We start from the raw sequence: 55,333 nt of genomic DNA on the forward strand, positions 1-55,333 counted from the left end.
TCCACCCGGACACGTACCCGGGGCATGAGACCGTGCCCTCCTGGAAACCACCCACCGGCTGTAACCACCCACGCCCCCTGGCTCACCCAGGAACATCCTGCCGAGCCTTCCGGTCCACCCGGACACGTACCCGGGGCATGAGACCGTGCCCTCCTGGAAACCACCCACCGGCTGTAACCACCCACGCCCCCTGGCTCACCCAGGAACATTCCGGGACGCCCTAGGGACGTGAGCCACGGCACACCTGCCGTATCGTTGAGGCGATCCACCGACAGATCGGCAGGGCAGTGCGCAGGGAACGGGCAGGAGGCGGCTGGTGACCGTCGACGACACGACCTCCGGCGCGGGCACGGAGCCCCCATCAGAACCTTCGGTCCACCCGACACCGCATCACGACGTCGACCACACGGCGGAACCGACCGACGATCCCCTCGCGATCCGGCTCGAACAGCTGATCCTGGGCGCCGACCGTCGCTACACACCGTTCCAGGCGGCCCGTACCGCCGGCGTCTCGATGGACCTGGCATCCCGGTTCTGGCGGGCCATGGGCTTCGCCGACATCGGGCAGGCCAGGGCGCTCACCGAGGCCGATGTGCTGGCGCTGCGCCGGCTCGCCGGTCTCGTCGAGGCGGGGCTGCTCAGCGAGCCGATGGCGATCCAGGTCGCCCGGTCCACCGGGCAGACCACCGCCCGGCTGGCGGAGTGGCAGATCGACTCCTTCCTGGAAGGGCTGACCGAGCCGCCCGAGCCCGGAATGACCCGCACCGAGGTCACGTACCCGCTGGTCGAGCTGCTCCTCCCGGAGCTGGAGGAGTTCCTGGTGTACGTGTGGCGGCGCCAGCTCGCCGCCGCCACCGGCCGGGTCGTGCAGGCCGCCGACGACGAGGAGATGGTCGACCGGCGCCTCGCCGTCGGCTTCGCCGACCTCGTCGGGTTCACCCGGCTGACCCGGCGGCTGGAGGAGGAGGAGCTCGGCGAACTGGTCGAGGCGTTCGAGACCACCTGCGCCGACCTGGTCGCCGCCCACGGCGGCCGGCTCATCAAGACTCTCGGCGACGAGGTCCTCTTCGCCGCCGACGACGCGGGCACCGCGGCCGAGATCGCGCTGCGCCTGATCGAGGCGATGACCCAGGACGACACGATGCCCGCGCTGCGCGTCGGCATCGCGTTCGGCACGGTCACCACCCGAATGGGCGATGTCTTCGGTACGACGGTGAACCTCGCCAGCCGGCTGACCTCGATAGCGCCGAAGGACGCCGTGCTGGTGGACGGGGCGCTCGCCGAGGAGCTGACCCGCACCGGCGACGCCCCGGCCTCCGAGGCGCAGGCGGCGGCGGAGGCCGCGATCGCGGAGAAGGAACGCCAGGACGGCGTGGAGTCGGTGTCCGTGCCCACGTACCGCTACGGGCTGCAGCCGATGTGGCAGCGCCCGGTGCGCGGCCTCGGTGTCGTGGAGCCCTGGCTGCTGGCGCGCCGGGGCACGTCCTGAGCTCGTTCCGCACCCACCGCTCACCGCCGACCGCTCCCCACGCACGGCTCACCCGGGACCGCCGTCCGAGGCGCCCCATAGGATCCCTTCGGTAACGATCGTTAACCCGGAGGGGTGCAGTCATGACCGTCACGTCCGAGCAGCGGTTCGGGGAATTCGTCGTCGTACGGGTCCACGAAGGGCAGGAACACGTCGCCGAGCTGGTCCTCGACCGGCCCAAGGCGATGAATGCAGTGTCCACGGACATGGCCCGCTCGATCGCCGCCGCCTGTGCCGCGCTCGCCGCCGACCCGGGCGTACGGGTCACCGTCCTCACGTCGAGCCACGAGCGGGCCTTCTGCGTGGGCGCGGACCTGAAGGAGCGGAACTCCTTCACCGACGCCGATCTGTTGCGCCAGCGCCCCACCGCCCGCGCCGCCTACACCGGCGTGCTCGAACTGCCGATGCCGACGATCGCGGCCGTGCACGGCTTCGCGCTCGGCGGTGGATTCGAGCTGGCCCTGTCCTGCGATCTGATCGTCGCCGACCGCACGGCCGTGGTGGGCCTGCCCGAGGTGTCCGTCGGCGTCATCCCGGGCGGCGGCGGTACGCAGTTGCTGCCGCGGCGGATCGGTGCGGCGCGCGCCGCCGAGCTGGTCTTCACGGCCCGGCGCGTGGAGGCGGCCGAGGCGCGCGACGCGGGGCTGGTCGACGAGCTGGTGGAGGCGGGGCGGGACCGGGAGGCCGCGCTGGCGCTCGCGGGCCGGATCGCCGCCAACTCCCCGGTGGGGCTGCGGGCCGCCAAGCGGGCGCTGCGGCTCGGTCACGGCCTCGATCTGCGGGCCGGTCTCGAAGTCGAGGACGCCGCCTGGCGGTCGGTGGCCTTCTCCGGTGACCGGGCCGAGGGCGTGGCCGCGTTCAACGAGAAGAGGAAGCCGAACTGGCCCGGTGAATGACGTCGAGTTTTCAAAAGGACACGCAGTGAGCACCCTCGACATCCCAAACTGATCAAATTACCGCAAATCTACATAAGCTGTAGCGATGGGTGGTGATGATGTGCGCTTGCGGGCCGTGGTTTCGCTTGCGCAGACGATGGCGGCGGCGCACACCCCGCGGGGGTCGTGGCGAGCGGCTGCGCTGGGGGCGTGCGAGGCGTTGGGCGGCAGCTTCGCCGCGCTCTCCGTGTGGGAGCGCGGGCCCGGGCGGCTGCGTGTGCTGGTGAACGCGGGCGAACGGGCCGAAGGGGAGGAGGAGTTCCCCGAGGAGGAGACGTACCCGGTGCACCAGTTCCCGGAGATCACCGAGTTCCTGCACGAACGGTGGGCCGGCGGCGGTGAACCGGACGCCTGGGTGGAGACCGCCGACGGCCCGGCGGACGGGATGCCGGGCACCGGGGTGCGCGAGTACGGCCGCGGGTACTGCCGGCAGCGGGCGGCCGCCCTGCGCCGGCGCGGGCGCGGCTGCTGCGTGGTCGCGCCGATCGTGCTGCACGGGCGGGCCTGGGGCGAGCTGTATGTGGCCCGCCCGGTGGGGGAGCCGGTGTTCGGGCGCCAGGACGCGGACTTCGCGACCGTGCTGGCCTCGGTCGTCGCCGCCGGGATCTCCCAGACCGAACGGCTCGAAGAGGTCCGCAAGCTCGCCTTCACCGATCCGCTCACCGGGCTGGCCAACCGCCGCTCCGTCGATGTGCGGCTCGACGAGGCGGTGGAGCGGCATCGGGCGGACGGCGCGGTGGTCAGCCTGGTCGTCTGCGACCTCAACGGTCTGAAGCGGGTCAACGACACTCATGGCCATGCGGTCGGCGACCGTCTGCTGGAACGCTTCGGCTCGGTGCTGTCCCGCTGCGGCGCCATGCTGCCCGGTGCGCTCGCGGCCCGGCTCGGCGGCGACGAGTTCTGTCTGCTCGCGGTGGGCCCGGAGTCGGACGACGTGATCCGGGTGGCGACCGAACTCTGCGACCGGGCGGCCGAGTTGGAGCTCGGTGACGGGGTGGCGTGCGGGATCGCGTCGACCGGCGATCCGATCGGCCCGGTGGTGTCGGCGCGGCGGCTGTTCCGGCTGGCGGACGCGGCCCAGTACCGGGCGAAGGCGGCCCGCTCCACGGAGCCGGTGGTGGCGGGGCGCGACGGCGAGGTGATCCGGCTGGCCGACGCGCCGCCCAGGTCCCCGCACGACCGCCGTCACCTGCGCGGCAGCCGCCCCTGACCGCGTGACCGGACCGGTAAGGGGCTGACCGTACGACCTCTGGTGACATGACGGGATTCGTCCGTACGCTTCTGCATGTGGATATGCACACCGTTGTGGTGGGGGCGTCCGGTACGACCGCCCGGGACGTCATCGCCGTGGCCCGCGGCAACGCCCGCGTCGAGCTCTCCGCGGCCGCCGTGAGCGCGCTCGCCGCCGCCCGCGAGATCGTGGACGCGCTCGCCGCCGAGCCCGAGCCGGTCTACGGCGTCTCCACCGGCTTCGGGGCGCTGGCCGGCCGGTACATCGGCCAGGACCTCCGCGGCCGGCTCCAGCGCAACATCGTCCGCTCGCACGCCGCGGGCATGGGCCCTCGGGTCGAGCGGGAGGTCGTCCGCGCGCTGATGTTCCTGCGGCTCAAGACGGCCGCCTCCGGGCACACCGGCGTACGGCCCGAGGTCGCACGGACCATGGCCGACGTCCTCAACGCGGGCATCACCCCCGTCGTCCACGAGTACGGCTCGCTCGGCTGCTCCGGCGACCTGGCCCCGCTCGCCCACTGCGCCCTGACGCTGATGGGCGAGGGCGACGCGGAGGGCCCCGACGGCACCGTGCGCCCCGCAGGCGAACTGCTCGCCGCCCACGGCATCATCCCGGTCGAGCTGCGCGAGAAGGAGGGCCTCGCCCTTCTCAACGGCACCGACGGCATGCTCGGCATGCTCGTCATGGCCCTCGCCGACCTGAAGAACCTGTACACCTCCGCCGACATCACCGCCGCCCTCTCCCTGGAGGCGCTGCTCGGCACGGACAAGGTGCTCGCCCCGGAACTGCACGCCATCCGCCCGCACCCGGGCCAGGGCGTCAGCGCCGGCAACATGCTGCGGGTCCTCGCCGGGTCCGGCCTCACGGGGCGGCACGCCGAGATCACAGGCGCCGCGCCCCGCGTGCAGGACGCCTACTCCGTGCGCTGCGCTCCCCAGGTCAACGGCGCCGGACGCGACACCCTCGACTACGCCGCGACCGTCGCGGACCGCGAACTCGCCTCAGCCGTCGACAATCCCGTCGTGCTCGGAGGGGGTACCTCCCGGTCGAGCGGAGCCGGGAGCGGGGGAGGCCGGGTCGAGTCCAACGGGAACTTCCACGGCGCCCCCCTCGCGTACGTACTGGACTTCCTGGCGATCGTCGCGGCCGACCTCGGTTCGATCACCGAGCGCCGCACCGACCGGCTGCTGGACACGAGCCGTTCGCACGGACTGCCGCCGTTCCTCGCCGAAGACCCCGGCGTGGACTCGGGCCTGATGCTCGCCCAGTACACCCAGGCCGCCCTGGTCGGCGAGATGAAGCGGCTCGCGGTCCCGGCCTCGGCCGACTCGATCCCGTCCTCCGCGATGCAGGAGGACCACGTCTCCATGGGCTGGTCGGCGGCGCGCAAGCTCCGTACCGCCGTCGACAGTCTCGCCCGGATCGTCGCCGTCGAGCTGTACGCGGCGACCCGCGCCATCGAACTGCGCGCCGCCCAGGGCCTCACCCCCGCGCCCGCCTCGCGAGCCGCCGTCGAGGCGCTGCGCGCGGCGGGCGTCCAGGGGCCGGGACCGGACCGCTTCCTGTCGCCGGACCTGGCCGCGGCGGACGCGTTCGTACGGGCGGGCAGGCTGGTCGCGGCGGTCGAGCGGGTGACCGGACCGCTGGGCTAGGAACCGGCTCCGGCGGGAATCAGGCGGACAGTGTGCCGGTGCGGCGTACCGAGTAGGTGACGAAGGCCGCGCCGATGCCCAGGAACGCCATGCCGCCGATCAGATATGGGGTCGTGTCGACCCCGGCCCCGGTGTCGGCGAGCCGAGGACCGCTCCCGGTGGCGGTGGCCGGCCGGCTCCGTGCGCCCGGTGTGCCGGCCGGATCGTCCGTCGCGTTGGCGGACGGGACGAACCACAGGGCGGCCAGCAAGGTGCCCGCGGCGGTGGCGGTCAGGAGCGGGCGACGAGCAGCGGCCACGGAAACGTTCCCCCTTGTCACAGCGTCCAGTCAGGCCTGTACGCCGATGCTAGTGACAGCAGCGGGTCGCAGGAAAGTCGCAGGTGCGGGGCGCTTACGCTCCGGAGTATGAGCACTTCTGAGTCATCACGGTTTGTTCGTCTTCGGGTTGAAATGGTGTTGGAGATCACGGACTCCGCCGCCCTGAGCGGTACCGCACTGGAGTCCATCGCCGCCGAGTACGGCGAGCCCGGCGGCGAGCCCGCCGAGGAGCGCCTGCAGGCCGAGGCCGCCGTACGGGAGGACGGCGCGGAGGCCCTCGCCTCCCTCGTCGACCCGTTCGACCTGGTCAGCGGGGTGCCGGGGGTCGAACTCACCCAGGCCTCCTGGAGCAGCGAGATCGTCGACTACGACCCGGCCGACCCGGACGCCTGGGACCTCGGCGAGGAGGACGAAGCGGACGACGAAGCGGACGACGAGGGCGACGCGTACGAAGATCACGAAGCGGGGGGCGCCGGCGGCATCCCGCACAATGGGGTGCACGACGGCGAGCACAGCGGCGTGAGCGGCGGTGCGGAGCGGCGGGTCTAGCAGGCAGTACGTGCCACGGCCCCGACCCGCTTCTTTCCGCGGGCCGGGGCCGTGGCACGTACCGGTCGCATATACGTGACCGATGTCGGGAACCGCCACAGCCGGGCACGCGTCGATGAGTGGTGTTCCCCACATCTTTCTTGGATGTGGAACCGAGGACCCTTTCCATGGGTTCTAGGAACAATGACGGGTTTCGCCGATCGACGGCGGCTCCGCTCGGGGATTTTGGGGATTCGGCAACGTATGGAGAAGCGTGTGATGACGGGAAGCAAGCGGCGCAGGGGCCTGATGGCCGCGTCCGCACTGCTCGGCGGCGTTCTGGTGCTCACTGCCTGCAACGACGGCGACGCGAGCGGCAGCAGCGCCGACAGCTCGAAGAAGTCGCAGGCGGCCGAGGCCGACAAGGCCGCCGCCCAGGACGCGTCGGAAGCGCAGATATCCATCGCGCCGAAGAACGGTGCGACCAACGCGAGCATCAACAATGACGCCAAGGTCACCGTGGCCAAGGGCACGCTGTCCCAGGTCTCCATGACCACGTCGGCCGGAGCGGCCGTCAAGGGCACGCTCGCCGCCGACGGCAAGAGCTGGCAGCCCGACGTCCAGCTGGAGCGCTCGACCACGTACAAGATCAGCGCGACGGCCAAGGACTCCAAGGGCCGCGAGGCGCACGAGAACGCCTCCTTCACCACCGTGTCGCCCGCCAACAGCTTCATCGGCAACTTCACGCCCGAGGACGGCTCCACCGTCGGCGTCGGCATGCCGGTCTCGATCAACTTCAACAAGCCGATCACGGACAAGAAGGCCGTCCAGGACGGCATCACCGTGACGTCCAGCAGCGGCCAGGAGGTCGCCGGCCACTGGTTCAACCCGCAGCGCCTCGACCTGCGCCCCGAGGGCTACTGGCAGGGCGGTTCCACCGTCACGCTGAAGCTGGCGCTGGACGGCGTCGAGGGCGCGAACGGTGTCTTCGGTGTGCAGCAGAAGACGATCACCTTCAAGGTCGGCCGCAACCAGGTCTCGACGGTCGACGCGAACACGAAGACGATGACCGTCACCCAGAACGGCAAGACGATCAAGACCATCCCGATCTCTGCCGGCTCCTCCGCCAACCCCACGTACAACGGGCAGATGGTGATCTCCGAGAAGTTCAAGGAGACCCGGATGAACGGTGCGACGGTCGGCTTCACCGACGGCGACGGCAAGGGCGAGTACGACATCAAGGACGTGCCGCACGCCATGCGGCTGTCCACCTCGGGCACCTTCATCCACGGCAACTACTGGGGCGCACGGTCGATGTTCGGCAGCGCCAACACCAGCCACGGCTGCGTCGGCCTCCCCGACGTGAAGGGCGCGGGCGACGCCAACCAGCCCGCCGCCTGGTTCTACAACAACTCCATCGTCGGCGACGTGGTCATCGTCAAGAACTCCCCGGACAGGACCATCACCCCCGACAACGGCCTCAACGGCTGGAACATGAGCTGGGCCGACTGGAAGGCGGGCTCCGCGGCCTGACCCGACCCCACGCGTCCACCCCGGCGCAGCCCGAATCCCGCACGAAGGCGGCGGCACCCGGATCCCCTCGGATCCGCGGTGTCGCCGCCTTCGGCGTACGCGGGCGTTCTCATCCGGCTCCTATCAGGATTCCTCCATGGATACCCCACTTTCAGGACTCTACTGAGGTTCACGAACTGCTGGGCTATCGTGTGAGTCATGGCCACTCACGTTAAGCGGGCGTTCAAGTACCGCTTCTATCCGACGGATGCGCAGGCAGCGGAGCTGTTGCGCACCTTCGGGTGCGTGCGGAAGGTCTACAACATGGCGCTCGCCGCCCGTACCGAAGCGTGGGCGCGGCAGGAACGGGTCAACTACAACCAGACCTCCGCGATGCTGACGGCCTGGAAGAGGACCGGGGAACTGGCTTTCCTGAACGAGGTGTCGTCGGTTCCGCTTCAGCAGGCGCTGCGGCACTTGCAGGGCGCGTTCGCGAACTTCTTCGCTAAGCGGGCGAAGTACCCACGCTTCAGGTCGAAGCGGAAGTCCCGCGCGTCTGCGGAGTACACCAGCTCCGCCTTCACGTTCCGCGACGGTCGGCTCAAGCTGGCGAAGATGAGCGAGCCGCTGGTCATCGTCTGGTCCAGGCCCCTGCCCGAGGGAAGCATGCCGACGACCGTGACCGTATCCCGTGACGCGGCCGGGCGCTGGTTCGTGTCGATGCTCTGCGACGACCCGACCGTGCGGCCACTCCCGGCCACCGGCACGGCGGTAGGGATCGATGTCGGTCTGAATCACCTGCTGACTCTGTCGACCGGGGAGAAGATCGCCAACCCCCGGCACGAACGCCGCGACCGCGCCCGTCTCGCCAAGGCGCAGCGCAACCAGGCCCGCAAGGCCAGGGGCTCCGCGAACAGGGAGAAAGCCCGCCGCAAAGTTGCCAAGGTCCACGCCCGGATCACCGACCGCAGGCGGGACGGCCTGCACAAGCTGACCACTCGACTCGTGCGCGAAAACCAAACGCTCGTGATCGAGGACCTGACCGTGCGCAACATGGTCAAGAACCGGAGTCTTGCTCGCGCCATCAGCGATGCGGCGTGGTCGGAGTTCCGAACCCTTCTGGAGTACAAGGCCCAGTGGTACGGGCGGGAGCTGGTGGTCGTGGACCGCTTCTTCCCCTCGTCCAGGCTGTGCTCCCACTGCGGCACCCTCGCCCGGGCGATGCCGCTGGACGTCCGCACCTGGACGTGCGACTGCGGGACGACCCACGACCGGGACGTGAACGCGGCGAAGAACCTTCTTGCCGCCGGGCTGGCGGTGTCTGTCTGTGGAGCCGGCATAAGACCTCAACGGAGAATTCCGGGCGGGCAGTCGGCGACGAAGCAGAAAACCCCACGGCGCGAGCCGTAGGACCCCCCTCATTCACGAAGGGGAGACAGTCAACATGGTCACGCACGACACACACACACCGCGCGCCATCGCCCGGCGGGCGCCCCGGCTGGCGACCCTCTGTAAGCGTCGGGGCACGATTACGGAGAACGCGGCGGCCTGACCGGGACCTGTGGGGCATCGGCCGTCCGGCGGGCTTCCTGTCGTCGACCGGCGAGTGGGCTCCGTCCCGCACATCTGCGAGGCGGCTGATCGGCTCAGAGGCGGCCGGCGGCGGTGTTCCGGTGGGCCGTGAGGTCGCTGTGGCGGACCTGGCGCAGGCCCACCGGATCGGTGTGCCCACTGGTCCAGAAGGTGCTGAGGGGGAGGACGCCGGGTCCCGCGAGGTACGAGCGCACTACGTACCAGGGTTGCAACGGCACCCGGCACAGCCCGTACAGCCAGCGCCGCACCAGTTGACGGGGCCCCGGGCGCCCGGCGTCGGGCAGTCCGATCACTCGTATCCCCATGATCAGCTTGCCCGCGCCGCCCCCGACGACGGCCGTCAGGACCACCTGATTGAGGAACGAGAACGCGAGTGCCGGGCCGAGCAGCAGACCGGCGGCCTCGGGAACGTCGGCCGTGCCCACGTACGGCCGGGCCAGTAACCCGGCGGTGACCAGACAGAGGTAGCAGTCGAGTGCGACGGCGAGATAGCGGCGCATGTCGCCCGCACGCGGCGGGATACGGGGCGCGGTGCGCTGCCCGGGAACGGGCGGGAGAGCGGGGTGGGCGTACGGCCCCGCAGGTCCGGGGCGCCCGTACCCCGACGGCGGCGGCCCGCCCGGTGAAGCCGGCCGGGAACCGCTCCGGGTACGTCTGTGGCCCCGCGACGTCGTCATGACGGCATCATGGCTGATTACCCGTCACGACGTGGTCGGGTCCGCGCACCCGGAACCACTCCCCGGGGCCCGCGTACCCGCTTCCGCCCCGTACGCCGTACCGACCTCCCCGCGTCGGTCTCGCCGTCATGGCGGGACCCGATGCGCCGGGACCTCGCGCACGGTCCCGGTCAGCACGACCCGAACGGCCACAACCGGTAGTGCGAATCCAGCCGGTACTCGCCGCCCCGCGTCACCGTGAGCCGCGTCCACTCGCCGTCCTGGCGTACGCATCCGCCGCCGTCGGCCCGCAGCCAGGGCGAGTACGCGATCCGTACCGTCACCGACCCGGCGGCGGGCATCCGTACCACCACGGAGGCGTCGTCCCCGCGTACGACGGCGCCCGGGGCGGAGACCAGCGGGACGGCGCCCTGCACCCGGTAGATCCGCCAGTCCGCGTCGTGCCACACCGGCTCCAGCCAGTCCGTGCCGCGCCGGACGATCTCCGCCTCCGCCTCGGCCGGCCCGTCCGGCCTGCCGTTGTGCAGCACCACGAGGCCCACACCCCACCGGTCCAGCCAGGCACGGTAGGCGGCCGGGTCCGGCGTCTCCCCGTAGAACAGCCGTCCGCGCTCCACGTCGAGCTGCCGGTTCCAGCCGCGCGCCATGTTCACGTGCGGGGCGAGCACGGCCGCCTCCCGGTGATTGCGGGCCGGTACGACCTCCACCCGGGTCCGTTCGGCACCGAGCCTGCGCAGCTCGGCGACCACGCCGTCGGTATGGGCCGCCCAGGCGGGCACGGTGTTGGAGACCCGCAGATCGTCATCGGTCTTGTCGATCAGCCAGCCGGTGTTGTACGCGAGCATCCCGACGAGTAGGACGGCCCGCACCCGCAGCAGCCACCCGCCCCCCGCCCACCCCGCCAGGACGGCCAGTGCCGCCGCGAGGAGCACGGGCGGGCCGGCCAGCCCCACCAGCCGCTCCACGTTCGTCCCGATGGGCGAGGGGATCAGGAAGGTCAGGACGACACCGGCCCCGTACACCGGGCTCGCGAACCGGACCACCCGCCAGCCGCCCTCGCGCGGCGCCCCGATCCACACGGCCGCGCAGGCGGCCAACGGCACCCACAACCTCCCCACGGCCATCGGCTGTTCGCCCGTGAAGGGGAACAGCAGGGTCGTCGCCGCGACCACCAGGAACGGCGGTACGAGGAGCACCGCCGCCCGCCGCCACTGCCGGTCGAGCCCGTACGCCCCACCCGCCACCACGAGGAAGAGCCCCGCCACCGGACTCGCCGCCGTCGCCAGCGCCGTACAGCCCGCGGCGACGCCCGGCCGGTGCCGTACGTACAACAGCGCGACCAGCCCGATCGCCACGCCCAGCGCGAACGTCGTGCGCCCGGACGCGACATTGCACCAGAGCGCCAACGACCCCAGCACCGACACCGCGGCCGGCCACCGCACCCCGGCCCGCACACAGAGCCGCCCCAGCGCCCACGATCCGCCGAGCCCGGCGGCGACGGTGACGGCCCGCACCCCGAACACCGCCATGAGCGGCGGCGTCAGCAGGCTGTAGTTGGCAGTGTGCATCCCTCCGTACCAGGAGAGGTTGTACGCGGACCCGGGATGCCGGGACGCGAACCCGGCCCAGGCGAACTGCGCCGCCAGATCACCGCCGCCGGTGGCCAGCACCAGCGCCCACAGGACGTACAACGGCACGACGACCAGCACCGCGACGCCCGGAACCCACCACCGCGCCGCGTCCGTATCCGTATCCGCATCCGTGGCCGCCGGGCGCGGACCGGCGCCGGACCGCTCGCTTCCCGGCTCGCCCGCCCGCTCACGCGCCGCCGTTCTCTCGGTGGTCCCCATTCCGCAAACCCTAACGGGACCGTTCGGACCGCACGAGGGTGTAACTGACTGCACCACGGATCCGGGGGCCCGGTCCCTCGTGGCGGCGGATACCGGCCGGGAGGATGGACACACCGCAAGACAGACTGAAAGACACCGCAAGACTCCGCCCCGACCCTGGAGGATTCCGTGAAAGCCCTGCTCTGGATCGTGCTGTGCGCGGCGATCGCCGCGAACGTCTTCCTGAACTTCCTCGTGGAGGACAACGGCCTGAACATCGCTCTGAGCGTCGTCTCCGGAGTGGTCGTCCTCGCATCCGGAGCGGGGCTGTGGATGCGGCGCCGTACGGACGCGTAATCGTGGACCGGTCCAGTTCGCGGACACGTAGACGATTTTCCGGAGCCACTGGGACAATCGAAATGCCACACCGGTTCGGTACGTCGCTTTCGTGAGCCGCAGCGCGCGAGTCCGGGCGACGCCCTCAATGGCGAGGGGGACCGCTGGTGCCCCGGGACGGGGGCACCTCGCGCGCGATGGGCACTCACGGAAGGTCTTGATCAGATGCGTGTCATTGAGCCGCTGTACGCGGAGATTCTCCGCCGCAACCAGGGTGAGAAGGAATTCCACCAGGCGGTGCGGGAGGTCCTTGAGACCCTCGGCCCGGTCCTCGAACAGCGGCCGGAATTCATGGACGCCCGGATCATCGAGCGTGTCTGCGAGCCGGAGCGCCAGCTCATCTTCCGCGTGCCGTGGTCGGACGACTCCGGCGACATCCACGTGAACCGCGGCTTCCGGGTCGAGTTCAGCAGCTCACTCGGACCGTACAAGGGCGGGCTGCGCTTCCACCCCTCGGTCAACCTCGGCATCGTGAAGTTCCTCGGCTTCGAGCAGATCTTCAAGAACGCCCTCACCGGCATGCCCATCGGCGGCGGCAAGGGCGGCGCGGACTTCGACCCGAAGGGCCGCTCCGACGCCGAGATCATGCGGTTCTGCCAGTCGTTCATGACCGAACTCCACCGCCACCTCGGCGAGTACACCGACGTCCCCGCCGGTGACATCGGCGTCGGCGGCCGCGAGATCGGCTACCTGTTCGGCCAGTACAAGCGGATCACCAACCGTTACGAGTCCGGCGTCCTCACCGGGAAGGGCCTGGGCTGGGGCGGCGCCCTGGTGCGCACCGAGGCGACCGGGTACGGCTGTGTGCTCTTCACCGCCGAGATGCTCCGCAGCCGGGGCGAGTCCCTCGACGGGCAGCGCATCGCCGTATCGGGCTCGGGCAATGTCGCGATCTACGCGATCGAGAAGGCCCAGCAGCTCGGCGCGACCGTGGTGACCTGCTCCGACTCCAACGGGTACGTCGTCGACGAGAAGGGCATCGACCTCGCCCTCCTCAAGGAGATCAAGGAGGCCGGCCGCGGCCGGGTCTCCGACTACGCGGAACGCCGCGGCGAGCACGCCACGTATGTCCCCGGCACCGGCGTCTGGAACGTCCCCGTCGACGTGGCCTTGCCCTGCGCCACCCAGAACGAACTGCACGAGGCCGACGCCCTGGTCCTCGTACGCAACGGCGTGAAGGCGGTCGCCGAGGGCGCCAACATGCCCACGACCCCGGAGGCCGTACGCGTCCTCCAGGACGCGGGCGTCGCCTTCGCCCCCGGCAAGGCGGCCAACGCGGGCGGCGTGGCCACCAGCGCCCTGGAGATGCAGCAGAACGCCTCCCGCGACTCCTGGACGTTCGCCCACACCGAGGAGCGCCTCGCGGAGATCATGCGTCACATCCACGACTCCTGCTACACCACCGCGGAACGCTACGGCAGCCCCGGCAACTACGTGGTCGGCGCCAACATCGCCGGCTTCGAACTGGTCGCGGACGCGATGCTGGCGCAGGGTCTCATCTGATCCGCCGTCAGCGGTCGACCCGTTGGTCGATGCCCGCGTCATCGGGGGGCCCGGGGGCGTCCAGGACGGAGGTCTCCACCTCGCCGACGCCCCACCCGTACGCCAGTTTGTGCACCTCCAGCACGAAGAAGGAGTCCGTGGTGACGATCCCGTCGATCAGGTGGAGGCGTCGCGTCATCAGGTCGGTGAAGTGGTCGGTGTCCCGGCAGATCACTTCGGCCATGACGTCGAACCGACCCGCCGTCATGATCACGTACGCGGTCTCGGGGAGCTCCCGCAGCGCCCGGCAGACCATCTGGGCCATGCCGGGCCGCACCCGGATGCCGATCATCGCCATGCGGTCGAAACCGATGGTCAGCGGGTTGGCGATGCCGACGATCTGCAGGATGCCGGCATCCTGCAGCCGCTGCACCCGGTAGCGGACGGAGGAGGCCGGGATGCCCACGTCCGAGGCGATCAGGCTGTAGGCGCGGCGTCCGTCGGTCTGCAGGATGGCGATGATGCGCCGGTCGATGTCGTCGAGCGGGCTCGGGGAGGACATACGGCTGCTCCGGAGGTCGCGTCCAGGGGACTGACCCGGACCGGTGGCCGCGCCCTTGATCCAGGAGCGGCCACCGGGTCCGGTCGGTCCAGGGTTCGGAGCCCCTACGGGCGCGCCGGTCACAGGCCCGTTCAGACGCTCATGACGCCCGTACGCAAGTCAGACATGTCGAGCAGGGTGTGCTTGCCGCCGATGCGGCCCCAGCCGGTGCCACGGCTGCCCGCCCCGCCGAACGGCATGTTGATGTCCCAGAAGCACGTGCTGTCGTTGACCACGACCTGACCGACGGCCATCTCCTCGACGAACCGGTACGCGGCGGCCATGCTCCGGGTGAACACCGCGCCCTGGAGGCCGAGCTTGTCGTCGTTGGCGATCCGCAGCAGCTCGTCGTCGGAGCCACCGGTGATGATCGGGACGACCGGGCCGAAGGACTCCTCGCGGGAGAGCAGGCTGTCCTCGGGCACGCCGTCCACCACGGTGAACTCGTAGTAGAGGTCGGTCGGCTGCCCGGCGCGGCGCTGCCCGCCGAGCAGGATCCGCGCGCCGCGCTCCCGCGCGTCCGCCATGTGCCGGTCCATCTTGGCCGCGACACCCTCGTTGTTGAGCGGGCCGAGGTTCGTCGCCGCGTCGAACGGATCACCGAGCACGACGTCCTCGGCGGCACGGAGTACGGCCGCCACGAAGTCGTCGTGCGCGTCGGCGTGGACGACCACCCGCTCCGTGGCGCAGCACACCTGCCCGGAACACAGGTACGCGCCGTACACCGCGGCGCGGGCCGCCGCGTCCAGGTCGGCGTCGGCGAGCACCACCAGCGGGCCGTTGCCCGAGCACTCCATGATGGAGCGCTTGAGGCCGGCGGCGGCCGCGATCTTCGCGCCGGTCGCCGAGGAGCCGATGAAGCCGATGGCGTCGATGCCGGGATGGCGCACCAGCATGTCCCCGGCCGTGCCCTCGCCGGGCAGGACGTTGACCAGGCCCGCGGGAACCCCCGCCTCGACCATGGCCTCCATGGCCTTCAGCACGGTCAGCGGGGTGTTCGACGGCGGCTTGACGACGTGTGCGTTTCCGGTGGCCAGACCGGGGGCGACGAACTCGGCGAGCATCAGCAGCGGGAAGTTCCAGGGAGTGATGATGCCCCAGGTGCCGACCGGCCGGTAGAAGGTCCACATCCGCTTGGTGTTGTCGGTGGACGGCATCGTCTCGCCGTGCAGGCGCACCGCGTCCTCGGCGTGCAGATGGAACAGCTGCGCCGCCTCCTCGATGTCGGCGACCGACTCGGCGAGCGGCTTGCCCTGCTCCAGCGTCTGCAGGCGGGCCAGCTCCTCCACCCGGGCGGACAGCGCGTCGCCGACACGGTGGCAGATCTCGGCCCGCTTCCAGACGTTGACCTTCGCCCAGGCGGCCTGCGCCTCGTTGGCGGCCTTCACGGCGGCGTCGAGGTCCGTGGCGGTGGGGAGCGGGATCGTACCGATGTGCGCGCCGGTGGCCGGGCTGATGACGTCGTAGGTCTCGGTACCGGTGCTGTCGGCGTAGCCGCCGTTGATGAAGAACGGGTGCACGGCAGACATGGGTGCCCTTCTGGTCCGGCGCCGGGAGAGCGCGAGGGAAGTGAGGCACCTCACCATCGGTTGGGCAATCGAAGGCTGTCAATGGGTCTGAATCAACAATCTCAAGGCTGATCCACTGCTGAATGAGCAGGTTCAATCCATTGACATGGCGAAATCGTCAGCTCTACGGTGCGTGGCTCATAGGCTGTCGCTCTTCGCCCGAAGCTCCACGCGCTCTGCTAGCGGCCCCATGCTCTCGGTCTGAAGCTCCTCGCTCGCTGCCTGAAGCCCTGTGTTCTCTGTCTGAAGCCCCGTGCTCTCCGCCTGAAGCCCCGTGTTCTCTGTCTGAAGCCCTGTGCTCTCTGTCTGAAGCCCTGTGCTCTACGCCTGAAGCCCCGCTCTCCGTCTGAAGGGGACACCCATGTCCGAGCAACCTGCCCTTGCCAAGAAGATGCGCTGGTACGACGGGTTCGCGATGTCGCTGACCATGCCGGCGGCGCTGATCGCATCGCTGGGGGCCTCCATCGGGGGGCTCGGCGCGTGGGGCGCGATCGTCCTGTGGACGGTGTCGATGGTGCTGGCCACCGCCACCAACTGGATCTACACCGAGATGGCCGCGATGTTCCCCGAGTCGTCGGGCGGTATCGCGCACTACGCCACCGAGGGCTGGCGCAGCCGGGCCCCTGTCGTCGGCGCCCTGGCCGGCATCGGCTACTGGCTTCCCTGGACCACCGCGCTGTCGGTGTACGCGGGAATCATCGGCTCCCTGGTGCAGGCACAGTGGCTCCCCGACCAGAACTGGACGCTCGACCTCGGCGTGGCGGAACTGAGCCTGCCGATCGTGGTGGGTCTCGTCGTCATGGCGCTGCTGTACGGGGCGGCGATGTACGGCCTGCACGCGGCGATGTGGGTGGTCTACGTGACCGGCGGGGTGCTGCTGATCCCGCTCGCCGTCTTCATCGTGGGACCGTTCCTCTCCGGTGACTGGAGCACGGCCGGGCTGCACTGGAACCTGCACGGCATGAGCGGACTCCGCGAGGCCCTGGTGTGGCTGTACATCATGGCCTGGACCTCGTTCGGCGTGGAGGTGTGCGCGACCTTCGCCCCCGAGTACAAGGAGACCGTGCGGGACACCTCCCGGGCGCTGCGCGCGGGCGTGCTGTTCTGCCTCGGCATCTTCATCCTGCTGCCGCTGGCGCTCTCCGGCTACGTCGGGGAGAAGACGATCGGCGACGATCCGACCGCGTTCTACGTCGGAGCCTTCCACGACCTGGTCGGCGGGGCCGCCGACCTGATGATCGTCTTCCTTATCGCCTCGCTGCTGCTCATCATGATCACCGGGCTGGCCGACGGCTCACGCGTGCTGTACAGCATGGGACGGCAGGGCGTCACGGTCCGTCAGGTCGGCGTGCTCAACCGGCGCGGCGTACCGGCCCGCGCGCTCACCGTCGCACTGATGCTCAACGTGGTCGTGCTGGTGGTGCTCAAGACCCCGCTGGCGATCATCGTCACCGGCAACCTGGGCTACATCCTCACCCACATCCTGGCGATCTCCGGCTTCGCCCTCCTCCGCCGGGACCGGCCCGACCTGGCGCGTCCGATCCGGCTCCCGAACTTCTTCGTGCCGCTGGCCTGGGTCCTGACCGCACTGCTGGGCGTCATCCTGGTCGTCGGCGCCACCGGCTTCGCGATCACCGGCTACGGCGGATACAAGGAACTCGCCATCGCACTCGGCGTGATGGCCGCATCGGTCCTGCTGTGGGAGTACCGCCGCCGCGTCCAGGACCGCGACGCTCCGGCACCCGCCGACGGGTCCGCGGCCGACGACGAGGCGGAGGAAACTCCCCGCGTCTGAGCAGGGACTCAGCTGATCGGGGGCGCTGTGGCACAGGACCGGTAGTTGTCACAGGATCGGCACGCTACTTGTCACCAGGGGAGTACCGACGAAAGGCCGAGGGCGAATCCAGGGCTCATTCGCCGTCGGCCCGAGCCACCCCGATCGGGCAGGAGACACCCGTCCCGCCGATCCCGCAGTAGCCCGCCGGGTTCTTGTCCAGGTATTGCTGGTGAAGTGCCTCGGCCGGCCAGAACGTGCGGCCCTCCGCCGGGAGGATCTCCGTGGTGATCTCGCCGTACCCGGAGCCCGTGAGGACCTTCTGGTACGCCTCGCGGGAGGCTGCCACGGCTGCCGCCTGCTCGGGGGAGTGGGTGTAGATCGCCGAGCGGTACTGCGTGCCCACGTCGTTGCCCTGGCGGAAGCCCTGGGTCGGGTCGTGGGACTCCCAGAACAGCTTCAGCAGCTCGGCGTACGAGACGGTCTTCGGGTCGAAGACGACGCGGACCGCTTCCGTGTGGCCGGTCAGGCCCGAGCAGACTTCTTCGTACGCGGGGTTCTCCGTGTAGCCGCCCTGGTAGCCGACGAGCGTCGTCCAGACGCCGTCCGTCTGCCAGAACTTGCGCTCGGCGCCCCAGAAACAGCCCAGCGCGAAGTCCGCGACCTCCAGACCCTCCGGGTACGGGCCCAGCAGCGGGTTGCCCAGGACCGTGTGGCGGGACGGGACGGTGAATTCGGGGGTGGGGCGGCCCTTCAGGGCCTCCTCCGGGGTGGGGAGCTGCGGGGTACGGCGTTGCAGGAACATGCGGGGGCTCCTCCTGGGGTCGGTCTGCCCCCACTACAACGCGCCGGGGGCGTTATGGATTCCGCACACGGCTACCGCGGCAGCGTCGCCGGGCTGCCGCCGTTCGCCTCGTAGCCGGCGACGGCGAGGGCCCGGTAGACCGTGTATTCGGCGGCCGGGTCGGAGCTCTGGGTCCACGGCAGGGCGCCCACGTGGCCGTCGATGTGGACGAACTGGTTCATCGCCTCCGACCAGCGCTCCATCCGGACGAGGAAGAGGACCAGCAGATGCCGGACGTGGGCGAGCATCGGGTCGTCCGCACGGGCCGCGTGCACCGCGAACAGGGCGCCCTCGACCGCCTTCGTCACCACCGCGCTGCGGTAGAAGCCCTGCACGAGATTGACCTCGGGCAGATGCTCGTACACCGCGAAGAGCGGCAGCGCGGCCAGCAGGGAGCCCTGCGGGGCGCGGGCGGCGGCCGTGGTGGCGAAGCGGTCGGCCGCCTCGCGGGAGCCGTGCCACTTCTCGCACCAGTAGTGCAGCGCGGCGATGTGCGCGCCCATGTGGGCCGGGGCCCGGTCGATCACCTTCGCCCAGAGCTGGTCGAACTCCTCGTGGGAGTAGCCGAGTCCGCGGGAGACGGCCAGTTCGACGAGGTACGGGACCGGGTCGCCGGGCGCCAGCAGAGCCGCCTCGCCGCAGACCGTGCGGGCCTCCTCCAGGATGATCCGGAAGTCGTCCGTCCCCGCGGTCGACGAGCGCCACGCCTGCTGCACCAGGAATTCGGCGTGCACCGCCGCGCCGCCCGCGTCCTTCGGCGCCTCGGCCCGCCACGTGCGCAGCCACGCACCGCCGACACCGGGCTGCCGCGCCAGCTCCAGCGAGGCGGCACCGGCGAACGCCTGCACCCGCTGCCACCGCACCTCGCCCTCCTTGGGCGTACCGGCCAGCAACTGCGAGGCCGCCCGCCAGTCCTGGGTGCGCTGCACGACGTCGAGCACATCGAGGAGATCCTGGTCCGGGCCCGGCAGCCGGATGTCCAGTTCCTCCTGGCGCGCGAAGCCGTACGTGTCCGGGTCGGCGGCGTCCGGCGAACCGGGCAGGACCTGGCGGATACCGCCGCGGCGGCGCAACACGAAGGGGCCGACGACCGCGGCGAGCATGCACAGCGCGAGCAGGAACCAGAGAATCTCCATGCCCCCATTGTCACCGGACGGCCCGGTAGCCCGGTGGGCGCCCTCGTAACGAACTACGCTCGGGCCCCATGAATGACCAGCAGAGTTTCGAGACTCTCGCGATCCACGCGGGAAATACCGCCGATCCCCTCACCGGCGCCGTTGTTCCGCCCATTTACCAGGTGTCCACGTACAAGCAGGACGGCGTGGGCGGACTGCGTGGCGGCTACGAGTACAGCCGCAGCGCCAACCCGACCCGTACCGCACTGGAGGACAACCTCGCGGCTCTGGAGGGCGGCCGCCGCGGGCTCGCCTTCGCCTCCGGACTCGCCGCCGAGGACTGCCTGCTGCGTACGCTGCTCACCCCCGGCGACCACGTGGTCATCCCGAACGACGCCTACGGCGGCACGTTCCGGCTGTTCGCGAAGGTCGTCTCGCGGTGGGGCGTGGACTTCTCGGTCGCCGACACCTCGGACGTGGCGGCGGTACGGGCGGCGATCACCCCGCGCACCAAGGCGATCTGGGTGGAGACCCCGTCCAACCCGCTGCTCGGCATCACCGACATCGCCGCGATCGCCGAAGTGGCCCGCGCGGCGGGTGTGCGACTGGTCGTCGACAACACCTTCGCCAGTCCTTACCTTCAGCAGCCCCTCGCCCTGGGGGCCGATGTGGTGGTGCACTCCACCACCAAGTACATGGGCGGACACTCGGACGTCGTCGGCGGTGCGCTGATCGTCAACGACCCGGAGCTGGCCGAGGAGTTGGCGTACCACCAGAACGCGATGGGCGCGGTCGCCGGACCGTTCGACGCCTGGCTGGTGCTGCGCGGCATCAAGACCCTCGCGGTCCGCATGGACCGGCACAGCGAGAACGCGACCAAGATCGCCGATCTGCTGATCCGGCACCCCAAGGTCACCCAGGTCTTCTACCCGGGGCTGCCCGAGCACGCGGGCCACGAGATCGCCGCCAAGCAGATGAGGGCCTTCGGCGGCATGGTGTCCTTCCGGGTCGTGGGCGGCGAGGAGGCGGCGGTCCACGTCTGCAACCGGGCGAAGCTGTTCACCCTCGGTGAGTCGCTGGGCGGCGTCGAGTCGCTCGTGGAGCATCCGGGCCGCATGACGCACGCCTCGGCGGCCGGGTCCCCGCTGGAGGTGCCGGCCGACCTCGTCCGGCTTTCCGTCGGCATCGAGTCCGCCGACGACCTGATCGCGGATCTGACGCAGGCGCTCGGATAGGGCCTGCCCGGCGGATCGGGGCCGACGCACACGGGCGAGGTGCGTCCGACGGGCCGACCCGGCTTGATCGCTCAAGCCCGTCCGGCCCGTCGCCCGCACCACCGTCAGGCTCCGGCCTGCTCGTCGTCCAACGATGCCCGGTGCCCGGACCCGTTCGCGCGGCACCACGTCAGGCTCGGGCTCAGGTCTTCTCGTCGTCCAGCGATGCCCGGATCTGTTCGCGCAGATCCGGGCTGTCGGTGTGCTTGTGGACGGAGACCGCGTGCTCCGCCGCGGCCCGTACGACTTCCTCTTCCTCGCCCGAGATGGTGAGGGAGCAGTTCGTGACGCTCGGATACTTGCGGCAGTCGGCGACTTTCCTGGCCATCGCAGCCTCCTCGGCCGGTTCCCATGGCGCCCCGTTCCAGGATAGTTCGCCGGGTCGCCCGGGACCTGCCCTCACCAGCCGTCCAGCGGCGGCGTCGTCTCGGCGGGCGGCACCTGCCACGGCTGGGCCGTCACCGCCCACACCGTGAACGCGACCACCGCGGCGAATGCCAGCAGCAGCATCAGCCGGCGGGCGAGGCGCCGCCGGTGCAGCAGGCGGGCGCCGCGCTCGGCCGCCCGCTGTGCGAGATCGGCGGGGACCTGCGGGTGCGGGCCGTCCAGCATGTGCCGGACCTCGTCCTCCCCGCTGCGGCTCACGGCGCGGTCTCCAGGGGCCGTTGCCACCCCCGCCGCGCCGTGGGGCGGCGGGTGCCGCGCATCGTGGCCACCGAGCGGTTGCAGATCGCCCGGACCCGGTCCACCGGAAGCCCCAGCAGCGCCGCGGCCTGCTCCTCCGCGACGCCTTCGTACAGCCGGAGCACGAGGACCAGGCGTTCCTGCGGGGTCAGCCGGTCCAGCGGACCGCCGCGCGGCCGGTGGTGCCGCCGGACCTCGTGGGCGAACCGGACGGCCAGCTCCCGCCGGGTGCGGTCGTACGGGTCCTCGCCGCGCAGCCGTTCCCATTGCGCGTAGGTGCGTGCCAGTGCGGCTGTGAGCATCCGCTGGGCCCGGGGGTTCGCCCCGGGCGGCCGCAGGGGTTCGGCGGTGAGGAGCGTGGCCGTGTGCAGCAGTCGGCCGGCCGCGCCCGCCACGAAGGCCTCGAACTCCTGGGCGCGGCGCCGCTCCCGGCCCGCCTGGCGCTCTCGCACAGTCCTCATCCGAGCCCTTGCGGGGCCGCCTGGTCAAGAGGTGTGCGCGCGGCAGCCCGTCCAGCGGCTCCGGGCGCGGCCGGCTCCCGCTGTTCCGCTATCCGGCCCGGGGAGCGTGGTGCGAGGTCTGCCGGGCGGCCAGTGCCGTGTTGAACCGGGTGAGCAGTGTGCAGAACGTCTCGCGCTCCTCGGGCGTCCAGTCGTCCGTCACCTGCGTCATGAGTTCGCGCCGGGAGGCGCGGACCTCCTCCAGCCGTGCCTGGCCGCGCGGCGACAGCTGGAGCACGACGGCCCGGCCGTCCTCCGGGTGCGAGGTGCGCTTGACCAGGCCGGTGTCGACGAGCGGTGCGACCTGCCGGGTCACGGTCGAGGAGTCGATTCCCATGGCCGCGGCCAGCGCCTTGACGCCCATCGGGCCTTCCCGGTCCAGCCGGTTGAGCAGCAGGTAGGCGGCGCGGTCCATGGAATTGCGCACCTGGCCGACACCGCCGAGGCGGGTCTGCTCGGCACGGCGGGCGAATACCGCGACCTGGTGCTGCAGCGCATCGAGGACGTGGTCGGAACCCGTGGATTCGGGGGTGGCGCCCCCGGAAGGAGACGCAGCTGTCGTCATGTCCTGAGGGGGCATGGCCGGGGGCTCTCTTCGTGCGGTGTCGGATGGGTGGGGGACAGAGTACGCGGCCTCGGTGCAACGCGTACCAGCGCTGCACAAACCTGTGGACAACGGGGCGGTCCGGGATCGTACGAGGCGTCCGGCACCCCGCCGAGCTGCAAGACTTGCGGTATGAACTTCCGTGCGACCGGCCGCTTTCCCCCGCTGATCCTCGATGACATCCTCGGGGCGCAGAAGATGCTTTCCGGTGTGGCCAGGGTGACCGCCATGGAGGGCAGCCGCCACCTGACGGAGCTTGTCGGCGCGCCGGTCCACTTCAAGTGCGAGAACCTGCAGCGGACCGGTTCGTTCAAACTGCGTGGTGCATACGTACGGATCGCCGGGCTGTCCCCGGTGGAACGGGCGGCCGGAGTCGTGGCCGCGAGCGCCGGAAACCATGCGCAGGGTGTCGCACTCGCGTCTGCGTTGCTCGGCGTACGGTCGACGGTCTTCATGCCGGTCGGGGCGCCGCTGCCGAAGGTGGCCGCCACCCGTCAGTACGGGGCGCAGGTCCGGCTGCACGGCCATGTCGTCGACGAGACGCTGGCCGCGGCCGAGGAGTACGCGCAGGAGACCGGTGCGGTCTTCATCCACCCCTTCGACCACCCGGACATCATCGCGGGACAGGGCACGGTGGGCCTGGAGATCCTCGAACAGTGCCCCGAGGTGCGCACCATCGTCGTCGGGATCGGCGGCGGCGGTCTCGCCGCGGGCATCGCGGTGGCGGTCAAGGCGCTCCGGCCCGATGTGCGGATCGTCGGCGTGCAGGCGGCGGGCGCGGCCTGCTATCCGCCGTCGCTGGCCGCGGGGCATCCGGTGTCGATCGACACGCTGAACACGATGGCGGACGGCATCAAGGTGGGGCGCCCCGGCGATGTGCCGTTCGAGCTGGTCAGGGAGCTGGTCGACGAGGTCCGTACGGTCTCCGAGGACGAGCTGTCCAGTGCGCTGCTGCTCTGTCTGGAGCGGGCGAAGCTGGTGGTGGAACCGGCCGGCGCGAGCCCGGTCGCGGCGTTGCTGAGCGATCCGAAGTCGTTCCGCGGGCCGGTGGTCGCGCTGCTGTCGGGCGGCAACGTGGACCCGTTGCTGATGCAGCGCATCCTGACCCACGGCATGGTCGCGGCCGGCCGCTATCTGAGCCTGCGGCTGCGGCTGGCCGACCGCCCCGGCGCGCTGGCCACGCTGCTGGCCGTGCTCTCGGTCGTCGACGCCAATGTGCTCGACATCGGCCATGTGCGGACCGACCCCCGGCTCGGGCTCACCGAGGTCGAGGTGGAGCTGCACCTGGAGACGAAGGGCCCGGAGCACTGCGAGGAGGTCTCGGCGGCGCTGCGCGACGCGGGCTACCTCGTGATGAGCTGACTCTTGTGCGTCGCGATATATCGCGTTGCGATACCTGGCGGCGCCGCCCGGTAGCCGCGTGCGTGTAAGCCATATGTGTTCGTCCAGGCCTGCCGGGTGCTTTTCGGCAACCCCGGCGTGTCGCCGTCGGACGCCTGGCCGGTGGTACACCCGGTCACGGGCGTCGCTGCTCAGGTCGCTGCTGATCCTTGTGGTCTTCCGCACACTGGCGGTGCGCAAGTACCGGCAGGTCGCGGTCCGAGGCGCGCCGCACATGCGGGGAGCCTCCGGCCCACCGGGCCGGAGGCTCCTCGCGTCAGTGCTGCGGGATCAGCCCGTGTACGGCTTCGCCGCGAGGATCTTCACGGTGGCCAACTTGCCGTTCGGCAGTTCGTACTCGGCGTCCTCGCCCATCTTCTTGCCGTTCACGCCGGTGCCGAGCGGGGACTGGGGGGAGTACGTCTCGATGTTCGAGCTCGCGTACTCACGCGAGGCGAGCAGGAAGGTCAGGGTGTCGTCCGGGTCGCCGTCGAAGGCGATCGTCACCACCATGCCGGGCTCGACCACGCCGTCGTCGGCGGGTGCCTCACCCACCTTCGCGTGCTCCAGGAGCTGGGTGAGCTGGCGCACGCGCAGCTCCATCTTGCCCTGCTCCTCCTTGGCCGCGTGGTATCCGCCATTTTCCCGGAGGTCACCTTCCTCACGGGCCGCCGCGATCTTTACGGAGATTTCCGTGCGCGCGGGACCAGACAGGTACTCCAGCTCGGTCTTGAGCTGGTTGTACGCCTCCTGCGTGAGCCAGGTGACGTTTTCGCTGGTCTGGGTCACAGGGTGCTCCTCGTCGGTACTGGGTATACAAAGCATCGCCCTACCCGTAAGCATGTGCCGCCACGGGTGGGCGAAACCACGAGCCTAACAATTCCCCGGGAAAAGGGGGAGAAGGTAATCGCCGGGACCGCGTTTTGCGCAGGTCAGCACCGACAAGAGCGATGAAGCGCTGGCGTGCGGCGGTTAACGTGCCGCCCCGTCGTCGGTGGTGCAGCCCAGCAGCTCGACACTGGTCGCCCTGGACGTCGTACGAAGCGACAGGACGCGGTCGACACGGTCGGTGCGGTCGTCGAAGCGGAAGTCCTTGCGGGCCACCTCGCTGCCGTCCTCGTGCTGCGCGCGGAGGGTGCAGGAGCCCTTGACGTTCTTGTCCTTGCGCACCTCCAGGTGCACATCGACCCGCGCGTCCGAGACGACCTGGCGCTTGATCACCTCGGCGCTGATCCCCTGCCCGGTGATGTAGCCGTAACCGATCCAGCCGACCATCCCGAGCAGGGCGACGCCCAGCACCGAGCCGATGATCCTGAGCTTGCGGTCCGCGCGCTGGTCCGCGGAGCGGCCGTAGCGGTTCTCCGGGAGCGCTTCGCGCACCGCCGTCATGATCGTTCCTCCTGTGCCGGGGATCGAGGAATTTTCCGCCCCCCGGTTCGGTCACTATAGAAGCCTGCCCACGCGCCGAAACACTGAGGATCGAGTCTTGACTGAGCAGCTGCGACTGATGGCCGTTCACGCCCACCCCGACGACGAGTCGAGCAAGGGTGCGGCCACCATGGCCAAGTATGTGTCCGAGGGGGTGGACGTGCTGGTAGTGACCTGCACGGGCGGCGAGCGCGGTTCCATCCTCAACCCCAAGCTCCAGGGCGACGCGTACATCGAGGAGAACATCCACGAGGTGCGCAAGAAGGAGATGGACGAGGCCCGGGAGATCCTGGGCGTCGACCAGGAGTGGCTCGGCTTCGTCGACTCGGGTCTGCCCGAGGGCGACCCGCTGCCGCCGCTGCCGGAGGGCTGCTTCGCACTGGAGGACGAGGAGAAGGCCGCCGGCCGCCTCGTCCGCAGCATCCGAGCGTTCCGGCCGCAGGTCGTCACGACGTACGACGAGAACGGCGGGTACCCGCACCCCGACCACATCATGACCCACAAGATCACGATGATCGCCTTCGACGGTGCGGCGGACCCCGAGCTGTACCCCGAGTCGGAGTTCGGCCCGGCCTGGCAGTCGCAGAAGCTCTACTACAACCAGGGCTTCAACCGGCCGCGCACGGTGGCGCTCCACGAGGCGCTGCTGGCCCGCGGCCTGGAGTCCCCGTACGGCGAGTGGCTGGAGCGCTGGAAGGAGTTCGAGCGCGACGAACGCACGCTGACCACGCACGTTCCGTGCGCGGACTTCTTCGAGATCCGTGACAAGGCGCTGATCGCGCACGCGACGCAGATCGATCCCGACGGCGGCTGGTTCCGGGTTCCGATGGACATCCAGAAGGAGGTCTGGCCGACCGAGGAGTACGAGCTGGCGAAGTCTCTCGTCGATACCTCCCTCCCCGAGAGCGACCTCTTCGCGGGCATCCGCAACAATGCCTGATATGTACGCGACCCAGGCACTGACCCATCTCGTCCCTCTCGCCAAGGAGGTCGACGACAACAAGGTGACCCCCGGCGTCCTCGGCTTCATCGTCTTCGCGGTGCTCGCCGTCGGCGTATGGCTGCTGATGAAGTCCATGAACCGGCACATGGGCAAGGTCGACTTCGTGGAGGCCCCGGACCCGGCGGAGGCGTCCGACGCCCCGGTGGCGGCGGGGTCCGCGAAGCGGAAGTAGGCGCGGGGCGGTACCGGGGCCTCCGGTGACCGCCCCGTACGCCTGACGACGGGCGGGGCGGTCGTGCCCGGCCGGGGGCAGCGATGTCCTCAGACGTCGGACGGGCTGGTCGTGGGCGGGACCGGTACGCCCATGACCTCCCGGGCGTGGCGCGTCGGTGTCATGCCCAGGCGCCACGCCTGCCAGCCGTCCTCCAGGTCCACGCCGCGGTTCAGCACCACCCGGTACGCCTCCGCGCAGTCCTCCAGCTTGCTGTCGCGCGTCGGGTGGCCCGCCAGGAGCAGGTCGGCCAGTTCCTGCTGGGCCACCACCGCGCCCACCTCGCTGCCGCCCGGCGACGCGTACGGCAGCAGCGTGCAGCGCAGGAAGCGGGCCCAGTCGGTGCCCCGCGTGTCGCCGTAGGAGTCGAACAGCTCCGCCGCCTCGTCGCACAGCTCCAGCGCCTGCGGGGCGCGGTTGTTGCCCGCGTCGATCAGGGCCAGCTCCAGACACGTCCACGCCTCGCCGTGGGCGACGCCGATGCGCCGGAAGTCGGCCCGGGCGTCGACCAGGAGCTGACGGGCGAAGCCGGAGTTGCGGAGGTTCCCGGTCTGCGCGGCCCGCTGATCGCGGGTGACCCGGCCCGAGTGGTGACGGGCGCACGCCAGCCCGTACACGTCCCGCATCCGGGAGAACATCGTGCGGGCCCGCTCCAGCTGCCGCACCGCCCGGTCGGTGTCGCCGTTCTCCTCCAGGGCCTGCCCCAGGTAGTACAGCGTCCACGCCTCGCCGCGCGCGTCCTCGTTGTCGCGATGCCGGGCCAGGGCCTGCTCCAGCTGTTCGACGGCCGGGGCCGGGTCGCCGTCCAGCAGCCGGGCGCGGGCCAGCTGGGTCAGCGCCCACGCCTCGCCGCGCTCGTCACGGGTACGGCCGTACAGATCCAGGGCCGTACGCAGCGCCTCCTCCGCCCGCTCCACGTCGCCCATCCGCAGCAGGGTCTGGCCCAGCTGGAACTGCGTCCACGCCTCGCCGTGCAGCGACTCGCCCTCCCGGTGCAGGGCCAGCGCGGTGTCCAGGAGGGTCAGCGCCTGGGCCAGGTGGGCCCGGTCCCGTTCGACGGCGGCCAGGGCGTGCAGCGACCAGGCCCGGTCCTCGGCCTGCTCGTCGGAGGACTGCAACGCGATCGCCTCGCGCAGCCGCGCCGACGCCTCGGTCAGATTGCCCTGGTGGTGCAGGGTGATGCCGAGCGAGCAGAGCGCCAGCGCCGTACCCGCCTCGTTCTGCGCCTCGCGGTAGAGCCCGACGACCGACGACAGCGTGGTGCGGGCCTTGTCCAGCTCGCCGAGCTGACGGGCCGCGATGCCGGTGCGCCACTGCACGGACCGCTCCAGCAGCCCCTTGTCCACGGCCTGCGTCAACTCGCTGATCTCGCCCAGCCGGTAGAGGTCGCCCCGCAGCAGGCAGTAGTCGCACAGCGCGCCCAGCAGATCCAGTACGGCCCCCTGGTCGACGCCCTCCGCGTGCCGCAGCGCCGACGTGATGAAACTCGACTCGTCGTCCAGCCAGCGCAGTGCCGAATCCAGCGAACCGAACCCGTGCGAGCCGAACTGCCCGGCCCGGGTGGACATCTTGCCGTCCACCATGCGGATCACCGCACCGGCCAGCTCCGCGTAGTTCTTGATCAGCCGCTCCTGGGCGGCCGTACGGTCCGCCGCCGCCTCCTCGTCCCGCAGCCGGTCCAGGGCGAAGCCCCGTACGAGGTCGTGGAGCCGGTAGCGCGAGCCCCGTACGTGGTCCAGGAGCCCGGCCCCGGCCAGGGCCGTCAGCAGCCGCTCGGCCTCCTGCTCGTCGGCGGAGAGCAGCGCGGCCGCCGCCGCGGCGCCCAGGCTGGCCCGCCCGGCCAGCGCGAGCCGGCGCAGCAGCCGCCGCGCCTGCTCGGACTGGTCGGTGTAGCGCAGCCACAGCGCCCGCTCGACCGGCGCGACCGGACCGTACGCGGCGAGATCGGCGGCGAGGGCGCCGCGGGTACGTGCGCCGAGCGAGGAGCCCGCTGTGCGCAGCGCCAGCGGCAGCCCGCCGCACAGCTCCACGACGCTGTCCGTCGACCGGGCGTCGTACGGCTCCTCCTCCGCCGCCCCGGCCGCCTCGCGCAGCAGCTCCTCCGCGCCCGCCGCGTCCAGCGCGCCGACCGGCAGGTGATGGACCCGGGCCGGAATGTCGGCGGGCAGCTCCAGGGGCTCGCGGGCGGTGACGAGGACGAGGCTGTCGGAGCGCTCGGGGACCAGCGTGCGGACCTGGGCCGCGTCGGCCGCGTCGTCGAGGACGATCGTCACGGGCGTGCCGGTCAGATGCTGGTGGTACAGCTCGCTCAGCCGCCGCACCTGCTGCTCGGCGGAGGCCCTCTCGCGGAACAGCAGCTGCTCGCGGGGCGCGCCCAGCCGGTTCAGCAGATGCAGCAGCGCGTCCCGGGTCGGCAGCGGCGCCTCCCCGGACACATCGCCGCGCAGGTCCACCACGCACGCGCCCCGGAACTGATCCTTCAGGCTGCGCGCCGCCCGCACCGCGAGCGTGGTGCGTCCCGCGCCGGGCGTGCCGTGCAGGACGACGACGGTCGGCTTGGTCTCCGTCGACGCGCGGGCCTCGCGCACCCACTGCCCGATCTGCGCCAGCTCGGCCCGCCGGCCGGCGAACGGCCCGTCGGCCGCGGGCAGATGGCCGAACGACTGGTCCAGGAGCGCGCGCATGCGGGCCGCGGCGCTGCGGTCCCCGCCCCGCAGCTGCGGGGCGGTCCGCGACTGCGCGGGGACCTTCTTCGCCGGTGTGCGCGACGAGGCGGTGAGCATCCGCTGCTGGTCGAGGAACGGGCGGATGCCCCGTACCTCCAGCGCCGCCAGCCACTGCAGCCGCAGCTGTTCGGCGCCGCCGGGCTGCCCGAGCGCGCCCGCGCGGCGGTGGGCGGCGGGCCAGTGCGACGCGGTGACCTTGGCGACGGTCGCCGTGGCCCCCGCGACCGCGACGACGGCGCCTGCGCCGAGGGCCGGCCCCGTCGCCGTGCCGAATGCGACATCGGCACCGAAGGCAGCGACTGCGGCAACTCCCGTGACCAGCAGGGGAGTTCCAAGGGCGGCCCGGCTGAACCGCTGTGACAGCGGCTGCTGCCCGGCCTCCGCCGCGTCCAGCGCCTGGAGATACGCGGCGTACTCGTCGGCCGCGGCGGCCGTCAGGGAATCGAGTGCCGCCCGCCCGCGTGCTGTCAGCGCACCGGCGTCGGCCCGCCCGCCCGAGCGCCGTACCTCTTCCTCGACGGCGCGTACCAACAGCCCTTCGGCTTCCGCCCGATGGCTGTCCCGCATGTGAGTCCCCCTCCGGATACGACGATGACACCTGCCTCGGCCGTCGTCGCCGCCCAGTGTCCTGCGTACGGTGCGTCGGCGCGAGGGGAGCGAGGCGGCCGACCGGGCCTGAGAGAGGATGTGGGTGTGCCGTCTCGCCTGGACCGTGAGACTTCCCCGTACCTGAGCCGCCATGCCGGTGGGCCGGCAATCCGCCGGCCGGTGTGTCCGGCCGGCTCGGGGCTTTCGGTCGGTCGGACCGCGCGGCCGAGGCGCGGCGGCAGTGGTGTGTGCCGGTCCCGGGCGGCCGGTGTGATGACCGTCACGCCGGTTTCTCCGGGTCTGGTGTAGTCCGGATGCGGGGTGCCGGGCGTAGGCCCGGTGAGACCGAGGAGATCCAGGAGCTTTTTGTTGACCGTCGAGGAGTTCGAAGAGTTCTATGCGCAGACGGTCGCCCGGCTGACGGGGCAGTTGTTCGTGATGCTCGGTGACCAGCACGAGGCGCAGGACGTGGTGCAGGAGGCTTTCGTCAAGGGATGGAGCCGACGGCGTCACCTCGACCGTGACCGGCAGCCCGAGGCGTGGATCCGTACGGTCGCCTGGCGGCTGGCGGTGAGCCGGTGGCGCGGGCGGCGCCGCGCGGCGGATGCCTGGCGGCGCAGCGGTGCCCCGCTCCATGCGGAGGCGCCCGGCCCGGAGTCGGTGGCGCTCGTGGAAGCGCTCCGGGATCTGCCGGCCAAGCAGCGCCGCACGCTGGCCCTGCACTACGTATGCGATCTGACGGTCGAGCAGATTGCCGCGGAGACCGGTCTGGCGGCCAGCACCGTCAAGACGCATCTCGCCCGGGGCCGGGCCACGCTCTCGCACCGCCTGCAGGATCCGCGTACCGAGGAGGGGCCCTGTGTCTGAAGCCGACGACCCGCTGCGGTCCCTGTTCAAGGAGGCCGCGGCCGCCGGCCGGTTCCGCGCCCGGTCCGCTCCGCCCTCGTACATCACCGCGCGCGGGGAGCGCGTGCGCAGGCACCGGATTCTCGCGCTGGCGGTCGGCGCCTGCCTGGTCTTCTCCGGTACGGGCGCGGCCGTGGCGACACTCCTGCCCGACAGTACGGGCACTATTGTCCCGGCCACCACCCCCTCCGCCCCGCAGCCCTCTCCCCTGCTCTCCCCGCCCCGCACGAGCCCGCCGCCGACGGGCGCCCCCTCGCCCGACCGGAGCGCCTCGGGAACACCGACCACCCCCGATCGGAGCGCCTCGGGAACACCGACCACCCCCGGCCGGAGCGCCTCGGGAACACCGGCCACGCCCACCCGGAGCACCAGCTCGCCCCCCTGACATCCCGCGACATCCCGACTTCCGCACCCCGGACCGTGCCGACCGGGGCCGCTCGGCCCGTGCCCCGAACCGCGCCCGCCGGAAGGGGCACCAGGCACGCGCACATCCGATCCAGGCCAGGAGATTCTGTTGTGACCCTTTCGCCCCCCCAGCGGCAGCGTGAACGCCCGCCCGCCCGACCCGGGACCGCTCCCGGGTCGCCCGGCGGCACGCCGTCACCGGGCACGACATCCTTCGGCCGGCGGTTCGTCCGGCTCTGCCGCCGGCTGGGGCCCGCCGACCGCGAGGTGCTGTGGCTGTACCTGCTGACCCGGGTGGGCATCTGGACCACCGCCTACTGCATGCGCTGGCTGTTCGCCGACGACCGTAAGAACCATGACCCCGCCTCGTTCTTCGCGCCGTGGCAGCGGTGGGACTGGTGGCACTACCTGCACATAGCCCAGGACGGCTACTTCCCGGGCGGGTCCGGCCCCTGGATATCCGAATGGGACAACAGAGAAGCCTTCTTCCCCGGCTTCCCCTACCTGCTGCGGGCCGTCCACACCATCGTCCCGAGCTGGCCCGCGGCCGGGGCGCTGATCTCCTTCGTCGCCGGAGGCATCGCCGTACTGGCCCTGGCCCGGATCGCCCGGCTGCACCTGCCGCCGAGGGGCGCGGGAGAGCTGCCGCAGAAGAATGCCGGACAGCTGCCGCAGGAGACCGGACAGCTGCCGCAGAAGAACGCCGGACAGCTGCCGCAGGAGACCGGACAGCTGCCGCAGGAGGGAAGCGCGGGACACCCGGCCCAGGGGAACGCCGGACACCCGGCCCAGGAGAACGCCGGACAGCGCGCCGCCCTCTTCTTCCTGCTCTCCCCGTGCGCGGTCTTCCTGGCCGCCGGCTACACCGAGGCGCTCTTCCTCGCCCTGGCCCTGCCGGCCTGGCTGGCCGCCCAGCGCCTCAACTGGCCGCTCGCGGCCGCCCTGACGTGCCTGGCCACCACCGTCCGGGTCAGCGGCCTCTTCCTCGCCGCGGCCCTCGCGGTCCACTTCCTGGCCACCGCCCGCACCGCCGCCCACTGGCGCCGTCTTCCCTGGCTGGCGCTGCCCGCCCTCCCGCCGCTGCTCTACAGCTGGTACCTGCACACGCGTACCGGCGACTGGATGGCCTGGAAGCACGCGGAGGAACGCGGCTGGTACCGCGGCTTCCACACCCCCTGGGAGGCCTGGCAGAACACCTGGCACGCGGCCTTCGGGCACTCCCAGAGCACGGGGTACGCCCTGATGTCCCAGGCCGAACTCCTCACCATGCTGATCGGCATCGGCCTGTGCGCCGTCCTGATCCGGCAGCGACGCTGGCCGGAAGCCGTGTACATCGCCCTGACCCTGTGGGCCCTGGGTACGTCCTACTGGTACACCTCCATCCCGCGCGCGACCCTCCTGTGGTGGCCCCTGTGGACCGGCCTCGCCGTCTGGAGCCTGCGGCGTCGCCACGTCAGGACCGCCTATCTCACCGTCGTGGCACCCCTGATGACCGTCTTCGCCGTCACCTTCCTCTCCGGACGGTGGGCGGGCTGACCCCGGCCGCGGCCCCGACCCCGTACCCCCGGCACGCGCCCCGCTGCGCACCCGCCTGTGAGCTGTCCCGTGGCGCCTGGGCACGGCCCCGCCGAGTGCGCAAGGATTGGGGCATGCCCAACCGACTCGCGCACGCCACGTCCCCGTACCTCATTCAGCACGCGGACAACCCCGTCGACTGGTGGTCGTGGGAGCCCGCCGCCTTCGAGGAGGCGCGCCGGCGTGACGTGCCCGTGTTCCTGAGCGTGGGGTACAGCTCCTGCCACTGGTGCCACGTCCTCGCCCACGAGAGCTTCGAGGACGAGGAGACGGCGGCCTTCATGAACGAGCACTTCGTGTCCGTGAAGGTGGACCGGGAGGAGCGGCCCGACATCGACGCCGTCTACATGGAGGCCCTCCAGGCGGCGACCGGCCAGGGCGGTTGGCCGATGTCGGTCTTCATGACCCCGGACGGTCAGCCGTTCTACTTCGGTACGTACTTCCCGCCCGAGCCGCGCCACGGGTCGCCGTCCTTCATGCAGGTGCTGGAGGGTGTACGGGCGGCCTGGGACGGGCGGCCCGACGAGGTGGCCGAGGTGGCGCAGAAGATCGTGCGGGATCTGGCCGGCCGGCAGCTGGACTACACGAAGGCCGGACTGCCCGGTGAAGCGGAACTCGCCGAGGCGCTGCTCGGACTCACCCGCGAGTACGACCCCGCCTCCGGCTGGTTCGCCGGAAACACCCGGTTCCCGCCGAGCATGGTCGTCGAGTTCCTGCTCCGGCACTGGGCCCGGACGGAGTCCGAAGGGGCCCGCGACATGGCCGAGGGGCTGTGCGCCGCCATGGCGCGGTCGAGCCTGTTCGACCAGGTGGGCGGGGGCTTCCACCGGTACGTACTGCGCGGGCCCGACGGGCCCCTGATCCCGCACTTCGAGAAGATGCTCTACGACAACGCGCTGCTCTGCCGGGTGTACGCCCACCTGTGGCGGACGACGGGCTCGGAACAGGCCCGCCGGGTCGCCCTGGAGACCGCCGACTTCATGGTGCGCGAGCTGCGTACGGCGGAGGGCGGTTTCGCCTCCGCGCTCGACGCCGACAGCGAGGACGGCACCGGCCGGCATGTCGAGGGCGCGTATTACGTGTGGACGCCCGAGCAGCTGCGCGAGGTCCTCGGCGATCAGGACGCGGAGTTCGCCGCCGCGTATTTCGATGTGACGGAGGAGGGCACGTTCGAGGAGGGCGCCTCGGTCCTCCGGCTCGCGCGGACCGGCACCGACGCGGACGACGACCGGGTCGCCGGCATCCGGGCCAGGCTGCTGGCCGCCCGTGAGCCGCGCCCGCGTCCCGGGCGGGACGACAAGGTGGTCGCCGCCTGGAACGGCCTGGCGATCGCCGCGCTCGCCGAGACGGGGGCGTACTTCGACCGGCCCGACCTGATCGAGCGCGCCACCGAGGCGGCGGACCTGCTGGTACGGGTCCACATGGGCGACGTCGCCCGGCTGGACCGGACCTCGAAGGACGGCCGGTCCGGCGGGCACGCCGGGGTCCTGGAGGACTACGGCGACGTCGCGGAGGGCTTCCTCGCCCTGGCCGCGGTCACCGGCGAGGGGGTCTGGCTGGAGTTCGCCGGCTTCCTGCTCGACATCGTGCTCCAGCACTTCACCGGCGAGGGCGGGCAGCTGTACGACACGGCGGACGACGCCGAGCAGCTGATCCACCGCCCGCAGGACCCCACCGACAGCGCGACCCCGGCGGGCTGGACGGCGGCAGCCGGTGCGCTGCTCTCGTACGCCGCGCACACCGGCTCTCAGGCCCATCGCGCCGCCGCCGAGGGCGCGTTGGGGGTGGTGAAGGCGCTCGGGCCGCGGGTTCCCCGGTTCATCGGCTGGGGGCTTGCGGTCGCCGAGGCGCTCCTCGACGGGCCGCGCGAGGTCGCGGTCGCGGGGCCCGTCGGCGGCGAACTGCACCGCACGGCGCTGCTGGGCCGGGCACCCGGCGCGGTGGTCGCGGCGGGGGAGACGGCGGGGACGGAGTTCCCGCTGCTGGCGGACCGGCCGATGGTGGGCGGGGCGCCGACGGCGTACGTGTGCCGGCACTTCGTGTGCGACGCTCCGACGACGGACCCGCGGGAGCTGGCGCGGACCCTCGGATCGGGCCCGTCGGAGGACTGAGGGCGGAGTCGTCCGGGGACTGAGGGCGAAGCCCCGGCTACAGCGTCAGCCCGGCTACAGCGTCAGCCCGCCTTCGAGCGTGTCCAGCGCCTGGTTGATCATCGCGATCAGGTCGCCCTCCTGGCCGTGCTCGCCCCAGTACAGCGTCACCTCGCGCAGTGCCCCCAGCACCGCTGCGATGAACACCCGGACCTCCAGGTCGTCGGGGTTGCGCCCGCTGCGGTCCGCGAGTGCCTGGGCCAGCACCTTCGCCGTGTCCGACATGGTCTCCGTCATCCGCGCCCGGATGGCGGGGACCTCCACCATCAGCCGGGTGCGCTGCCGCAGTTCCTCCTCCTCGCTCGCGAGGAACGCCGTCAGCGCCTCGGCCATGATGAACCGCAGCGACTCCAGCGGCGGTTCGTCGGCCGGCCGGTTCCGCAGTTCGGCCTCCATGACCGGGTCGTACTCGTCGGTGAGGACGATGTCCTCCTTGGTCGCGAAGTACCGGAAGACAGTGCTCGGCGACACCTCGGCCGCCTCCGCGATCTGCTCGATCGTCGTCGCGTCGTACCCCTGCTCGGAGATCAGCCGGTACGTCGCCCGGCGGATCGCGATCCTGGTCTTGAGCTTCTTCCGCTCGCGCAGCCCCATCGTGGGAGGCGTCCCGGGGGCGGAAACGGAAGGGGCACGAGAGGTGGCGGCCATGGTCGCCATTGTCAGGCATCAGCGGGTGCCGGGGCCATGTCCGTCCGCTCCTGCGACGGGGTGGGGAGGTTCGTCAGGAACGCCCCGACCAGCAGCGCCGACACCAGGGCCGCGACAGCGATGACGAGCAGGACCACGCTCATGCCGTGGAGGTACGCCGTGTCCGCGGAGTCGGCCGGCCGCCGCGCGCCGGGCTTCGCCGCGACGACATGGGCGGCGACGACGGAGTCGCCGGCCGTGTCCGCGGCGGCGGCGGCCGGTACGCCGGTGGTGTCGAGCCGGCCGCTGTACGCACCGGCGAGCAGGCCGCCCAGCAGCGCGATCCCGAGGGCGCTGCCCGTCTGCCGCACGGTCATCAGCAGCCCGGACCCGCTGCCCGCACGGTCCGCGGGCAGGGCGGCCGGCGCGGCGTCCATCGCCGGGACGACGGCGAAGCCGAAGCCGAAGCCGACCCCGGCGACGGAGACCCACAGCGCCGTGAAGCCGTAACCGCTGTCGACCGTCGTACGGCTGCCGAGGAGCGCGGCGAAGGCGAGCACGACCAGGCCCGCCGCCATCGTGGCGCGCGCCCCGAACCGCGCGGTGACGGGGGATCGGGCGCTCGGCGCTGCGTTCCCGCGCAGTCAAGTGAAAGTAACTCTCAAAAGATGGCGAGTGTCAATGTGCTGCCCGCATCGGGGCCCCGACATGGCGAATGGCCGCGGCTTTCAAGCCACGGCCATTGCGGGGAGGAGCTGGAACGGGGTGCTCAGCTGTGGTTGTACGCCACCAGCGAGATGCCGACGTAGTGCACGACGAACGCCGCCAGGGTCAGTGAGTGGAAGACCTCGTGGAAGCCGAACCAGCGCGGGGACGGATTGGGGCGCTTGATGCCGTAGATGACACCGCCCGCGCTGTACAGCAGCCCGCCGACGACGACGAGCACCAGCACCGCGATACCGCCGGTGCGCATGAAGTCCGGCAGGAAGAAGACCGCGGCCCAGCCCATCGCTATGTAGCACGGCGTGTAGAGCCAGCGTGGGGCACCGACCCAGAAGACCCGGAAGGCGATGCCCGCGGCCGCCGCCCCCCAGACCGCCCACAGGAGCGGCGTTCCCGTCGAGTCGGGGAGCAGGAGCAGGGTCAGCGGGGTGTAGGTGCCCGCGATGATCAGGAAGATATTGGCGTGGTCGAGCCGGCGCAGCACCGCCTCGCCCCGCGGGCCCCAGGTGCCGCGGTGATAGAGCGCGCTCACACCGAACAGCAGGCATGCGGTCAGGACGTAGATGCTGCAGGCGATCCGGCCGCGGACGCTGTCCGTCAGCGCGATCAGCGCGATCCCCGCGACGATCACGGCGGGAAACATCCCGGCGTGCAGCCAGCCGCGCATGCGCGGTTTCGCCGGGGCGGTGTCGGGCTCGGCTGGTTCCAGCCCGGTCGGCTCGGGCGCGGCGGCGGCAGCAGTCATCCCCGCATCGTACCTACGCAACCGTAGGTAACGGATGGGAGTGGCAATGCTCACGTGTGCGGCCCCCTGGACATATGGGTGCATCGGTCGGATGATCAAATGAGTGCGGTCGGCACCGGATGAGCGCCAGTGGGATTCGTAGGGGTCGAAGCATCCGGGTCGCAGCCCCCACGGGGCCAACCAAACAGACACCCTCAACAAGGAGCGATCGTGGCGCGCGACATCGCGGCTCCCCTCACTGTCCCCACCAACCACCAGGAGCTCATCTCCTGGGTGAACGAGATCGCAGCCATCACCGAGCCGGACCGGGTGGTCTGGTGCGACGGTTCGGAGGCCGAGTACGAGCGCCTGTGCGGGGAGCTCGTGGCCAGGGGCACGTTCACGAAACTGGACGAGACCAAGCGCCCGAACTCGTACTACGCCGCGTCCGACCCGAGCGATGTCGCCCGCGTCGAGGACCGTACGTTCATCTGCTCCGAGAAGGAGGAGGACGCCGGTCCGACGAACCACTGGAAGGCCCCCGCCGAGATGCGGGCCGTCTTCACCGGTGAGAAGGGCGTGTTCCGCGGCTCCATGCGTGGGCGCACCATGTACGTCGTGCCCTTCTGCATGGGCCCCGTCGGCTCCCCGCTCTCCGCGATCGGCGTCGAGATCACCGACTCCGCGTACGTCGCCGTCTCGATGCGCACCATGACCCGCATGGGACAGGCCGTCCTCGACGAGCTCGGCTCCGACGGCTTCTTCGTCAAGGCCGTCCACACGCTGGGCGCGCCCCTGGAAGAGGGCCAGGAAGACGTTCCGTGGCCGTGCAACAGCACCAAGTACATCTCGCACTTCCCCGAGGACCGCGAGATCTGGTCGTACGGCTCCGGCTACGGCGGCAACGCCCTGCTCGGCAAGAAGTGCTACGCGCTGCGCATCGCCTCCGTCATGGCCCGCGACGAGGGCTGGCTCGCCGAGCACATGCTGATCCTCAAGCTCACGCCGCCGCAGGGCGAGGGCGAGGGCGAGGGCCCGAAGTACATCGCCGCCGCGTTCCCGAGCGCCTGCGGCAAGACCAACCTCGCGATGCTGGAGCCCACGGTCCCCGGCTGGACCGTCGAGACCATCGGCGACGACATCGCCTGGATGCGGTTCGGTGAGGACGGCCGCCTCTACGCGATCAACCCCGAGGCCGGATTCTTCGGCGTCGCGCCCGGCACCGGCGAGCACACCAACGCCAACGCCATGAAGACCATGTGGGGCAACTCCGTCTTCACCAACGTCGCGCTCACCGACGACGGCGACGTCTGGTGGGAGGGCATGACGGAGACCGCTCCGGCCCACCTCACCGACTGGAAGGGCAACGACTGGACGCCCGCGTCCGAGACGCCGGCCGCCCACCCGAACGCCCGCTTCACCGTCCCGGCGGGCCAGTGCCCGATCATCGCGCCCGAGTGGGAGGACCCGAAGGGCGTGCCGATCTCGGCCATCCTCTTCGGTGGCCGCCGGGCCTCGGCCGTACCGCTGGTCACCGAGTCCTTCAACTGGCAGCACGGTGTCTTCCTCGGCGCCAACGTCGCCTCCGAGAAGACCGCCGCCGCCGAGGGCAAGGTCGGCGAGCTGCGCCGCGACCCGTTCGCCATGCTGCCGTTCTGCGGCTACAACATGGGCGACTACATGGCCCACTGGATCAAGGTCGGCGCGGAGAAGCAGGACCAGTCGAAGCTCCCGAAGATCTACTACGTGAACTGGTTCCGCAAGAACGACGCGGGCAAGTTCGTGTGGCCGGGCTTCGGCGAGAACAGCCGCGTCCTGAAGTGGATCGTCGAGCGCCTGGAGGGCAGGGCCGAGGGCGTCGAGACGCCGATCGGCGTCCTGCCCGCCAAGGACGCCCTGGACACCACGGGCCTGGACCTCTCCGACTCCGACCTGGACTTCCTGCTCACGGTCGACAAGGAGCTCTGGCGCGAGGAGGCGGCGCTGGTCCCCGAGCACCTCAACACCTTCGGTGACCACACGCCGAAGGAACTGTGGGACGAGTACCGCGCGCTGGTCCAGCGCCTGGGCTGACGCCCCCCGGGCGCACCCCGCGCGGGTGCGCCCCCGCCCACCCCGCGGCCGGGTCTCTCGACATCCGCCCTGACCTGTGGGGTCAACGGCCCGCCGCGGTACGGCCCCCGGAATCCCCTCACGGTTCCGGGGGTCGCCCTTTTCCCGTCCCCTTTTCCGTCCCTTTTGCGGAGAGCGTCCAGACTTCGCCGTTCGCTTGCGCGCAACACCTCCACAACGCTTCGATGCTCCTTCGCATCGCCTCCGGCCGAGCCGGCCGGAGGGCCGACCGGGCCTGTGGGGGACTCAGTTGAACAAGATCCGGCACCATGGACGCATCACGGCGACGCTGGCCGCGCTGACACTCACCACCGCGGGACTCACCGCCCTCGCCCCACCCGTCGCCCACGCTGCCGACGGCCCCGTGGCCGGCGACACCGTGGCCAAGCTCCCGATCTCCTCGTACTCGGCCATGGTCGTCGACTCGGTGCACGAACGGGTCTACGTCACGGACGACCGCAGGGACCGGACCGCGAACCACATCCACGTCTACAACTTCGAGGGGCAGAAGGTCGGTTCGCTGCCCATCGAAACCGCTCCGTCCGGGATGGCCCTCAGTACCGACAGCGGGACGCTCTATGTCTCGCAGGCCCCGGGGATCCTCGCGTTCGACACCGTGACACAGCAGCGCACCGGCTTCACCATCGCCTCGTACGACGTGGGCTGCCCGCGCGATGTCGCCTTCGCGGGCGGCAAGGTATGGCACACCGAGACGCCGTACTACTCGGGCTGCGACACGAACCAGAGCTGGCTGTACGGCACGAGCGGCACCCGGTCCGTCGACACCGGCTGGAACGCCGCGGGCCGGCTGCGGCTGACGAGCGGCCCCGAGGTGCCCGACCGTGTGGTCATGGCACAGGCACCCAGCACGAAGGAGCCGAACCCGTTCCTCACCACGTTCGACGCGAGCGGCGACACGCTCGTACGCGGCCCGGAGCGCCGGTTCGCGGACAGCGAGGGCAAGGGCGCGCTCGACCTGAGGGACGTCGCCCAGTCCGCCGACGGCCGCCGGATCGCCGTCGCCGACGCGGCCCACGGCACCCGGCTCCTGGACGCCGCCGACCTGTCCGACGCGCCGACCGCGTACCCGCCGCTGCCCGAAGGGGCCAAGGCGTCCGCGGTCGCCTTCAGCGGCGACGGCACGTACATCGCGCGGGGTTCCGCCGCGACCGGGTCCACCCCCGACCTGCTGGTGCAGCCCGCGGACCCGGCCGACGCCACGGCTCCGCTGGAGTTCGCCTTCGAGGGCGCGCTCGACGGGGACCGGATCGCGCCGCGCGGGCTCGGCTGGTCGAAGGACGGGAAGCGCCTCTTCGCCGTCACCACCAACGCGTACGGCAGCGAGTACTGGCTGCATGTCATCCAGCCCCCGGCCGCCCAGTTCGACTCCCGCTTCACCGGCGCACTCTCCACCACCCCGGGGCAGCCCGTCGTCGGCGAACCCCTCGGCATCCGGGGCCGGTTGGAGCTGGACGGACCCGCGCCCGCCGAGCCGGTCAGGGTGTCGGCGGTACGGCACGACGCGAACGGCGACCGTAAGCTCGCCCCCGTCGAGGTCGACGCCGACGGTTCGTTCACCGTTCTCGACGTCCCGTCGCTGGTCGGCGACGCCACCTACACCGTCTCCTTCACCGGCGACATCACCCACCGCCCGGCCGAGGACAGCACCCTCTCCGTCGCGGTCGCCAAGGCCGCGACCACCCTTGAGCTCAAGGCCCCCGCGGAGGCGACGAAGAGCGAGGGCCTGACGATCAACGGCACCCTGACCGGCCGGGGCCGCGCCCTTCCCGCCGGGATCACCCTCTCCGTCCAGCGCACCGACAGAAAGGGCACCGGCACGCTGACCTCGGCGGCCGTCGCGGCCGACGGCACCTTCACGGTCAACGACCTGCCCCGGGCCACGGGCCAGGTGACGTACGAGGTCGGCTACGCCGGCGACGCCCTGCACAGCGCGTCGACGGCGTCGGCGACGGTACGGGTCCGCAACTGACGGCACCGTCCCGCTCGAAAAGGAACGGCGGTCCGGGCCATCGCCCGGACCGCCGCCCCGTCGCACTACTCGTACCGGACCCGGATGGGTGGCACCCGGTCCACGCGCCTCGACGGCCCGTGGACCGGGGCCGTCAGAGGGCGCCGACCAGTCGCGGCGAGGCGGCGGGGGCGGTGGCGGCGATTGCCGCCGTGTGGGCGTCCATGCGCTCGGCCGCGAGAATCGCGACGGCCGTGTCGGCGCGGGACGCGGCGACCACCAGCGCGCGGCCCGCGAGGGCGTGGGCGCGGTGCTGGAGCGTGAGCGCGGGTGCATCGGTGCGACCGGCGTGCCGGGCGGGCGGCGCACCGCGCAGCCTGGCCACCTGCTCGGCGATACGGTCGCCCGCCACGCCGAGGTCCAGCTCGTCGGTGACCGCGAGGAGTGCGGCCAGGTGTCCGGCGAGCTGGATGTCCAGCTCCTCCTCGCGGGAACGGTGCGGGAAGTCGTCGGCATGGTCGGCCGGTGTGTGGACCGATTTGGTGCGGATCGGTTCGTACATGGATGGCCTCCTGGTGTTGCTGTGGAACCATCCTAGCTTGGATTCTGTCTAAAGTTATCCGCAATCGATTCCGAGAGGGGTGCTCGACCGTAGCGGCCGGCCGCTACGGCTGGCCGTACCCGTCCAGGAAGTGCGCGATCCGGGTCACCGCATCCGTCAGATCCTCGGTCGACGGCAGCGTCACGACACGGAAGTGGTCGGGCTCCGGCCAGTTGAACCCCGTACCGTGCACGACCATGATCTTCTCGGCCCGCAGCAGGTCGAGGACCATCTGCCGGTCGTCCTTGATCTTGTAGACCTTGGGGTCGAGCCGCGGGAAGAGATACAGCGCCCCCTTCGGCTTCACACAGGTCACGCCGGGAATCTGCGTGAGCAGGTCGTACGCGACATCCCGCTGCTCCAGGATCCGCCCGCCCGGCAGCACCAGATCGTTGATCGACTGCCGCCCGCCGAGCGCGGTGGCCACGGCGTGCTGCGACGGCATATTGGCGCAGAGCCGCATGTTGGCGAGGATCGTCAGCCCCTCGATGTACGAGGAGGCGTGCGCCTTCGGACCGCAGACCGCCAGCCACCCCGAGCGGTATCCGGCCACCCGGTAGTTCTTGGAGAGCCCGTTGAAGGTGAGCACCATCAGATCGGGCGCGATCGTCGCGGTCGGCGTGTGGGTCGCTCCGTCGTACAGGATCCGGTCGTAGATCTCGTCGGAGCAGACGACCAGGTTGTGGCGCCGGGCGATCTCCGTCAGCCCGCGCAGCATCTCGTCGTCGTAGACAGCGCCCGTCGGGTTGTTCGGGTTGATGATCACGATCGCCTTGGTGCGGTCGGTGATCTTCCGCTCGATGTCGGCGAGGTCCGGCATCCAGTCGGCCTGCTCGTCGCACCGGTAGTGCACGGCCGTACCGCCGGCCAGCGACACCGAGGCGGTCCACAGCGGATAGTCCGGCGCCGGTACGAGGACCTCGTCGCCGTCGTCGAGCAGCGCCTGCATCGACATCTGGATCAGCTCCGAGACGCCGTTGCCCAGGTAGATGTCCTCGACGTCGAGATCGATGCCCTTGGTCTGGTAGTGCTGCATCACCGCCCGCCGCGCCGACAGCAGCCCCTTCGCGTCGCCGTAGCCGTGCGCCCCGGAGAGGTTGCGCAGTATGTCTTCGAGAATCTCGGGCGGGCACTCGAACCCGAACGCGGCAGGGTTGCCGGTGTTCAGCTTGAGGATGCGATGACCGGCCGCTTCCAGCCGCATCGCCTCCTCAAGCACGGGGCCCCGGATTTCGTAACAGACATTGGCGAGCTTCGTGGACTGGATGACCTGCATGTCTGGGAGCTTACGACCGCGTTTCACGGGCCGCCCGGGCTTTGCCCTCCGGTTGCCCCACCCGGGTACTCCCGACGTCCCGCCCCGGCTTCCATCTCCATGCACCCACCACCCCCGAACCGTGGGAACGCCGGTCGGGGGCGGGGGCCGGGCTTGGAATGGGCCGGAACGGGGGCGTGACGGACTCGGCCGGGTGAGATGCGCCACGTCAGCGGCGGTGTTCGGAGCGTGACGTATTGCCTCGCCGCCGGGTTGACCGTCGTATGAACAAGCCTTACGACTTCGAGGTCGAGCCGGAGGTGCGGGCGTGCACGAGCAGAGCCGGATCGACCGTGCTGTCCGCGCCCAGAAAGTCTGCGAGAGCGCGCATCATGAACCGGCGACCGCGATGTACGAGAGGAAGGTGTGATGGCCGGACAGCACAGTCGCTGGATCCCCTCGGACCTCCGGACGGTGATCCGGAACGGATCGCCATTCGTGAGGCCCTGGCCTTCGGTAAAGCCCTCTACGACCGCCGAACCGCACTCGGGCTCAGTGTGGCCGAGCTGGCCCTGCGAACCGGCATGGACGAGGACGACATCGAATGCATCGAAGAGGGCGGGACAGCGCCGATACTCGAACTGCTGAGGAGTCTCGCGGCCGCCCTGGACGCGGACGTGCGCCTCACTCCCGGCCGTGATCTCGGATCGCTCTGGTTCGAAGCGCACGCGGCCTGAACGGGTGACGTATGGGCGCGGAATGCTCGATGAGCGTCCGCGCCGGTACGAAGTCCGATTGCTTCGGATGTCTTGCCCCGACCGTAAGCAATCAGGTGGCTCGAAGGGCCAGCAGGTCCACCGCACCCGTTGTGCTCTCGTTGCCCCGCCCGTCCGCGAGGAGACGTTCCAGCAGGGCCAGGTACGGCGTCAGCAACTCGTCGCTGACTCCCTGTTCCTCGGCCGTGCGCAGGAGTGTGGCGCTGCCCGCGACCTGCATGGCGAGGTTGGACACGACCCCTTGTGTGTAGTCGTCTTCGGCCAGCTGGGCGGCGGCCGCGTGCACGGAGGGCGTCATGGCGACGAGCCAGTCGGCGAGCAGCGGGGCGAAGGCCGTCGGCTCGATGTTCTCCTTGCGGATCAGGGCGAACGCGTGCGCGACGCCGGCGAACATCCCGTACATCGCACTCAGCAGAGCCACATCGTGCAGGGCGGCGAAGCCGGCGTCCTCGCCGACGTAGGAGGTGCCGGCCGGTACGGCCAGGACGGCGCGGTGGGCGTCGAAGAGGGCGCGGGAGCCGCTGTAGAAGACGTAGGCCCCGGAGCCCGGGGCGCCGATCATCGGCGGGACCGCCATGATCCCGCCGTCCAGGAATCGGGCCCCGCGCTCGCGGGCCCGGGCGGCGCGGGCCCGGGCCTGGGCGGGGGTGGACGTGGTGAGGTCGACCAGATCCTTTCCGGCCAGGTCGATGCCGGTCAGGGTCTCGTCGACCGAGGCGTCGTCGAGCAGGCAGACGACGACGAGCCCGCTCGCCGCCACCGCCTCGGCCACGGTCCCGGCCACGGTCGCCCCCGCGGCGGCGAGCGGTTCGGCACGGCCCGGACCGCGGTTCCAGACGGTGAGCGGATGCCCGGCGGCGAGCCAGGCGCGGGCGAGCGCGGTGCCCATGGCACCGAGCCCGAGGAGAGTGAGCGGCGACTTCTCAAAGGCGTTGTCAGTCATGCCGATTAGGCTTGCGGCAGGCCCGGAAGTGATCAAGTACGCACTTCGAAGTGGGTGGTTGCCGCCAGGTGAGCGAGCAGGTGGGAGGGGTGCACCATGGGGACCGTACGGAGGCCGGGGGCGTACGTCTGCGGGATCGACGCGGCGATGGATGTGATCGGCGGCAAGTGGAAGGTGCTGATCCTCTGGGCGCTCAACGAACAGGTGTGCCGTTTCGGCGAGTTGCGCAGGATGGTGCCCGGCATCACGGAGAAGGTGCTCACGTCACATCTGCGGGAGCTGGAGGAGGACGGCATCGTGCACCGGGAGGTGCATGCGGAGGTGCCGCCGCGCGTCGAGTATGCGCTGACCCCGCTGGGCGTCGGACTCAACGAGGCGCTGGGGCCGCTCGGCGCCTGGGGGAGGGAGAACATCCTCGTGGACGCCGAGCGGCCGCTGCCCTGACGGTCGGGTGCCGTTACTTGCTCTTGTCCTCGGCGAGCGTGTGCGCGACCAGGGCGTTGGCGTGCCCGTGGCCCAGGCCGTGCTCGGACTTGAGCCAGTTGACGATCTCCGTGTGCTTGGTCAGCGGCGAGGACCGGATGAGGTCCTTCCACTCCGCTACCGGGCGGCCGTACTTCTTCTCGATCGACGGGAAATAGCTGGCAGGGCCCTTCACTGCATCAGTCATGGCGGGCATTCTGCCATCGCCGACGGTGATCGTCCGGGCGATATTCGACGGCCGGCCGGCCGGCCGTGCCTCCGGCGGCACACCGCGCTCCGGCACACCGCGCTCCGGCACACCGCGCTCCGGCACACCGCGCTCCGGCACACCGCGCTCCGGCACACCGCGCTCCGGCACACCGCGCCGGTGAACGCAGCCCCTTCCTCGTTGCCGCAGGTACGAGCCCTGAGCCATGTCGAGTCCCGGTCCGCGGGCAGGCCGCTCGACGCCGCCCTGCCCCTGACGCTGAACTTCCACCCCGACCGGATGGCGGACGGCCGGCCGATCCTGGTCCGGCCGGCCGAGGACGGTGTCTACCGCTCGCAGTTCAGCAACGGCGGCCTGACCGCGCACCCGGGCGGCGACCGGTGGCGCGGCCCCTCATCCGCCCGTGGGCCGGTAGCTGAGAAGATCGCCCGGCTGGCACTCCAGCACCTCGCAGATGCGGGTGAGGGTCGTGAAGCGGATGGCCTTGGCGCGGCCGTTCTTGAGGACAGACAGATTGACATTGGTCACGCCCACCCGGGAGGCCAACTCGGCCAGTGTCATGCCCCGTTCGGCGAGGAGGCGGTCCAGGTGCACCTCGATGGCGTGGCCGTCCTCGGCATCGGGTGACATCAGACGGTTCCTTCGAGGTCCTCGCGCATGGTGACGCCGGCCCGCACGATCCGCGCGAAGGTGAGCAGTCCGAGCGCGGCGAGTATCGCCAGGTACGGGGGTGTCCAGGTGCTGAGCCAAGCACCGGGGGAGAAGGGGGTCAAGTGGGTGAGAGTCGCGCTCAGCGCCGCCCTGGCGTTGGCCTCGATGATGCCGGCGGCGAGACTGCCGCACAGCAGCCACCAGCCGAGCCGCCGCAGTCGTTGTGCGGTCAGCCGGTGGTGGACCCCGTCCCGCGCCGCCCCGCGGAGCAGTCTGCTGAGCAGCAACAGTCCACCTATCAGCAGCACGAAGGACGGCAGCGAACCGAGCGCGTCGAGGAACCGCTGGTAGGTGCTGCCCGGCGAGGCGCAGTACCGGGGGATCGTCATGACGTCCACACCTGCTCGGGCGTCGAACACGGCGGCGGTCTCGCCGGACCCGACGGAGATCGAGTCCGCGGTGACGCAGACGCCCCCACCGCTCCAGCCCAGATGGACGCCCGTGTCGAACAGGCTGAGGATGAACCAGCCCACGAGGAGGCCGGTCAGCAGACGCAGGACGCCCGATACGACGGTGGAGAGAGGTTCGAGCAGCTTCGAGTCCTCGGTCACGACAGCCTCCAGTTATCGATAATCGATGTTATCGAAAAACGATACACGCCACCTCCTGCCGAGAAAAGCCCCCCACGGAAGATCCTGCGCGCCGCGGTGTGGCGCCGCGCCGCGTGAGTCGTGGATGGGTGTCGTCCGAGGCGGCACCGCGCTGTCCGCCGGGGTCGGGCGGCCCGACACCGGAGCCGCCCGACATCGCGCGGCTTGAAAGCACCCCTTGTGGGGGTCCCTCCCGTGCGCCAACATGCGCATGTCAAAACCGAAGGAACTTCGGTTTCAGGGGCCATCGGGGCCCCGGACAGGTCACCGGAGGGGACCCCCACATGAAGAAGCCTCTCGTCGGCGCGCTTTTCACCGTTCTGCTCCTCGGGGTGGGAATCGCACCCGCGACCGCGACCGCGGCCGCCGGCCACGACGCGGCAGCGACCGGCACGGTCAAGGCGCAGATCAAGGCCAAGGCGGTCAACTTCGCCGGAACCGTGGCGCTCAGCAACTGTTCCGGCTCCGTCGTCCGTACGCCCGACTCCCAGCCCAGCGACCCCGCGCTCGTGCTCTCCAACGGGCACTGCATGGAGTCGGGCTTCCCGGGACCGGGCAAGGTGGTGTTCGACCAGCCGTCCACCCGTAGCTTCACCCTGCTGAACGCCGCCGGCAGCGGAGTCGGCACCCTGCGGGCAAGCAAGATCGCGTACGGGACGATGACCGACACCGACATATCGGTGTACCAACTCACCCGCACCTACGCGCAGATCGAGAGCAGCTACGGCATCAAGGCGCTGGAGCTCAACGCCGCGCATCCGGTGCAGGGCACCGCGATCACCGTCGTCTCCGGCTACTGGAAGCGCACGTACGCCTGCAATGTGGACGGCTTCGTCTACCGCCTCAAGGAGGGTGCGTGGACCTGGAAGGACTCGGTCCGCTACACCTCTGCCTGCCAGACCATCGGAGGTACGTCCGGCTCCCCGGTGATCGACAACGCCACCGGCAAGGTCGTCGCCGTCAACAACACCGGCAACGAGGACGGCCAGCAGTGCACGGACAACAATCCGTGCGAGGTCGACGAGAGCGGCAATGTGACGGTGCGCCAGGGCATCAACTACGCCCAGGAGACCTACGGCATCGTGCCGTGCATCGGCACCGGCAACAAGTTCGACCTCAGCCGGCCCGGGTGTGCCCTGCCCAAGCCGTGAGCGTGTGAGACCCGTCGCCGCCGCGACGCCCATCGGGTGTCGCGGCGGCGACGCGCTCGTCGGCTCAGTGCGTGCCCGTGCGGCGGATCGCCGCCTCGATCCCGTCGAGCAGTACGTCGAGTCCGACGGCGAGCGTCTGCCGCGCCTCGCGTTCCAGGTACGGCAGCGCATCGACGTCGGGGGTGGGCGACGGCGGCTGCGGGGCGGCTGCGCTCTCCATGGCGCTCAGGCTCGGGTAACGGTCCGCGAAGTCGGGTGCCACCTCGCCCAGCAGTGCCGAGCGGGCGAACCACCACTCCTCGTCCGACTCGCCCGTCACCGCCGCGGCCTGCCGTGCCTCGGCGACCGTCCCGGCGCAGCCGCGGACGAAGTGGGTCAGTGTGCCGACCAGCCGCCGCAGGAGCGGGGCGTCGAGCCCGGTCCCGTTCAGCAGGCGTACGAGTGTGTCGAGGGCGGCGTACTCGTGCGGGCCGAGGACCGGGCGGGCCTGGGAGACCTGGAGCACCCAGGGGTGGCGGAGGTGGAAGGAGAGGGTGTCGCGCGCCCAACCGGTCAGCCCGGTACGCCAGGTGACGGCATCGGTGTACTGGGTGGGCAGCTCGGCGTGGACCGCGTCGTACATCAGGTCCAGCAGCTCGCTCTTGCCGGGGACGTACGTGTAGAGCGCCATCGCCGTCCGGCCCAGCCGCTCGCCCACCGCGCGCATCGAGAGCGCGGCCATGCCGTCCTCGTCGGCGACGGCGATCGCGGCGGTCACGATCGCGTCCACGCTCAGCCCCGGCCTGGGGCCCGGACCGGGCGCGCGGCGTGGCCGCTCCGGCTGTTCGGCGCGCCACAGCAGGGACATGGAACGGTGGGCGTCGCCCTGTCCCGCGAAGACCACCACTTGCGACTCCTTACGCCATAAAGTAACTTCGCCGAGGTAATTCCTTATGGCGTAAAGTATCAGTCGCAGAGAGTGGGTGCCGCGATGGGGCAGGCGTTGCCCGTGTCGTATGTACGGGTCGTGGGCGTGGAGCGGATCACCCCGCGTACCGCCCGGGTGACCTTCGCCGGGGACGCGTTGGCGGAGCTCATGGAGGACCGGCCCGACCAGCAGATGAAGCTCTGCTTCCCGAGGGAGGGGCAGGAGGCGCCCCGGCTGCCGGAGCCGGACGTCGACGACACGTACGGCATGCGGTGGTACGAGGCGTACCTCGCGATCCCCGAGCCCGAACGCCCGCTGATGCGGAGCTTCACCGTTCGGGCGTTCGACCGCCGACTGGGCCTGATGACGGTCGACTTCGTGCTCCACGGCGACGAAGGACCCGCCGCCCGCTGGGGCCGGGCCGCGCGCCTTGGGGACGTCCTCGGCATGGTCGGCCCGTCGTCGATGTACGCCAGGCCGCTGCCCGCCGCCGACTGGCTGCTGCTGGCCGGGGACGAGACGGCGCTCCCGGCGATCGGGACGCTCCTGGAATCCCTCCCGGCGGGGGCGCGGGCGGTGGTGTACGCGGAGGTCGCCGACGAGGCGGAGGAGCGGGTGCTCGACTCGCCCGGCGAGGTGACCGTCCACTGGGTGCGCCGGGACCGGGGTGAGACGTTGACGGACGCGGTACGGGTCGCCGAGCTGCCCGCAGGTGCCGGTGCCGCGTGGCTGGCCGGTGAGGCGGGTGCGGTACGGGCCCTGCGCCGCCACCTGGTCGAGGAGCGCGGACTGCCCCGGGCCGCCGTGGAGTTCAGCGGCTACTGGCGCGCCAGCCTGAGTCAGGACGACGCCCCGACCGAGGAGGACCTGGCCTGGGCGAAGGAGCGGGCGGCGGAGGGGACGGAGACCTCATAGGCCCTGGACGCGGCCCGCTCCCCGTACCGCCCGGCCCGCCAGTGCCTGGGTCCGGTGGCCGTCCTCGATGACGAAGCGGCCGTCGATCAGGACGTGCGGGATGCCGGCCGGCAGCGTGCGCGGTGCCTCGAACGTCGAGCCCGCTGCCACGGTCGCCGGGTCGAAGAGGACCAGGTCCGCGCGGTAGCCCTCGCGGACGTACCCCCGGTCGGCCAGGCGCAGCCGCCGCGCCGGGCGGGAAGTGAGGTGGGCGACGCACTCCTCCAGTGACAGGATGCCCAACTCCCGTACGTACCGGCCGAGATACTGGGGGAACGTGCCGTACGCGCGCGGGTGCGGCTTGTCACCCTGGAGGATGCCGTCGCTGCCACCGGTGTGCACCCGGTGGCGCATGATCTGCCGGACGTTCTCCTCGTGGCCCACGTGCTGGAGGATCGTGGAGCCGAGCCGGTCCTCGACGAGCAGCCGGCGGGCGGTCACCCAGGGCGCCTCGCCGCGCAGGCGGGCGGACTCCGCCACTGTGCGGCCGACATGTCCGGCGAGGGAGGGCACGCTCACGCCCGAGATCTCGATCGTGTCCCACTCGATCGGCACGCCGTGGCAGCCGTCCGAGCCCAGAACCTCCAGGTGGTGCCGGATCCGCTCCGCCGTCGCGTCGTCCGCGAGCCGGGTGAGGACCGCCTCGGGGCCGCCCTCGCCCGCCCAGCTCGGCAGCATCGCGACGAGGGTCGTGCAGCCGGGGGTGTACGGGTAGGTGTCGAGGGAGATGTCGGCGCCCGCGTCGAGGGCGTCGTCGAGCAGGGCGAGGAGCTCCGGCGCCCTGTCCTTGTTCACCCCGAAGTTCATGGTGGCGTGGGCGAGATGGAGGGCGCAGCCCGCGTTCCTGGTGAGCTGCACCATCTCCTCGTACGCGCCGAGCGCGCCCGCCCCGTACGAGCGGTGGTGCGGGCAGTAGTAGCCGCCGTACCGGGCCACCACCCGGCACAGTTCGGTGAGTTCGGCGTCGTCCGCGTACATGCCGGGGGTGTACGTGAGGCCGGAGGACATGCCGACCGCGCCGTCCGCCATGCCCTGGGCGACGAGTTCCTTCATCCGGGTCAGCTCGGCGTCGGTGGCCGGACGGTCCTCCCAGCCCATCGCGTACATCCGGACCGTGCCCTGCGGGACGAGGTAGGCGGCGTTGACCGCGATGCCCTGGCCGCCGAAGCCGCGGTCGAGACGGTCCAGGTATTCGCCGACCGTGCGCCAGTCGAGGTCGAGGTCGAGGTCGGAGCCGTCGCCGTTCCAGCCGGTGATCGTCTTCCGTACCTCGGCGAGCGTACGGTCGTCGACCGGGGCGTACGACAGGCCGTCCTGGCCGAGGACTTCGAGCGTCACGCCCTGGGCGGCCTTGGCGCTGTGGTCGGGGTCACGGAGCAGCGCGAGATCGCTGTGCGCGTGCATGTCGACGAAGCCGGGGGAGAGGGCGAGCCCGTCGGCGTCGAGGACGCGGCGGGCGGTGGGGCGCGGGCCCGGGGCGTGTTCGGGGTGTATCCCGACGATCCGGCCGTCGCCGATGGCCACGTCGGCGCGGCGGGCGGGGGCGCCGGTGCCGTCGATGACGTCGGCGTTGCGGATGACCAGGTCCATGGGGGGCTCCAAATCAAGCCCCTCCGGCGATTGAGGAGCGGGGGTCCGGGGGCCGAGCCCCCGGACACGGGAAGGGACGGGCAGGCGTCAGAAGAACGTGCGGATGTAGTCCGTGACCGTGCCGTCCGCCGCCACCAGCGGAATCAGCTGCCACTTGTCGAAGCTCGTGCACGGATGCGACAGGCCCATCCCCACCCAGTCGCCCACCTCCAGCTCCGCGCCCGGCTCCGTACGTACCCACGTGTGCTGGTCCGACAGGCCGCTGACCGTGACACCCGTCGCGGGCCGGACCGTGCCGTCGCGGCCGGACCGGACGACCTGTGCCTGCGGGAGGTCGAGGTCGTACGCCGCGTCCCGCTTGCCCGCGTTGAGGAACGCCTGCTCGGGGGAGGGCCGGGAGACCACCTGGGCCCAGAGCCGGAAGGCGGGCTGCAGGGCACCCTCCTCCGGGACGCGGTTGAACGGGGTGAGATGGCGGTAATGGACGTCGTCGTGCGAGACGTACGCCCCCGAGCGCAGCAGCTTGAGCACCGCACCGGAGAGGTCCGGGACGTCCGCGAACACGTCCGCCACCGCGTCGAACCACGCGCTGCCGCCCGCGCTGATCACGATCTCCTCGCCGGCCGCCACCGACGCCGCGAACCTGCCCGCGCGATCGAAGCCGACGGCCAGCGCCACGAGCCGGCGCAGCCACTCCCGTACCCGCTCGCCGGACGCCTCGGGCACCTCGCCCTCGTAACCGGCCACGCCCACCAGACGCAGCGTCCCGGTCGCGGCCACCGCGTCGGCGACCGCCGCGCAGTCGGCCTCGGTGCGGGCACCGGTACGCGCGCCCTCGCCCGCGCCCAGCTCCACGACGACGTCGACCGGGCGGGAGGCGCCCGCCGCCCGCAGCGCCTCGTCCATCAGCTCCACGCCGCGCACCGAGTCCACGTAGCAGATGAAGCGGAAGTCCGGGTCGCGGTCCAGCTCACCGGCCAGCCAGCGCAGGGCCACGGCGTCGACGAGCTCGTTGGCGAGGAAGATCCGTCGGATCCCGTACGCCCGGTAGACCCGCGCCTGGTGCGGCACGGCGGCGGTGATGCCCCAGGCGCCGTACGCCAGCTGGCGGGCGAAGAGCTGCGGGGACATGGACGTCTTGCCGTGCGGGGCGAAGGCCAGCCCGTGGCGCTCCGCGTACGTCTCCAGAAGGGCGAGATTGTGCTCGACCGACTCGGCGGACAGGGCGAGCACCGGGGTGGTGAAGCCGCCGGTGAAGAGACTGCGCCGCTCGGCGGCGAGGGCGCCGACGGTCAGGCCCTCCGCGTCGGGCGGGAGCGCCTTGAAGCGGTGGTCGACCAGCTCGTCGGCAAGTCCGGCCGCACGTTCGGCCACGGGACGGTCGGCGGCCAAGGGGGCCTCCTCGATCGAAGTGTCGTTGCAGCATATGCAACACCCATTGCGCATATTGCTTGAGGCTGTCTAACATCCGAGCCGACGCCGGGTCAATGCCCAGTGCCGTGACCGGCGAAGCTTGCCGGGCGCCGGAACCGGTGCCGAGTCGGTGCCGGAGCCGGAACTGGTGCCGGTGCCGAGTCGGTGCCGGAGTCGGTGTTGAGCCGGTGTCGAACCGGTGCCGCCCCACTGAACTGAACCGCTGTCCCGCATCACCGAACCCGCCGACCCCCGCGAGGAGCCCCGAGTGTCCGGAACCCCGGCCAGGACCGCCGACGCCGACACGGCCACCGATGTCGTGTGCCTCGGCGAGTCCATGGTGACGTTCCTGCCGTCGCAGCCCGGACGCCTCGCCGACGTACCCTCCTTCGGCCGCGGTATCGGCGGCGCCGAGTCCAACGTCGCCTGCGCGCTCGCCGCGGCCGGGCACCGGGCGGCCTGGGTCGGCCGGGTTGGCACGGACGGGTTCGGGGACCACCTCGTCGAGACGATCGCCGGGTACGGGGTCGACACCTCCGCCGTGCGGCGCGACCCGGCGCGGCCCACCGGGATCTACTTCCGTACGGCGACGGACCGGGCCACCGACGTGCACGAGGTCGCGTACTACCGGGCCGGGTCCGCGGCGTCCGCGATGTCCCCGGACAACGTCCCGTGCGAGGCCCTGTTCGCGGGCCGTGTCCTGCACCTGTCCGGCATCACGGCGGCGCTCTCCGCCGACTGCCTGGCGCTGCTGCGCGACCTGACGGCCCCGCGTCCCGGCCGCCCGCTCGTCTCCTTCGACGTCAACCACCGGCCGGGGCTGTGGCGGGACGCCGACGCGGCTCCCGAGGTGCTCCTGGACCTGGCGCGCCGCTCCGACCTCGTCTTCGTCGGCGAGGACGAGGCGGAGGAGGCGTGGGGGGTGTGCGGGGCGGAGGCGATTCGTGCGGTGCTGCCGGAGCCGGGGGTGCTGGTCGTGAAGCGGGGGGCCGAGGGGGCGACGGTGTTCTCGGGGCTCCGCTCCTCGAACGCCGCAGGGGCTGACACCGTCACCACCGTCCCCGCCCTCCACGTCGACGTCGTCGCCCCCGTCGGCGCCGGCGACGCCTTCGCCGCCGGGTTCCTCTCCGCCACCCTCCGCGACCTCCCCGTACGCGACCGCGTCCGGCACGGCCACCTCATGGCCGCCGCCGTCCTCACCGTTCCCGGCGATCTCACCGCCCCTCCGGCCCGCGCGCACGCCGACGCCCTTGCCGCACTGGACGACGAAGCCTGGGGGAGACTTCGTCTCGGCCCCGGGTGGACGGGGGACGACCAGGAGGTACGTACGACGTGAGCGAGCGCAGCGAGCGAACAGACAAGAGGGACGTCCCGGGCGAAGACCGGGCCGAGGGCAGCGAGGCACGCGTATGAGTCAGACCGTCGACCGGGCGCTGAGCATCCTGCCGCTCCTCGCCGAGGGGCCCGCCGACCTCGGACAGGTCGCCGAGCGGCTCGGCGTCCACAAGTCCACCGCGCTGCGTCTGCTCCGTACGCTCCACGAGCACGGGCTCGTCTACCGCCAGCAGGACCAGCGCTACCGCCTCGGCGCCCGCCTCTTCGCGCTCGCGCAGGAGGCCGTCGAGAACCTCGACGTACGCGAGATCGCCCACCCCCACCTCGTCGAACTCAACGAGAGCTGCGGCCACACCGTGCATCTCGCGGTGTACGAGGAGCACGAGGTCCTCTACATCGACAAGGTCGACAGCCGCTACCCGGTCCGGATGTACTCGCGGATCGGGAAGCCCGTCGCGATCACCGTCGCCGCCGTCGCGAAACTGCTCCTCGCCGACCTCACCGAGCCCGAGCGGCGCGCCATCGCCGAGAAGCTCGACTACCCCATGTACACGTCCCGTTCGATCCCGAACGCCGGTGCGTTCCTCAAGGAACTCGCCGTCGTCCGCGAACAGGGCTGGGCCACCGACCTCGGTGGCCACGAGGAGTCCATCAACTGCATCGGCGCCCCCATCCGGGGCGCGGACGGGCGGGTCGTCGCCGCGATGTCGGTCTCCGCACCCAATGTCGTCGTCACGGCCGAGGAACTCCTCACCCTGCTCCCCCTGCTGCGCCGCACCGCCGACACCATCAGCCGGGAGTACTCCGGCACCAACCCACCCAAGAAAGCCTGAACAGCCATGACCGAGAAGATCGCCCTCACCCCGAGCACCCACACCACCCCGCCCGCGAAGTTCTCGCACGGGGTGAAGAAGGGGAACATCCTCCAGGTCGCCGGCCAGGTCGGCTTCCTCCCCGCCGTGGAGGGCCAGGCCCCGACCCCCGCCGGTCCGACGCTGCGCGAGCAGACCCTCCAGACCTTCGCCAACGTCAAGGCGATCCTGGAGGAGGGCGGCGCGAGCTGGGACGACGTGATGATGATGCGCGTGTACCTCACGGACGTGGACCACTTCGCCGAGATGAACGAGATCTACAACACCTACTTCGGCGAGCAGAACCTGAAGGCGGCCCCCGCCGCCCGTACGACGGTCTACGTCGGCCTCCCCAAGGGCCTGCTCATCGAGATCGACGCGCTCGCGGTCCT

At 71.2% G+C, this 55,333-nt stretch carries 52 protein-coding genes and 4 pseudogenes (1 of these 56 only partly in view); 30 read left to right on the top strand and 26 right to left on the bottom strand.

The annotated features are described in order from the left end of the window. Positions 1-316 precede the first annotated feature (316 nt). The 4 genes from ACFVV1_RS00700 (at position 317) to hutH (ending at position 5,346) form a co-directional block, all read left to right on the top strand. On the top strand, positions 317-1,489 hold the full coding sequence (locus tag ACFVV1_RS00700; protein ID WP_389982380.1) for an adenylate/guanylate cyclase domain-containing protein: 1,173 nt from the start codon (positions 317-319) through the stop codon (positions 1,487-1,489). Between the two features lie 122 nt (positions 1,490-1,611). Beyond that, positions 1,612-2,424, top strand: a complete 813-nt coding sequence (locus ACFVV1_RS00705; protein ID WP_389982382.1) for an enoyl-CoA hydratase/isomerase family protein — start codon at positions 1,612-1,614, stop codon at positions 2,422-2,424. A gap of 85 nt (positions 2,425-2,509) precedes the next feature. Then, the gene (locus ACFVV1_RS00710) at positions 2,510-3,673 is read left to right on the top strand and encodes a diguanylate cyclase domain-containing protein (protein ID WP_389982385.1); all 1,164 of its coding nucleotides are present in this window, start codon (positions 2,510-2,512) and stop codon (positions 3,671-3,673) included. An 83-nt stretch (positions 3,674-3,756) separates the two neighbouring features. Beyond that, positions 3,757-5,346 carry a histidine ammonia-lyase gene (gene hutH, locus ACFVV1_RS00715; RefSeq protein ID WP_389983858.1) on the top strand — a complete coding sequence of 530 codons (1,590 nt, stop codon included), beginning with the start codon at positions 3,757-3,759 and terminating at the stop codon, positions 5,344-5,346. A gap of 19 nt (positions 5,347-5,365) precedes the next feature. On the opposite strand, the gene ACFVV1_RS00720 is transcribed toward hutH, so the two are convergent. Further along, complete coding sequence (locus ACFVV1_RS00720; RefSeq protein WP_389982388.1) at positions 5,366-5,644, bottom strand: hypothetical protein; 279 nt, start codon at positions 5,642-5,644, stop codon at positions 5,366-5,368. A gap of 153 nt (positions 5,645-5,797) precedes the next feature. Here ACFVV1_RS00720 and ACFVV1_RS00725 point away from each other — a divergent pair, with 153 nt between their 5' ends. The 4 genes and pseudogenes from ACFVV1_RS00725 to ACFVV1_RS00740 form a co-directional block, all read left to right on the top strand. Next, positions 5,798-6,214 carry a hypothetical protein gene (locus tag ACFVV1_RS00725; protein WP_389982391.1) on the top strand — a complete coding sequence of 139 codons (417 nt, stop codon included), beginning with the start codon at positions 5,798-5,800 and terminating at the stop codon, positions 6,212-6,214. Positions 6,215-6,457: 243 nt separating this feature from the next. Then, positions 6,458-7,726: an Ig-like domain-containing protein gene (locus ACFVV1_RS00730; RefSeq protein ID WP_389982394.1), complete on the top strand. Its 1,269-nt coding sequence runs from the start codon at positions 6,458-6,460 to the stop codon at positions 7,724-7,726. 198 nt (positions 7,727-7,924) lie between these two features. Further along, a complete protein-coding gene (locus ACFVV1_RS00735; RefSeq protein ID WP_389982396.1) occupies positions 7,925-9,115 on the top strand; it encodes an RNA-guided endonuclease InsQ/TnpB family protein in 1,191 nt (396 codons plus the stop codon). Positions 9,116-9,134: 19 nt separating this feature from the next. Next, a pseudogene (locus ACFVV1_RS00740) lies at positions 9,135-9,257 on the top strand (ABC transporter ATP-binding protein); the annotation flags it as partial. Between the two features lie 94 nt (positions 9,258-9,351). Here ACFVV1_RS00740 and ACFVV1_RS00745 read toward each other — a convergent pair. Together ACFVV1_RS00745 and ACFVV1_RS00750 are read right to left on the bottom strand one after the other, a co-directional pair. Continuing rightward, positions 9,352-9,975 carry an RDD family protein gene (locus ACFVV1_RS00745; protein ID WP_389982399.1) on the bottom strand — a complete coding sequence of 208 codons (624 nt, stop codon included), beginning with the start codon at positions 9,973-9,975 and terminating at the stop codon, positions 9,352-9,354. Between the two features lie 170 nt (positions 9,976-10,145). Beyond that, entirely contained in the window at positions 10,146-11,825 is a 1,680-nt protein-coding gene (locus ACFVV1_RS00750) for a glycosyltransferase family 87 protein (RefSeq protein WP_389982402.1), read from the bottom strand. 168 nt (positions 11,826-11,993) lie between these two features. Here ACFVV1_RS00750 and ACFVV1_RS00755 point away from each other — a divergent pair, with 168 nt between their 5' ends. Beyond that, positions 11,994-12,161, top strand: coding sequence for a hypothetical protein (locus tag ACFVV1_RS00755; RefSeq protein ID WP_389982405.1), 168 nt, complete (start codon positions 11,994-11,996; stop codon positions 12,159-12,161). A 204-nt stretch (positions 12,162-12,365) separates the two neighbouring features. After that, positions 12,366-13,703, top strand: a complete 1,338-nt coding sequence (gene gdhA, locus ACFVV1_RS00760; RefSeq protein WP_389982408.1) for an NADP-specific glutamate dehydrogenase — start codon at positions 12,366-12,368, stop codon at positions 13,701-13,703. Between the two features lie 7 nt (positions 13,704-13,710). On the opposite strand, the gene ACFVV1_RS00765 is transcribed toward gdhA, so the two are convergent. Both ACFVV1_RS00765 and ACFVV1_RS00770 read right to left on the bottom strand, forming a co-directional pair. Then, a complete protein-coding gene (locus ACFVV1_RS00765; RefSeq protein WP_389982411.1) occupies positions 13,711-14,244 on the bottom strand; it encodes an Lrp/AsnC family transcriptional regulator in 534 nt (177 codons plus the stop codon). 131 nt (positions 14,245-14,375) lie between these two features. Further along, entirely contained in the window at positions 14,376-15,812 is a 1,437-nt protein-coding gene (locus ACFVV1_RS00770; RefSeq protein WP_389982414.1) for an aldehyde dehydrogenase family protein, read from the bottom strand. 400 nt (positions 15,813-16,212) lie between these two features. Between ACFVV1_RS00770 and ACFVV1_RS00775 the strand changes: the two genes are divergently transcribed. After that, positions 16,213-17,646: an APC family permease gene (locus ACFVV1_RS00775; RefSeq protein WP_389982417.1), complete on the top strand. Its 1,434-nt coding sequence runs from the start codon at positions 16,213-16,215 to the stop codon at positions 17,644-17,646. 115 nt (positions 17,647-17,761) lie between these two features. Here ACFVV1_RS00775 and msrA read toward each other — a convergent pair whose 3' ends face one another. Both msrA and ACFVV1_RS00785 read right to left on the bottom strand, forming a co-directional pair. Then, positions 17,762-18,430: a peptide-methionine (S)-S-oxide reductase MsrA gene (msrA, locus tag ACFVV1_RS00780; protein ID WP_389982420.1), complete on the bottom strand. Its 669-nt coding sequence runs from the start codon at positions 18,428-18,430 to the stop codon at positions 17,762-17,764. 71 nt (positions 18,431-18,501) lie between these two features. Further along, positions 18,502-19,605, bottom strand: coding sequence for a hypothetical protein (locus ACFVV1_RS00785; RefSeq protein ID WP_389982423.1), 1,104 nt, complete (start codon positions 19,603-19,605; stop codon positions 18,502-18,504). A gap of 68 nt (positions 19,606-19,673) precedes the next feature. Between ACFVV1_RS00785 and ACFVV1_RS00790 the strand changes: the two genes are divergently transcribed. After that, a complete protein-coding gene (locus ACFVV1_RS00790) occupies positions 19,674-20,819 on the top strand; it encodes a cystathionine gamma-synthase (protein ID WP_389982425.1) in 1,146 nt (381 codons plus the stop codon). A gap of 181 nt (positions 20,820-21,000) precedes the next feature. Here ACFVV1_RS00790 and ACFVV1_RS00795 read toward each other — a convergent pair whose 3' ends face one another. The 4 genes from ACFVV1_RS00795 to ACFVV1_RS00810 form a co-directional block, all read right to left on the bottom strand. Then, positions 21,001-21,186, bottom strand: coding sequence for a DUF1059 domain-containing protein (locus ACFVV1_RS00795; RefSeq protein WP_389982428.1), 186 nt, complete (start codon positions 21,184-21,186; stop codon positions 21,001-21,003). A gap of 71 nt (positions 21,187-21,257) precedes the next feature. After that, positions 21,258-21,503 carry a hypothetical protein gene (locus ACFVV1_RS00800; RefSeq protein ID WP_389982430.1) on the bottom strand — a complete coding sequence of 82 codons (246 nt, stop codon included), beginning with the start codon at positions 21,501-21,503 and terminating at the stop codon, positions 21,258-21,260. Beyond that, positions 21,500-21,994 carry a sigma factor-like helix-turn-helix DNA-binding protein gene (locus tag ACFVV1_RS00805; protein WP_389983861.1) on the bottom strand — a complete coding sequence of 165 codons (495 nt, stop codon included), beginning with the start codon at positions 21,992-21,994 and terminating at the stop codon, positions 21,500-21,502. The genes ACFVV1_RS00800 and ACFVV1_RS00805 overlap by 4 nt, the downstream gene beginning before the upstream one ends. Positions 21,995-22,091: 97 nt before the next feature. Then, positions 22,092-22,622, bottom strand: coding sequence for a MarR family winged helix-turn-helix transcriptional regulator (locus ACFVV1_RS00810; protein ID WP_389982433.1), 531 nt, complete (start codon positions 22,620-22,622; stop codon positions 22,092-22,094). A gap of 156 nt (positions 22,623-22,778) precedes the next feature. Between ACFVV1_RS00810 and ilvA the strand changes: the two genes are divergently transcribed. Together ilvA and ACFVV1_RS00820 are read left to right on the top strand one after the other, a co-directional pair. Then, positions 22,779-24,008 (top strand): threonine ammonia-lyase, encoded by a 1,230-nt coding sequence (gene ilvA / locus ACFVV1_RS00815; RefSeq protein ID WP_389982436.1) that lies wholly within the window; start codon positions 22,779-22,781, stop codon positions 24,006-24,008. Between the two features lie 81 nt (positions 24,009-24,089). Continuing rightward, positions 24,090-24,243: pseudogene (locus tag ACFVV1_RS00820) on the top strand (ABC transporter permease); the annotation flags it as partial. Positions 24,244-24,317: 74 nt separating this feature from the next. Here the strand turns inward: ACFVV1_RS00820 and greA are convergent. Together greA and ACFVV1_RS00830 are read right to left on the bottom strand one after the other, a co-directional pair. Continuing rightward, positions 24,318-24,815: a transcription elongation factor GreA gene (gene greA / locus ACFVV1_RS00825; RefSeq protein ID WP_389982439.1), complete on the bottom strand. Its 498-nt coding sequence runs from the start codon at positions 24,813-24,815 to the stop codon at positions 24,318-24,320. 183 nt (positions 24,816-24,998) lie between these two features. Continuing rightward, positions 24,999-25,415, bottom strand: a complete 417-nt coding sequence (locus ACFVV1_RS00830) for a DUF4307 domain-containing protein (RefSeq protein WP_389982441.1) — start codon at positions 25,413-25,415, stop codon at positions 24,999-25,001. Between the two features lie 97 nt (positions 25,416-25,512). On the opposite strand from ACFVV1_RS00830, the gene mca reads away from it, so the two are divergent. Together mca and ACFVV1_RS00840 are read left to right on the top strand one after the other, a co-directional pair. Next, positions 25,513-26,394: a mycothiol conjugate amidase Mca gene (mca, locus tag ACFVV1_RS00835; RefSeq protein ID WP_389982444.1), complete on the top strand. Its 882-nt coding sequence runs from the start codon at positions 25,513-25,515 to the stop codon at positions 26,392-26,394. 1 nt (position 26,395) lies between these two features. Beyond that, entirely contained in the window at positions 26,396-26,629 is a 234-nt protein-coding gene (locus tag ACFVV1_RS00840) for a hypothetical protein (protein WP_389982447.1), read from the top strand. Positions 26,630-26,718: 89 nt separating this feature from the next. On the opposite strand, the gene ACFVV1_RS00845 is transcribed toward ACFVV1_RS00840, so the two are convergent. Next, the gene (locus ACFVV1_RS00845; RefSeq protein ID WP_389982450.1) at positions 26,719-29,961 is read right to left on the bottom strand and encodes a tetratricopeptide repeat protein; all 3,243 of its coding nucleotides are present in this window, start codon (positions 29,959-29,961) and stop codon (positions 26,719-26,721) included. A gap of 390 nt (positions 29,962-30,351) precedes the next feature. Here ACFVV1_RS00845 and ACFVV1_RS00850 point away from each other — a divergent pair, with 390 nt between their 5' ends. The 4 genes from ACFVV1_RS00850 (at position 30,352) to ACFVV1_RS00865 (ending at position 34,979) form a co-directional block, all read left to right on the top strand. After that, on the top strand, positions 30,352-30,849 hold the full coding sequence (locus ACFVV1_RS00850; RefSeq protein ID WP_389982453.1) for a SigE family RNA polymerase sigma factor: 498 nt from the start codon (positions 30,352-30,354) through the stop codon (positions 30,847-30,849). After that, positions 30,842-31,273: a hypothetical protein gene (locus ACFVV1_RS00855; RefSeq protein WP_389982456.1), complete on the top strand. Its 432-nt coding sequence runs from the start codon at positions 30,842-30,844 to the stop codon at positions 31,271-31,273. The genes ACFVV1_RS00850 and ACFVV1_RS00855 overlap by 8 nt, the downstream gene beginning before the upstream one ends. A 341-nt stretch (positions 31,274-31,614) precedes the next feature. Continuing rightward, complete coding sequence (locus ACFVV1_RS00860) at positions 31,615-32,829, top strand: mannosyltransferase family protein (protein ID WP_389983864.1); 1,215 nt, start codon at positions 31,615-31,617, stop codon at positions 32,827-32,829. A 113-nt stretch (positions 32,830-32,942) separates the two neighbouring features. Next, positions 32,943-34,979 carry a thioredoxin domain-containing protein gene (locus tag ACFVV1_RS00865; protein ID WP_389982458.1) on the top strand — a complete coding sequence of 679 codons (2,037 nt, stop codon included), beginning with the start codon at positions 32,943-32,945 and terminating at the stop codon, positions 34,977-34,979. Positions 34,980-35,033: 54 nt separating this feature from the next. On the opposite strand, the gene ACFVV1_RS00870 is transcribed toward ACFVV1_RS00865, so the two are convergent. From ACFVV1_RS00870 to ACFVV1_RS00880, 3 genes and pseudogenes are all read right to left on the bottom strand, one after another. Further along, positions 35,034-35,666, bottom strand: a complete 633-nt coding sequence (locus ACFVV1_RS00870; protein ID WP_389982461.1) for a TetR/AcrR family transcriptional regulator — start codon at positions 35,664-35,666, stop codon at positions 35,034-35,036. A gap of 11 nt (positions 35,667-35,677) precedes the next feature. Then, positions 35,678-36,274 (bottom strand): annotated as a pseudogene (locus ACFVV1_RS00875) (MFS transporter); the annotation flags it as partial. Between the two features lie 140 nt (positions 36,275-36,414). Beyond that, the gene (locus tag ACFVV1_RS00880; protein WP_389982464.1) at positions 36,415-37,113 is read right to left on the bottom strand and encodes a hemolysin III family protein; all 699 of its coding nucleotides are present in this window, start codon (positions 37,111-37,113) and stop codon (positions 36,415-36,417) included. Positions 37,114-37,323: 210 nt separating this feature from the next. Between ACFVV1_RS00880 and ACFVV1_RS00885 the strand changes: the two genes are divergently transcribed. Next, on the top strand, positions 37,324-39,165 hold the full coding sequence (locus ACFVV1_RS00885; RefSeq protein WP_389982467.1) for a phosphoenolpyruvate carboxykinase (GTP): 1,842 nt from the start codon (positions 37,324-37,326) through the stop codon (positions 39,163-39,165). Positions 39,166-39,454: 289 nt separating this feature from the next. After that, the gene (locus ACFVV1_RS00890; RefSeq protein WP_389982470.1) at positions 39,455-41,194 is read left to right on the top strand and encodes an Ig-like domain repeat protein; all 1,740 of its coding nucleotides are present in this window, start codon (positions 39,455-39,457) and stop codon (positions 41,192-41,194) included. 133 nt (positions 41,195-41,327) lie between these two features. Here ACFVV1_RS00890 and ACFVV1_RS00895 read toward each other — a convergent pair whose 3' ends face one another. Together ACFVV1_RS00895 and ACFVV1_RS00900 are read right to left on the bottom strand one after the other, a co-directional pair. Further along, positions 41,328-41,735 (bottom strand): hypothetical protein, encoded by a 408-nt coding sequence (locus tag ACFVV1_RS00895; RefSeq protein ID WP_389982473.1) that lies wholly within the window; start codon positions 41,733-41,735, stop codon positions 41,328-41,330. A gap of 103 nt (positions 41,736-41,838) precedes the next feature. Continuing rightward, positions 41,839-43,050 (bottom strand): pyridoxal phosphate-dependent aminotransferase, encoded by a 1,212-nt coding sequence (locus ACFVV1_RS00900; RefSeq protein ID WP_389982476.1) that lies wholly within the window; start codon positions 43,048-43,050, stop codon positions 41,839-41,841. Between the two features lie 536 nt (positions 43,051-43,586). Here ACFVV1_RS00900 and ACFVV1_RS00905 point away from each other — a divergent pair. Beyond that, complete coding sequence (locus tag ACFVV1_RS00905; protein ID WP_389982479.1) at positions 43,587-43,766, top strand: hypothetical protein; 180 nt, start codon at positions 43,587-43,589, stop codon at positions 43,764-43,766. Between the two features lie 91 nt (positions 43,767-43,857). On the opposite strand, the gene ACFVV1_RS00910 is transcribed toward ACFVV1_RS00905, so the two are convergent. After that, complete coding sequence (locus ACFVV1_RS00910; protein WP_389982482.1) at positions 43,858-44,748, bottom strand: NAD(P)-dependent oxidoreductase; 891 nt, start codon at positions 44,746-44,748, stop codon at positions 43,858-43,860. 96 nt (positions 44,749-44,844) lie between these two features. Between ACFVV1_RS00910 and ACFVV1_RS00915 the strand changes: the two genes are divergently transcribed. Next, a complete protein-coding gene (locus tag ACFVV1_RS00915) occupies positions 44,845-45,192 on the top strand; it encodes a winged helix-turn-helix transcriptional regulator (RefSeq protein WP_389982484.1) in 348 nt (115 codons plus the stop codon). A 13-nt stretch (positions 45,193-45,205) separates the two neighbouring features. On the opposite strand, the gene ACFVV1_RS00920 is transcribed toward ACFVV1_RS00915, so the two are convergent. Then, on the bottom strand, positions 45,206-45,418 hold the full coding sequence (locus ACFVV1_RS00920; RefSeq protein ID WP_389982487.1) for a DUF4287 domain-containing protein: 213 nt from the start codon (positions 45,416-45,418) through the stop codon (positions 45,206-45,208). Between the two features lie 219 nt (positions 45,419-45,637). Here ACFVV1_RS00920 and ACFVV1_RS00925 point away from each other — a divergent pair. Then, positions 45,638-45,835: pseudogene (locus ACFVV1_RS00925) on the top strand (DUF3626 domain-containing protein); the annotation flags it as partial. Here ACFVV1_RS00925 and ACFVV1_RS00930 read toward each other — a convergent pair. Beyond that, a complete protein-coding gene (locus tag ACFVV1_RS00930) occupies positions 45,833-46,069 on the bottom strand; it encodes a helix-turn-helix domain-containing protein (RefSeq protein WP_389982490.1) in 237 nt (78 codons plus the stop codon). The pseudogene ACFVV1_RS00925 and the gene ACFVV1_RS00930 overlap by 3 nt on opposite strands. Beyond that, positions 46,069-46,701, bottom strand: coding sequence for a hypothetical protein (locus ACFVV1_RS00935; RefSeq protein ID WP_389982493.1), 633 nt, complete (start codon positions 46,699-46,701; stop codon positions 46,069-46,071). Before ACFVV1_RS00935 ends, ACFVV1_RS00930 begins: the two co-directional genes overlap by 1 nt. A 323-nt stretch (positions 46,702-47,024) precedes the next feature. Here ACFVV1_RS00935 and ACFVV1_RS00940 point away from each other — a divergent pair, with 323 nt between their 5' ends. Further along, on the top strand, positions 47,025-47,891 hold the full coding sequence (locus tag ACFVV1_RS00940; RefSeq protein ID WP_389982496.1) for a serine protease: 867 nt from the start codon (positions 47,025-47,027) through the stop codon (positions 47,889-47,891). A gap of 64 nt (positions 47,892-47,955) precedes the next feature. On the opposite strand, the gene ACFVV1_RS00945 is transcribed toward ACFVV1_RS00940, so the two are convergent. Then, complete coding sequence (locus tag ACFVV1_RS00945; protein ID WP_389982499.1) at positions 47,956-48,777, bottom strand: TetR/AcrR family transcriptional regulator; 822 nt, start codon at positions 48,775-48,777, stop codon at positions 47,956-47,958. An 84-nt stretch (positions 48,778-48,861) separates the two neighbouring features. Here ACFVV1_RS00945 and ACFVV1_RS00950 point away from each other — a divergent pair, with 84 nt between their 5' ends. Next, on the top strand, positions 48,862-49,713 hold the full coding sequence (locus ACFVV1_RS00950; RefSeq protein WP_389982502.1) for a siderophore-interacting protein: 852 nt from the start codon (positions 48,862-48,864) through the stop codon (positions 49,711-49,713). Here ACFVV1_RS00950 and ACFVV1_RS00955 read toward each other — a convergent pair. Next, positions 49,708-51,342, bottom strand: a complete 1,635-nt coding sequence (locus tag ACFVV1_RS00955) for an amidohydrolase family protein (RefSeq protein WP_389982505.1) — start codon at positions 51,340-51,342, stop codon at positions 49,708-49,710. The genes ACFVV1_RS00950 and ACFVV1_RS00955 overlap by 6 nt on opposite strands. An 87-nt stretch (positions 51,343-51,429) precedes the next feature. After that, positions 51,430-52,788 (bottom strand): alanine racemase, encoded by a 1,359-nt coding sequence (locus ACFVV1_RS00960; protein ID WP_389982508.1) that lies wholly within the window; start codon positions 52,786-52,788, stop codon positions 51,430-51,432. 235 nt (positions 52,789-53,023) lie between these two features. Here ACFVV1_RS00960 and ACFVV1_RS00965 point away from each other — a divergent pair, with 235 nt between their 5' ends. The 3 genes from ACFVV1_RS00965 to ACFVV1_RS00975 all read left to right on the top strand — a co-directional run. Then, positions 53,024-54,091 (top strand): sugar kinase, encoded by a 1,068-nt coding sequence (locus ACFVV1_RS00965; protein ID WP_389982511.1) that lies wholly within the window; start codon positions 53,024-53,026, stop codon positions 54,089-54,091. Positions 54,092-54,164: 73 nt separating this feature from the next. Continuing rightward, entirely contained in the window at positions 54,165-54,923 is a 759-nt protein-coding gene (locus ACFVV1_RS00970; protein WP_389982514.1) for an IclR family transcriptional regulator, read from the top strand. Positions 54,924-54,929: 6 nt separating this feature from the next. After that, positions 54,930-55,333, top strand: partial view of a RidA family protein gene (locus tag ACFVV1_RS00975; RefSeq protein ID WP_362206908.1) — the 5' portion only. It continues 7 nt past the right edge of the window; 404 of the gene's 411 nt are visible here — the first part of the coding sequence; the start codon lies at positions 54,930-54,932; its stop codon lies beyond the right edge, outside the window.

The organism is Streptomyces sp. NPDC058092 (genome assembly GCF_042884935.1).
In the GTDB taxonomy this organism is placed as follows: domain Bacteria; phylum Actinomycetota; class Actinomycetes; order Streptomycetales; family Streptomycetaceae; genus Streptomyces.

What these genes read in the sequence shown, in the direction of transcription:
- ACFVV1_RS00705 (WP_389982382.1), top strand. Translation starts at nt 1,612, where the DNA reads ATGACCGTCACGTCCGAGCAGCGGTTCGGGGAATTCGTCGTCGTACGG.
- ACFVV1_RS00710 (WP_389982385.1), top strand. Translation starts at nt 2,510, where the DNA reads ATGGGTGGTGATGATGTGCGCTTGCGGGCCGTGGTTTCGCTTGCGCAG.
- hutH (WP_389983858.1), top strand. Translation starts at nt 3,757, where the DNA reads ATGCACACCGTTGTGGTGGGGGCGTCCGGTACGACCGCCCGGGACGTC.
- ACFVV1_RS00725 (WP_389982391.1), top strand. Translation starts at nt 5,798, where the DNA reads ATGGTGTTGGAGATCACGGACTCCGCCGCCCTGAGCGGTACCGCACTG.
- ACFVV1_RS00730 (WP_389982394.1), top strand. Translation starts at nt 6,458, where the DNA reads ATGGAGAAGCGTGTGATGACGGGAAGCAAGCGGCGCAGGGGCCTGATG.
- ACFVV1_RS00735 (WP_389982396.1), top strand. Translation starts at nt 7,925, where the DNA reads ATGGCCACTCACGTTAAGCGGGCGTTCAAGTACCGCTTCTATCCGACG.
- ACFVV1_RS00745 (WP_389982399.1), bottom strand. Translation starts at nt 9,975, where the DNA reads ATGACGACGTCGCGGGGCCACAGACGTACCCGGAGCGGTTCCCGGCCG.
- ACFVV1_RS00750 (WP_389982402.1), bottom strand. Translation starts at nt 11,825, where the DNA reads ATGGGGACCACCGAGAGAACGGCGGCGCGTGAGCGGGCGGGCGAGCCG.
- gdhA (WP_389982408.1), top strand. Translation starts at nt 12,366, where the DNA reads ATGCGTGTCATTGAGCCGCTGTACGCGGAGATTCTCCGCCGCAACCAG.
- ACFVV1_RS00765 (WP_389982411.1), bottom strand. Translation starts at nt 14,244, where the DNA reads ATGTCCTCCCCGAGCCCGCTCGACGACATCGACCGGCGCATCATCGCC.
- ACFVV1_RS00770 (WP_389982414.1), bottom strand. Translation starts at nt 15,812, where the DNA reads ATGTCTGCCGTGCACCCGTTCTTCATCAACGGCGGCTACGCCGACAGC.
- ACFVV1_RS00775 (WP_389982417.1), top strand. Translation starts at nt 16,213, where the DNA reads ATGTCCGAGCAACCTGCCCTTGCCAAGAAGATGCGCTGGTACGACGGG.
- msrA (WP_389982420.1), bottom strand. Translation starts at nt 18,430, where the DNA reads ATGTTCCTGCAACGCCGTACCCCGCAGCTCCCCACCCCGGAGGAGGCC.
- ACFVV1_RS00785 (WP_389982423.1), bottom strand. Translation starts at nt 19,605, where the DNA reads ATGGAGATTCTCTGGTTCCTGCTCGCGCTGTGCATGCTCGCCGCGGTC.
- ACFVV1_RS00790 (WP_389982425.1), top strand. Translation starts at nt 19,674, where the DNA reads ATGAATGACCAGCAGAGTTTCGAGACTCTCGCGATCCACGCGGGAAAT.
- ACFVV1_RS00795 (WP_389982428.1), bottom strand. Translation starts at nt 21,186, where the DNA reads ATGGCCAGGAAAGTCGCCGACTGCCGCAAGTATCCGAGCGTCACGAAC.
- ACFVV1_RS00810 (WP_389982433.1), bottom strand. Translation starts at nt 22,622, where the DNA reads ATGCCCCCTCAGGACATGACGACAGCTGCGTCTCCTTCCGGGGGCGCC.
- ilvA (WP_389982436.1), top strand. Translation starts at nt 22,779, where the DNA reads ATGAACTTCCGTGCGACCGGCCGCTTTCCCCCGCTGATCCTCGATGAC.
- ACFVV1_RS00830 (WP_389982441.1), bottom strand. Translation starts at nt 25,415, where the DNA reads ATGACGGCGGTGCGCGAAGCGCTCCCGGAGAACCGCTACGGCCGCTCC.
- ACFVV1_RS00840 (WP_389982447.1), top strand. Translation starts at nt 26,396, where the DNA reads ATGTACGCGACCCAGGCACTGACCCATCTCGTCCCTCTCGCCAAGGAG.
- ACFVV1_RS00845 (WP_389982450.1), bottom strand. Translation starts at nt 29,961, where the DNA reads ATGCGGGACAGCCATCGGGCGGAAGCCGAAGGGCTGTTGGTACGCGCC.
- ACFVV1_RS00860 (WP_389983864.1), top strand. Translation starts at nt 31,615, where the DNA reads ATGCGCTGGCTGTTCGCCGACGACCGTAAGAACCATGACCCCGCCTCG.
- ACFVV1_RS00865 (WP_389982458.1), top strand. Translation starts at nt 32,943, where the DNA reads ATGCCCAACCGACTCGCGCACGCCACGTCCCCGTACCTCATTCAGCAC.
- ACFVV1_RS00870 (WP_389982461.1), bottom strand. Translation starts at nt 35,666, where the DNA reads ATGGCCGCCACCTCTCGTGCCCCTTCCGTTTCCGCCCCCGGGACGCCT.
- ACFVV1_RS00880 (WP_389982464.1), bottom strand. Translation starts at nt 37,113, where the DNA reads ATGACTGCTGCCGCCGCCGCGCCCGAGCCGACCGGGCTGGAACCAGCC.
- ACFVV1_RS00895 (WP_389982473.1), bottom strand. Translation starts at nt 41,735, where the DNA reads ATGTACGAACCGATCCGCACCAAATCGGTCCACACACCGGCCGACCAT.
- ACFVV1_RS00900 (WP_389982476.1), bottom strand. Translation starts at nt 43,050, where the DNA reads ATGCAGGTCATCCAGTCCACGAAGCTCGCCAATGTCTGTTACGAAATC.
- ACFVV1_RS00910 (WP_389982482.1), bottom strand. Translation starts at nt 44,748, where the DNA reads ATGACTGACAACGCCTTTGAGAAGTCGCCGCTCACTCTCCTCGGGCTC.
- ACFVV1_RS00915 (WP_389982484.1), top strand. Translation starts at nt 44,845, where the DNA reads ATGGGGACCGTACGGAGGCCGGGGGCGTACGTCTGCGGGATCGACGCG.
- ACFVV1_RS00920 (WP_389982487.1), bottom strand. Translation starts at nt 45,418, where the DNA reads ATGACTGATGCAGTGAAGGGCCCTGCCAGCTATTTCCCGTCGATCGAG.
- ACFVV1_RS00930 (WP_389982490.1), bottom strand. Translation starts at nt 46,069, where the DNA reads ATGTCACCCGATGCCGAGGACGGCCACGCCATCGAGGTGCACCTGGAC.
- ACFVV1_RS00940 (WP_389982496.1), top strand. Translation starts at nt 47,025, where the DNA reads ATGAAGAAGCCTCTCGTCGGCGCGCTTTTCACCGTTCTGCTCCTCGGG.
- ACFVV1_RS00950 (WP_389982502.1), top strand. Translation starts at nt 48,862, where the DNA reads ATGGGGCAGGCGTTGCCCGTGTCGTATGTACGGGTCGTGGGCGTGGAG.
- ACFVV1_RS00955 (WP_389982505.1), bottom strand. Translation starts at nt 51,342, where the DNA reads ATGGACCTGGTCATCCGCAACGCCGACGTCATCGACGGCACCGGCGCC.
- ACFVV1_RS00960 (WP_389982508.1), bottom strand. Translation starts at nt 52,788, where the DNA reads ATGCGCAATGGGTGTTGCATATGCTGCAACGACACTTCGATCGAGGAG.
- ACFVV1_RS00970 (WP_389982514.1), top strand. Translation starts at nt 54,165, where the DNA reads ATGAGTCAGACCGTCGACCGGGCGCTGAGCATCCTGCCGCTCCTCGCC.